This is a genomic window from Phreatobacter sp., from assembly GCF_016793595.1.
Lineage (GTDB): Bacteria > Pseudomonadota > Alphaproteobacteria > Rhizobiales > Phreatobacteraceae > Phreatobacter.
Genome location: NZ_JAEULY010000015.1, coordinates 335853 through 392152, shown reverse-complemented (window position 1 = coordinate 392152; position 56300 = coordinate 335853). Strand labels below are relative to the sequence as shown.

Genomic DNA, 56300 nt, shown 5'->3' with positions numbered 1-56300 from the left:
AGGCCGGCTCCATCGTCAATATCGTCACGGTGGTCTGGCGGGGCATGCCGGGGGTTGCGCACACCTGCGCCGCGCGCGCGGGCGTGATCTACCTGTCCAAGACCCTCGCCATCGAGTGGGCGCCGCTGAACATCCGGGTGAATTGCGTCGCGCCGGGAGCCATCGCCACGGAAGGCATGGACGTCTATTCCGAGGAAGCCCAGCGCGACCTGCCGAGCTCGAACCTGATGCAGCGGTTCGGCGCGGCGCGCGACGTCGCCGACGCCGTCACCTATCTGGTCGGTCCGAGCGGCGCCTTCGTCACCGGCGAGGTGATGGTCGTCGATGGCGGCAACCAGGTCTGGGGCGACCAGTGGACCATTCCGCGCCCGGACTATTTCCGGCAGGGTCGCTGACGCCGGGCTCCGCGAAGGGACGCGCGACCTATCGCCACGCGCATCACAGCAGTCGATGCCGGGTGCAGTTCGCCACGCGCGATGCGGGAGGAAATGCACGTTTTCCCGCAAGGTCATGCACGAACCGAAAGTTCCCCACCTTAGCGCCTCGTCGCGACAAATCTACCCCGGCCCGAACGAAGGAGCCCGGCGCGTCCACAGCTTGCACGGCGGCGAAACAGCGTGCCAGTTTCCGAAACGATCGTATTGGAGACTGCATGCCAATCCTTCCCAAGGCCGATGTCGTTCTGCGCGGCGGCCGCGTTTTCGTCGCCTATGGTGAGCCCGTCGCGGAGGCCGTGGCCCTGTGGAGCGGCAAGGTGCTGGCGGTCGGCTCGTCCGCCGACATCGAGCCTTTGATCGGACCGGCCACGAAGGTCGTCGAACTGCGCGGCCGGCTGGCCACGCCGGGCCTGTTCGAGGCCCATGCCCATCTCCTGCCCATGGGCGTGTCCATGGCCGAGGTCGATGCGCGGCCCCAGGCCGCCAACACGCTCGACGGGCTTCTGAACCTCATTCGCGAGGCCGCGAAGACCAGGAAACCCGGCGAATGGATTCTCGCGCGCGGGTATGATCACTTCCAGCTCGACGTGCGCCGGCACCCCCACCGCACCGAACTTGATGCGGCGGCGCCCGACAACCCGGTCTATCTCGTCCGCACCTGCGGTCATCTCGCGGTGGTCAACTCGCTGGCGCTGAAGCTCGCAGGCGTCACCAAGTCTTCTCCGGTTCCGGCCGGCGGCGCCATCGAGCAGGTCAACGGCGATCTGACCGGTCTTCTCGCCGAGAATGGCCGGCTGCCGGTCAAGGCTGTGCTGCCGGCGGCCTCCGACGAGGAGCTGGTCGCCGCCATCGAGCGCGGCGCGCAGTACATGAACTCCTTCGGCATCACGTCGACCATGGACGCCGCCGTCGGCATTCACTCGAAATACCGCGAGATCGTCGCCTATCGCACGGCGGTCCGCACCGGCCGTCAGCCGATCCGCGTCACCCAGTGCCTGCTCGACATCCCCGACGGCATTCTCGACCAGTGCCACGGCGAGGGCCTGATCACTGGCTCGGGCGACGACATGCTGCGCATCGGCCCGGTGAAAATCTTCACGGACGGCTCCGCCGGCGGCAAGACCGCCGCGATGACCGCGCCTTACGAGGGCGAGGAGCAGACCCACGGCATCTACTGCCTGACCGACAAGGAAATGGAAGAGGCGACCATGGCCGTGCATGCGCGCGGCTATCAGCTCGCCGTCCACGCCATCGGCGACGGCGCCATCGAGCAGACGCTGGTCGCGACGGAGAAGGCGCTGGCGAAATACCCCGACGCGGATCGCCGCCACCGGATCGAGCATTGCGGCTTCAACACGATGGATCAGATGAAGCGCATGCGGCGCGCCGGCATCGAGCCCGTGCCGCAGCCGGTCTTCATCTACGATTTCGGCGATCTCTATCAGTCGGTCATGCCGGACGAGCGTCCGGCGACCAGCTATCCCATGAAGACCTGGATCGACATGGGCTTCAGCCCGGCCGCCTCGACCGACGCGCCGGTCTGCGACGCGAATGTCTGGCCGAATTTCTACACCATGCTGACGCGCAAGACGTCTCGTGGCACGGTGGTCGGCGGCGGCGAGGCGATCTCGATCGAGCGCGCCATCCAGGCCTATACGGAATTCGGAGCCTACGTGAACAAGTGCGAGGACCATCGCGGAACGCTCAGGCCCGGCCAGGCGGCCGATGTGGCGGTGTTCTCGCGCGACCTGCTGACGGCGACGCCGGAGCAGCTGCTGTCCGGGACGCGCTGCGACCTGACCATTCTCGGCGGCGCCTGCGTCCACGACGCGACCGGCGAATGGAAGGGCTGACCGGATGGGCACCCATCTGATCCATCGGGCGGTTTTGTCTGTACCGGTTCTGTTTGGCGTTCTGCTGCTCGGCTTCATGCTGCTGCAGCTTGTGCCGGGGGACGTTGCGCAGGTGATCGGTGGCCCGCAGGCGACGCCCGAGGTGGTCGAGCAAATCCGGCGTGATCTTGGCCTCGACCGGCCGCTGGTGGTGCAGTTCCTGCTGTACATGGGCCGGGTGCTGCGTGGCGACCTCGGCTATTCGATGATCAACAACACACCGGTCATCTCGGAACTGGCGGATGCGATCGGGCCGACGGCCGAACTGATGATCGCCTGCCTCGTCTGGTCGGTGCCGATCGGCATCGCGCTCGGCACCGTCGCGGCGGTCAACCGCGGCAACCTGCTGGACCGGCTGATCATCGCGGTGTCGGTGCTCGGCGTCTCGACGCCGGTCTTCTTCGTCGGCCTGATGCTGATCATGTATGCCGGCTACCAGTGGGAGCTGCTGCCCTTCCTCGGCCGCGCCGGGCCGCTGTGGACGCGCGAGGGCCTTGCCCATATCGCGCTGCCGGCGCTGACGCTGGGGCTGATCTTCATCGGCCCGGTGGCGCGCATGACGCGCACGGCGGCGCTGGAGGTGATGAACGCCGACTATGTCCGCACGGCGCGCGCCAAGGGCCTCGCCGAACGGACGGTGATCATCCGCCACGTGCTGCGCAACGCGCTGATCCCGGTGATCACCCTGATCGGCCTGCAGGCCGGCTTCCTGCTCGGCGGCGCGGTGGTCACCGAGACGATCTTCTCCTGGCCCGGCGTCGGGCGGCTGGCGGTGGGCGCGATCCTCGCCCGCGACCTGCCGCTGGCGCAGGGTTCGATCCTGGTCCTCGCGGTGTCGTTCATCGTCATCAATCTCGTCGTCGACGTGCTCTACGGCGTCCTCGATCCGCGGGTCGCCAAGTGATGGCCCAGTCCGCTTCCTCCGCCGCTGCGCCCGCCGCGGCATCGCGCCCGCCCTCGGCGCTGAGACGGCTGTTCCGCGACCGCCTGGCGCTGGCCGCGGCCGTCGTGCTCGTCCTCCTCATCGCCGCCGCCATCCTCGCGCCGTGGATCGCGCCGAACGATCCCTACCTGACCAACACGCGCCTGCGCATGCTGCCCCCGGTCTGGGAGGGGCGTGGCCGCTGGCAATTCCTGCTCGGCACCGACGGGCTCGGCCGGTGCCTGTTCTCGCGCGTGCTGTTCGGCCTGCGCGCGACGCTGCTGATGGGCCTGATCGCCACCGCCATCGGCGGCGCGATCGGCCTCGCCCTCGGTCTCCTCGCGGCCTTCTACAAGCGCCTCGACGGCTGGTTGATGCACCTCGCCGACATCCTGCTGTCGTTCCCGGCCATCCTGCTCGGCCTTGCCTTCGCCGCCGTGGTCGGGCCGGGCATGACCGCCGTCGTCATCTCGCTCGCCATCGCCACCATCCCCACCGTCGCCCGCGTCACCCGCGCCTCGGCGCTGGTGGTCATGGGCCAGGACTTCATCGAGGCCGGCCGCGCCATCGGCCTCAACGACCGCACGCTGCTGACCCGCTACCTCGCGCTCAACTGCATCTCCTCGGTCTTCGTCTATCTGACCCTGCGCTTCGGCCAGGTGATCCTGCTCGGCTCCGCCCTGTCCTTCCTCGGCCTCGGCGCCCAGCCGCCCGCCGCCGAGCTCGGCACCATGGCCTCCGCCGGCCGCAACGAACTGTTCCTCGCCCCCCACATCGCCGTCATTCCTTCCTTCGTCATCGTCCTGCTCGTCCTCTGCGCAAACGTCCTCGGCGACGCGCTCCGCGACCTGCTCGACCCGAGGCTCCGCAACACCTGACGGCCCGCGCAGAACGGGCCGCGCAAAACCCCAGGACTTCAGAGGAGTTGAACTGATGAACTTCAGAAAACTGGCACTGGTCGCCACGGCGCTTGCCGGCGGCGGACTGCTTGTCGCGACCGAGGCCGCAAGGGCTCAGGCGCAAAACACGCTGACCATCGTCCGCGAGGTCGATTCCGACCGCTACGATCCGCACCGCTCGACGGCGCGCGCCGCCACCGAGGCGCTGTTCATGCTGGCCGATACGCTGGTGTCGCTCGACCATGACATGACGTCGATCAAGCCCGGCATCGCGGAGAGCTGGTCGGTGTCGGCGGACGGCAAGGTCTATACGTTCAAGCTGCGGCAGGACGTGCAGTTCTGCGACGGCAAGAAGATGACCGCCGACGATGTCGTCTATTCGCTGAAGCGCTGGATCAATCCGGAGACGCGCTCGCCGGTGCGCTGGCGCGCCGGCCCGGTCGAGGACATCGTCGCCAAGGACCCCTACACGGTCGAATACCGTCTCACCGCGCCGTTCTCGGAACTGCTCTACCAGCTCACCCAGAGCTTCGCGGTCGTCATCGACAAGGCGAATGTCGAGGCCCTCGGCGCCGATTTCGGCGTGCGCGGCTTCAACGGAACCGGCCCCTATTGCTGGGTCGACTGGCGCCCGCGCAACGACATGCGCATGCGCCGTCACGACGCCTATCGCTGGGGTCCGCCGATCTACGAGAATCGCGGCCCGGCCCACATCCAGGAGATCGTCTGGCGCATCGTGCCGGAAGAGAACACCCGTCTCGCCGCCGTGCTGACCGGCCAGAGCCAGGCCACCCAGTACGTGCCCTATTCGGGCCTCGCCCAGATCCGCGCCAACCGCAACCTGCGGGTGGTCGAGAATCCGGCGGCGTTCTGGACCTACTTCATCGGATTCAAGGTCGACAAGGCCGGCGTTGATGATCCGGCCGTGCGTCGCGCCATCGTCATGGCCGTGGATCAGGAGGCGATCTCCCGCGACCTGAACTTCGGTGAGACCGAACCCGCCTATTCCTACATCCACCAGTCGGCCACCGACTGGGACAAGCGGCTCGATTCGCAGCTCATCCGCACCAATGTCGCGGAAGCCAACCGCATTCTCGACGCGGCCGGCTGGGTTCGCGGTCCCGACGGCTTCCGCGCCAAGAACGGCGTCCGGCTGTCGCCGATCGTCTACACGTTCACCGGTTCGACCTGGTCGAAGCTCACCGAGGCCGTGCAGGGCGACCTGCGCAAGATCGGCGTCGACCTGCGCATCCAGCTCTTCGATGCGACGGTTGCCTGGGGCAAGCTCGCCACGCAGGAATTTGACCTGTTCGGCATGTCCTTCCCCTACATCACGGCCGGTGACGCGCTGAACCTCTACTTCCGCTCGACCAACGTGCCGACGCCGAACCGGATGAACTGGCGCAATGCCGACACCGACCGCCTGCTTCAGGCCGGCATGACCGCGGTCAACGAGGCCGATCGCGCCGCGGCCTATGGCCAGGTGCTCCAGCAGGTCCATGAGGCGGCGGTCTGGATTCCGCTCTACCACGAGCCGATGAAGATCGCGGTCTCCAACCGTCTTGCCCCGTTCCGGGCGCACAACAACTACGGCTCGGGCTTCTACAAGGGCCTCGACCTGCGCTTCGTGCGCTGATCTCCAAACACGGCCGGGCGCGCCTGCCGCGTGCCCGGCCGCTTCATTCCAAGTCCGGACGAGATGTCATGCCCGTCACTCTGATCAAGAACGCCGCCTGGGTCGTCGCCTATGACGGCGAGAAGCACACCTATCTCAACGACGCGGACGTGGCCTTCGACGGCAACAGCATCGTGCATGTCGGCCCCGGCTTTGCCGGCGCCGCCGAGACGACCATCGATGGGCGCGGCCTTCTCGTCATGCCCGGCCTCGTCAATGTCCACTCGCATCCCGCCTCCGAGCCGATGACCAAGGGCTGGAACGACGAGCTCGGCTCGCAGAAGCTCTACCAGTCGTCGCTCTACGAATTCATGCCGCTGTTCCGGGCCGATGCCGGCGGCGCGCCCGACCCCGACGACATCCCCGCCTCGGCCACGGTCGCCTATTCGGAACTGCTGCTGTCCGGCGTCACCACGCTGGTCGACATGTCCGTCGCCTGGAAGGGCTGGGTCGACACTTTCGCCGCCTCGGGCCTGCGCGGCGTGCTGTCGCCGATGTTCCGTTCGGCGCGCTGGTTCACCAAGAACGGCTATGTCGTCGAATATGAATGGGCTCAGGACGAGGGCTTCGCCGCGATGGATGCGGCGATGTCCGTGCTCGACGAGGCGGCGAAGCACCCGTCGGGCCGCATGTCGGGCATGGTCTCGCCGAGCCAGATCGACACCTGTTCGCCCGGCCTGATCAAGGCCGCCTTCGATGAGGCGAAGCGCCGCAACCTGCCGTTCCAGATTCACGCGGCCCAGTCGGTCGTCGAGTTCCACGAGATGACCCGCCGCCACGGCATGACGCCGGTGGAATGGCTCGGCTCCCTCGGCGTGCTCTCGGAGCGCTCGCTGATCGGCCACGGCATCTTCCTCGACCATCACAGCTCGGCGCACTGGACGCGGCGAGACGACATTCAGGACCTTGTCGACACCGGCACGACGGTCGCCCATTGCCCGACCGTGTTCCAGCGCCGCGGCATCACGCTCCGGACCTTCGGCGAATATGTCCGCCGCGGCGTCAACATGGCGATCGGCACGGACACCTATCCGCACAACATGATCGAGGAGATGCGCCACGTCGCCATCATGTCGCGAGTGATCGCGCAGGATTGCTACGATGTGCGGTCATCCGACGTGTTCAATGCCGCGACCCTCGGCGGCGCCAAGGCGCTCGGCCGCAGCGATATCGGCCGCATCGCCAAGGGCGCCAAGGCCGACATCGTGCTGGTCGATGTCACCCACCCGTCCATGCGCCCGGTCCGCGACCCCGTGCGCTCGATGATCTATGCGGCGGCCGAGCGGGCCATCCGCACGGTTTTCGTCGACGGCAAGAAGGTGGTCGATGGCGGCAAGGTGCTGACCATGGATCTGGCCAGCGCCTGCGAGAAGCTGGAAGCGGCCCAGCGCCGCGCCGAGGCTGGCGTCCGCCAGCTCGACTGGGCGAGCCGTGATCATCTGACGATCTCGCCGCTGATGTTCCAGGCCGGGCAGGGCAAGTAGCGCCGTCTGTCGAGAGCGGGCCTGCATGACGAACAGGCGGGCCGGTGCATCCCGATCAGGCTGCGCCGGCCTTGTCATGTCGCGGGGCCAATCGGGTCCGTTCAACCCATGTTCACGCTTTTGCGTCCAGGGTCTGGCCCTTCGCGCTTGCGAGACGGGCGTGCCGGTCCTACACGGCATTGCCAGAATGGGCGCGTTGAACTAGTTTTTGCGACTCATTGGCAACTCAGAACGGGCCACCTTGATCCGTCGCTTGGTCAGAACCGGACCTTTTGAATCGGCGGCACGCCTTGTGCTGGCGGTGATGGTGCTGTTCGCCATGTCGGCGCCGCTGGCGCATGTCCATGCGACCCACGCCTCTCCCGCGGGCGGCCAGTTGGAAAGCGGCGCCCATGCCGCGCATGCCGGGCATCAGCATTCCCACCAGAACGAGCCGGCTGCGCCCGACCATCCTGCCGGCGGGCTCGACTGCTGCCTCCACCATTCGTCACCGATCTCGCCGCAGGTCGGCGCGCCCATGCTCGCCCGCTACGATGCGGTATCGGGCCGTATTGCAATTCCGGACGACCTCGTCCTGGACGCCGCGGCCGCGAGCCGCCTCGAACGACCACCACGCCAGCTGCATTCGACCTGACGTCGCACGTCGTACCGGCGTGCGAAGACCCCTGTCGTTTGGAGCCTTCTCATGTCGCTGTCCGGCACCGCGTCGCGCCTTTTGCGCATCCTTGGCGCTATCGCGTCCCTTAGTCTCTTTGCCCCGGGCGGAGCCATTGCGGGTCCCGGCCACGATCATGGCCCCGAAGCGGCTCCGGCCGCGGCGGTGGCCAGCCCGCGGATCACGGCGGGTTCGGATCAGTTCGAACTCGTCGGCATCGTCGAAGGCGAGGTTCTGGTCATCTATCTCGACCGTTTCGCCAGCAATGAGCCGCTGACCGACGCGACCATCGAGGTCACGATCAACGGCACCACGCACAAGGCCGAGGCCCAGTCGAACGGCACCTACGAGGTGACGACGCCCGCGCTGAAGCAGCCGGGCAGCCTCGAAGTCGTCGCCGACATCCGGCATGGCGAGACCACCGACCTGCTCGTCGGCTCGCTGACCATCCCGTCGCCGGCGGCGGCCACGGCGGCGCGGGCGAGCGGCTGGCGTGGCATCGTGACCCGCGTCCAACAGGAGGTTTCGACCGTCAGGCCGACCATGCTGGTCGCTGGGGCCCCGCTGCTGCTCGGGCTCCTGATCGGCCTTGGCTTCAGGTCGCGGCCGAAGCTGGTGATCGGTATCTCCGCCATCGCTTTCCTCGTCATGGCGACCACGCTGAGCTTCGCTCACGAGGGGCATGATCACGGTGGCGCGCCGGCCTCGACGCAGGGCAATGCGCCGCATCGCCGCCCCGACGGTTCGATCTTCCTGCCGAAACCCACCCAGCGCCTGCTGGAGGTCCGCACCGAAATCGTGGCCCCGCAGGAGGCGAGCCCGACGGTGCGTTTCGCCGGACGGATCATCGCCAATCCGAACCGGTCGGGCCAGGTTCAGGGCACGATCGGCGGACGAATCTCGACGGCGGGCAATGGCCTGCCGCGCCTTGGCCAGAGCGTGCGCGCCGGGGAAGTGCTCGCCTTCGTCCAGCCCTCGTTCCTGCCTGTGGATGCGGCGACGCTGCAGCAGACGGAAGGCGATCTCGAACAGCAGATCGCCCTCTATCGATCGAGGCTCGAGCGCCAGCGCGTGCTGGTCGAGCGCAACGCCATTCCGAGGCAGTCGCTGGAGGAGACGGAGATCCAGCTGCGCGGCCTCGAGCGGCGGCGGACGGAGCTGCGCCAGAGCAAGGTCGTTCCCGAGCCGCTGACGGCGCCGGTGGACGGCGTCGTCGCGGAAGTCCGCGTATCCATCGGTCAGGTCGTGTCGCCCGCCGACATCCTGTTCCAGGTCATCGATCCGCGCTCCCTGTGGGTGGAGGCGCTGGTCTTCGATCAGATCAACCCCGGCGACATCCGCACCGCGACGGCGCGGCTTCCCGACGGTCAGGTTCTGACTCTCAAGCTAGTCGGGCGATCCCGTTCGCTGCAGCAGCAGTCGACGCTGCTCCAGTTCGAGATCGAGAATGCGCCGTCATCGCTCGACATAGGCACGCCGATTTCAGTGATCGCGGAGACGGGCCGGAAGCTCACCAGCATCGTGCTGCCGCGGGCGAGCGTGACGCAGGCCCCGAACGGTCAGAGCGTCGTGTTCCAGCACCGCGACGCCGAGGTGTTCGTACCGCGTCCGGTGCGGATGGAGCCGCTCGATGCCGAGCGCGTCCTCATCACCGGCGGCATCGAAACCGGTGAGCGCATCGTCATCCGCAGCGCGCCGCTGATCAATCAGGTGCGCTGAGCCATGTTCAACATCCTGGTCAATGCCAGCCTGAAGCACCGGCTCTTCGTGCTCGCCGCGGCGCTCATCCTCATCGCCTACGGCTCCTTCGTGGTGCCGAGGCTGCCCGTCGACGTCTTCCCCGACCTCAACCGGCCGACCGTTGTGCTGATGACCGAGGCGGAGGGATTCGCGCCTCAGGAGGTCGAGCAGCTCATCACCTATCCGATCGAGACGGCGATGAACGGCATGCCCGGCGCCAATCGCGTCAGGTCGGTCTCGGGTGTCGGCCTGTCGATCGTCTATGTCGAGTTCGGCTGGAGCACCGACATCTATCGCGCGCGCCAGCAGGTGGCCGAGCGCCTGTCCCTCGTTCAGGCCCGCCTGCCCCGCAACGTCCAGCCCCAGATGGGCCCGATCTCCTCGATCATGGGCGAGATCATGCTGATCGCGCTGACATCGTCCAGCACGAGCCCGATGGACCTGCGCGAGATCGCCGATTTCGTGATCCGGCCGCAGCTGCTGACCCTGCCGGGCGTTTCCCAGATCATCCCGATCGGCGGTGAAGTGCGCCAGTACCGCATCACGCCGGACCCGGTGCAGATGACTCGGCTCTCGATCACGCCGCAGCAGATCGAACAGGCGGTTCAGCGTTTTGGCGCCAATACCGGTGGCGGCTTCGTCGACCAGCATTCCCGCGAGTACCTGATCCGCAATATCGGGCTGACCAACCGCCTCGACGACCTGCGCAACCTCGTCGTGACGGTGCAGGGCGGCGCGTCGATCCTGCTGCGTCAGGTGGCGAGGGTCGAGTTCGCCCCCCGTCCGAAGCGCGGCGACGCCGGCTATCAGGGCGCGCCGGCGGTCATTGTCGGCGTCCAGAAACAGCCGACGGCGGACACCGTGACGCTGACCCGGGAGGTCGAGGCCCGCCTTGCCGCGATTCAGCGCACATTGCCGGCAGGCGTGCGCGCCGACCAGATCCAGTTCCGGCAGGCGACGTTCATCGAGACCGCCATCCGCAACGTCCAGACCGTCCTTCTGGAGGCTGCGGCCGTCGTCGCGGTCATCCTGATCCTGTTCCTGCTCAATGTCCGGGCGACCTTCATCTCGCTCACCGCCATCCCCATCTCGATTCTCGCGACCGCCGTCGTCTTTCAGGCGTTCGGACTGTCGATCAACACGATGACGCTGGGCGGCCTCGCCATCGCCATCGGTGAACTGGTCGATGACGCGGTGGTCGATGTCGAGAACATCCTCCGGCGCCTCAAGGAGAACTCCGAGCGCGAGCATCCGCTGCCGGTCCTCGGCGTCATCGCCGCGGCCAGCCAGGAGGTGCGCTCTGGCATCGTCTACGCGACGATGATCGTGATCCTTGTGTTCATCCCGCTCTTCGCGCTGTCAGGCATCGAAGGCCGGCTCTTCGCGCCGCTGGGCGTCGCCTACATCGTCTCCATCCTGGCGAGCCTGATCATCTCGATCACCATCACCCCGGTCCTCTCCTACTATCTGCTGTCGCGCACCCGCATCCGCGAGCACAAGGACGCCTGGCTGGTGCGCAAGCTCAAGTCCGGCAACCGGCTGCTGCTGAACTGGGCCTTCGACCGGCCGAAGACCCTTTTCGCGGCGGTCATCGCGGGCGTCACGCTGGCCGGGCTCGGCGCCTTCCAGCTGCCGAGGCTGTTCCTGCCGCCCTTCAACGAGGGCACGCTGCTGATCAACCTCCAGTACAATCCCGGCATCTCGCTCGCCGAGTCGGACCGGCTCGGCGCCATTGCCGAGCGGCTGATCATGCAGGTCCCGGAGGCGCGCAGCGTCGGCCGCCGCACCGGCCGCGCCGAACTGGATGAGCATGCCGAGGGCGTGCACAATTCGGAGATCGACGTCGCCCTGGCCCGCTCGGCCCGGACCAAGGACGAGGTCTTCGCCGATATCCGGGCACGTCTGTCGGTCCTGCCGGTCGGCGTCGCCATCGGTCAGCCCATCGCCCATCGCCTCGATCACATGCTGTCCGGCGTGCGCGCGCAGCTGGCGGTGAAGATCTTCGGCGAGGACCTCGACGTCCTGCGGACGCTTGCCGCCAACCTGCAGTCCCGCCTCCAGTCGGTTCCGGGCCTCGTCGATCTCAACACCGAAAAGCAGGTGCTGATTCCGCAACTCAGGATCACCCCGGACTTCGAGCGCGCCGCGCTCTATGGCATCACGCCGGCGGCGATCACGGATGCGCTGGAGGGCCTGTCGAACGGCCGGGTCGTTTCCCAGATCGTCGAGGGCAATCGCCGCTTCGACGTGGTGGTGCGGCTGGCCGAGGACGAGCGCTCGACCACGAGCCTCGCCAACCTGCTCGTGCCGACGCCCAAGGGCTTCGTGCCGCTGCGCCTGATCGCCAGTGTCGAGGAGGGCGAAGGCCCGAACCAGATCCTGCGCGAGAACAGCCAGCGCCGCATTGTCGTCTCCGCCAACGGCGACGGCCAGCGTGACATGGCGGCCATCGTCGCCGACGTCCGTCGCGTGCTGGCCGAGACCGAATGGCCGCGCGGTTACGGCACCAGCCTGGAAGGCACCTTCCAGGCGCAGGAAGAGGCGACGCTCGTCATCGGCGGGCTGTCGCTGGTGTCGCTGGCGCTGGTGTTCATGGTGCTCTACTCGCGCTACCAGTCGGCCATCCTCACCGCGATCATCCTGACCAATATCCCGCTGGCCCTGATCGGCAGCGTCGCGGCCCTCTGGCTAGCCGGCCAGTCCTTCTCGGTCGCGTCGATGATCGGCTTCATCACGCTCGCCGGCATCAGCGCGCGCAACGGCATCCTCAAGATCAGCCACTACATCAACCTCGCGCTCTATGAGGGCGAGAGGTTCGGGCGTGATCTGGTGATCCGCGGCTCGCTCGAGCGGCTGTCGCCGGTTTTGATGACCGCGTTGTCGGCGGGTCTGGCGCTCATCCCGCTCCTCTACGGCGCGGGCGAGCCGGGGCGCGAGATTCTGCACCCCGTGGCCGTGACCATCTTCGGCGGGCTTGTCTCGGCGACGCTGCTCGACACGTTCCTGACGCCCGTTCTCTTCCTCAGGTTCGGCCGCAAGCCGCTTGAGGCCCTGCTCGCCCGGCGCGACGAGAAGTCGTTGTCCGGCGTGTCCGTAGCCGATGCCTACTGATCCCCAGCAAAGGAGACCAAGCCCATGAAGAAGATCATTCTCGCCATGGCCCTCGCCGTGACGGTCGCTGCCGGTTCTGCCGTCGCCCAGCGGGCCGGGCCCAATGGCGGCATGGTCGCCGGCAGCGCGGATCATCAGGTCGAGCTCGTCGTCGCGCCGACGGAAATCAGCGTCTATCTGCTGGATGACGGCAAGGTCACGCCGGTTCAGGGCGCCAGCGTCCGCGCGGTCGTCCAGGATGCCGGCCGCACCATCAATGTCGCGCTCGCCGCGAGCGGCCCGAACCGCCTGACCGGCCGGCTGGAGGCGCCGCTCGCCAAGGGCGCGCGGGTCGTCATTTCCGGCCGCGACGGCCACAATCATTCGGTCTCGGCCCGGTTCGTCGTGCCCTGAGGGACCGCGAGCCTTTCCCCGGCCTTTCCGTCGGGGTTCCGCTCGCTGCCTGCTGAATGACGCCGCGAAGGCAGGGCCGATCCGCAAAGCCGCGGAACGGCTCAGCGCCGCGTGACGTCGCCAAAGGCCGCGAACACTCCCCTTCCGCAAGACCCGACGGCTAGGCGGCCCTCAAGCCGAGAATGCGACGCGCCTCGACGGCGGTCGCAGGCCGACGCCCATACGAACCGCAGAGGTCCGCGAGCCGCTTGACCAGTTCCGCATTGCTCTTCGCCAGCCGCGTCTGGTCGAACCGGATATTGTCCTCAAGGCCGGTCCTGCAATGGCCACCCATCTCCAGCGCCCAGTGGTTGACCTCGAGCTGGTGGCGACCAAGCCCGGCCGCCGTCCAGGTCGCGGCGGGAAGGATGGTCTTCAGCTGGGCCACCTCGAATTCGAGGATCTCCCGGCGGGCGGGCAGCGCGTTCTTGATCCCCAGCACGAACTGCACATGGGGTGGTGACTTCAGCAGCCCTTCCCGCACGAGGTCCGCCGCGTTGTAGAGCATCGCCAGATCGAAAATCTCGCATTCCGGCTTGACGTCGTGGTCGAGCATGGTCTGCGCGAGACCCTTGATGAAATCGGGCGGGTTCTCGTTGACGAAGGTCGGAAAATTGACCGAGCCGGTCGCCAGCGACGCCATGTCGGGGCGAAGGTGAAGCATGCCGCCGCGCTCGCTGAGCTGGCGCCCGCGGGCGCCGGTGGAGAACTGGACGATCATGCCGGGGCAGTGCTTCTGGATGCCGGCCTGAACGGCAGCGAACCGCTCGGGATCGGAAGATGAGTTCTCCTGATCGTCCCGAACGTGGATATGGGCGAGCGAGGCCCCCGCCTCGAAGGCTTCATGGGTCGATTCGATCTGTTCGGCTACGGTGACCGGGACGGCCGGCGTATCCTTCTTTCGCGGCACGGAACCAGTCATCGCGACCGTGATGATGCAAGGTGTCATGGTTGTTTCCCCGAAGGCGTTTTTGATGAGCGGGCTTTCAGCCCCTGGGCGTGCCGAACCCGCCGCCGCCGCCTGTTTCGATCAGCACGACATCGCCCTTTCGCAGCACATGCTGGCCGGAGGGTTCGGTCGGCTTGCCGTTGAGCTCGAACCGGGCGGCAGCGCCAGGCTCGCCGCCTGCGAGACCCGCCGCCGGACGCCGGACGCGGTTGACCATGAACGAGGCGATGGCCGGGCTGTCGCCGCGCATCGCGAATTCGAAGCTGATGCCGTCGCCGCCCCTGCGGTGCCCGCGCCCGCCGGAGCCGCGGCGGATCGCGCGGCTGCGCACCTCGATGGGCGCCTGCGATTCGAGCACCTCGATCGGCGTGTTCGACAGGTTGCTCGGAAAGCTGATGGCCGACATGCCGTCCTGGTGCTGCCCGGCGCCCTGACCGGCGCCGATGAACGCATTCACCGCATAGCGCACATGGCCGCTGAGGCTTGCGAGCTGGACGTTGTTGGAGGGCGAGCCAGGCGACGCCTGGATGCGGTCCGGCAGCGCCTCGGCGAGAGCCCCGAAGATGGCCGGCGGCAGCAGGTGGCCGATCATGCCGCGTGCGCCGCAGGGCGCGGGCTTGGTCGGGTTGAGGATAGAACCCTCCGGCGCGGTGACCGAGATGGCCGCGAAACTGCCTTCGTTGTTCGGAATCCAGGGCGCCAGCAGCGCCTTCAGCGCATAGGCGCTGTAGGCGAAGGTGTAGTTCGCCACCGTGTTGATGGCGAGGCTGACCTGCGGGCTCGATCCCGTGTAGTCGACGGCGATCCGGTCGCCCGCGACAGTCACGGAACAAGCGATGCGGATGACGCCGCCGGGCATTTCGGAGGGGCCGTCATTCTCGATCACGTAGTCATAGACGCCGTCGGGGACCGCGACGATGGCGTCGCGCATCGCATTGCCGGTGCGCGAGATGATCTCGTCGGAAAAGGCATCGAAATCGATGGCGGTCTCGTCGATCAGGACATTGATCCGATCGGCCAGCGTGCCGCAGCAGGAAATCTGCGCCCAGATGTCGCCCATCGTCTCGTCCGGCACACGAACATTGGCGCGGATGAGCTGGATCAGCGCGGCCTCCGGCTTGCCGGCGGCGAGGATGCGCATGGGCGGGATCTGCAGGCCTTCCTCGAACAGTTCCCGGTTGGCGGCGTTGCGCAGGCGGCCGCCAATGTCGGGCAGGTGGCTGACGACGCCGGCAAAGCCGATGACCTCGCCATTCCGGAAAATCGGCGCGGCAAGGCTGGCATCATTGAGATGGCCAGTGCCGATCCACGGGTCGTTGGTGATGAAGGCGTCGCCCTCGCGCATGCTCTCGATGCCGAAGGTCTCGATGAAATGCCGGATCGTCACCGGCATGGTCGAGATGAACGACGGGATGCTCTGCGACGACTGGGCGATGTTGCGGCCCCGCCTGTCGGTCAGCACGACGGCATAGTCGTTCGCTTCGCGCACCAGCGTGGAAAAGGACGTGCGCACGAAGGTCGCCGCCGCCTCATCGACGGCGCTGACCAGCCGCGTCCAGAGGATTTCCAGCGTGATCGGATCGATCGCTTGCCTCGTGCCGCTCATCGCGCGTCCTCCAGATCGACTTGGATCGTGCCCGTCGGGAGCACGCGGATGCTGGCCGAATGCCCGATGACCAGCGTCGATTCCGGCTCGACGATCACCGCCGGCGCGGCCAGCGTCGCTCCCGGCGGCAGCCGGTAGCGGTCGTAGACGGGAACGGTCGCGTAGCGCTTCTCGCCGGGCAGGTAGATGCGTCGCATGCCCTTGGGCTCGCTGCTGAACTCCGCCTTCTCCGAGGCGGGGAAGGCGTAGCGCCGCTGCGCGCGGGGCGACTGGCCGGAGATGCGCCAGGTGACGATCTCGGGAACCCCGTCGGGCACGATGCGCGTGTAAAGCCGCTTGTACTCCGCCTCGAAGCCGGACAGGAGCCGTTCGGGGGCAAGAGCGGCAGCGACTGCCGTGCCGAAGTCGATCTCGATGCTGGCACCCTGGCCGCGATAGCGGATCTCGGCCGCCGTCCGCCAGACGATATCGTCCCTCGCGACATTGGCCTTGGCGAGGTCGCCCGCGATCTCGTCACGCGCCGCCTCTATCCGCCGCGACAGCGCCTCCCGGTCGAAGTTGCCGATCGGTTCGAGTCGCGACCAGGAGCGGTCAGCGCGCGCCGGCGCGGCGAGGAAGCCGAGGCAGGAGCCGACGCCGGAGGCGATCGGGCAGAGGACGCGCGGAATGCGCAGCCGGCGCGCCACGTCGATCGCATGGACCGGGCCAGCCCCGCCCGTCGAGACGAAAGTGAAGCTGCGGGCGTCGTGGCCGTGCTCGGCTATATGGGTCCGGGCCGCCGCCGCCATGTTCTCGTTGACGATGTCGTGGATGCCCCAGGCTGTTTCCTCGGCGGAGAGCCCGAGCCGTCCGCCGAGCGCGGCAAGCGCCTCCGTCGCCTTGACCGTGCTGAGCTTCATCGTGCCGCCGAGAAAATCGTCGGCGTCGAGGTAGCCGAGGACGAGATCGGCGTCGGTCACGGTCGGCTGGGTGCCGCCGAGCGCGTAGCAGGCGGGCCCCGGTTCCGAGCCGGCGCTGTCGGGGCCGACTTGCAGAAGGCCGAGGGCGCTGAGCCGCGCGATACTGCCGCCGCCCGCGCCGATCTCGATCAGGTCGATACTGGGGGAGACCGCCGGCAGGCCGCTGCCACGCTTGAAGCGCCTGACGCGAGCGAATTCAAAGACATTGGTTATGGCGGGAACACCACCGATGGAGACGCAGGACTTGGCGGTCGTGCCGCCCATGTCGAAGGCGAGGATGCGGTCGATGCCCTCGGCGCTGCCGCAGTTGATGGCGCTGAGGACGCCGCCCGCCGGGCCGGATTCGAGCAGACGGATCGGGAACCGGGCAGCGATCTCGGCTTCGGTGAAGCCGCCGTGGGACACCATGATGTCCAGCCGCCCGGCAACGCCGAGCTCCGCAAGGCGTTGGCCGAGCACGCGCATGTAGTGATCGACGATGGGCTGGACATAAGCGTTGGCGACGACCGTCGACATCCGCTCGTACTCGCCGACCTCGCTCGCCACTTCCGATGAGAGGGAGTAGCTGCGCTCCGGTGATATCCGCCGCAGGATGTCCACGGTCTGCCGCTCGTGCTCGCCGTTCACGCAGGCATGAAGGAAACAGACGGCGACCGCCGCGACATCCTCGTTCGCGAGCCGGCGGCCAAGCTCCTCGACATCGGCGCCGGCGACGGGCCGCCACACTTCGCCGGACGGGCCGGTCCGCTCGCCGATGGCGAAACGAAGGGCCGGCGGCACCAGCGGCTCGGGAAATGTCGCGGCGAGATCGTAGGTATCGTAACGCATCTCCCGGCGGATATCCAAGGTGTCTTCGATCCCTGCCGTGACGACAAGCGCGGTCCGCACGCCCTTGCGTTCGAGCAGCGTATTGGTGATCAGCGTGGTGCCGTGAACCACGCGTTCGACGCCATGCGCGCGCCCGCCGGCGGGGGGCGGCCTCTTGGCGAGCAGCATCTCGACGACACGGGCAATTCCCTCGCCGGGATCGCTGGGCGTGGTGAGGGATTTCGCCACCCAGATCGTATTGGCGGCCTCGTCAAGGAGAACGCCATCCGTGAACGTGCCGCCGACATCGACTGCAATCTGGTAGGCCAAGGATCACTCCTGAAACGAAGGGCGCGCCGACATCTCGGCGACGAGCCGAACCGCCTTGCGCAGATGAGCCAAGAGATCGCTCGTGAGCGGAATGCCGTCGCGCGCGCGGGCGGCGGCGGTCGTCTCCGACCGTGTTCCCGGAAGGCGCGGAGCAATACCGTCGGCGCCCGGCGGGCTTGCCTCGATGCGTGCGCCAAGGCGGGTCGCCGCCGACCGGGCCTCATCGAGCCCGGCGAACCGGCGAGGATCAAGAGCTATGAAAAGATGGCTGACCCCAGCCGCGGCGGGAGCCGGATCGTGAGGGTTGAGCACCTCGTAGCCGGGGCGCCCGCCCGACAAGGCGGTGCAGAGCAGCTCGACCATCAATGTCAATGCATAGCCTTTCGGCCCGCCGAGCGGCTGCACGGTTCCGGCGAGCGCGGCCTCGGCATCGGTGGTCGGCCTGCCGGCTGCATCGAGCGCCCAGTCGGCGGGAATGACCTGCTTCCTGAGCGCGGCCTGACGCAAGCGGCCGCGCGCCACCGCGCTGGTCGCCATATCGATGATCAGCGGCTGACGTCCCGCGCGAGGAAAGGCGGCAGCGAGCGGATTGGTGCCGAGAATAGGCTCCCGGCCGCCAGCCGGCGCCATGGTCGGGGCGGCATTGGAGAAGGCCAGCGCGATGAAGCCGCTCCCCGCCGCGCGGCCGACCAGCGGCGCCGCCGCGCCGAAATGATTGCTGTCGCGAACGGCACAGGCGCCCATGCCGATAGCATCGGCCCGCCGGCAGGCCTCGTCGATGGCGGCCAGCCCGACCAGAACGCCGAGGCCGTTGCGTCCGTCCACGACCGCAGTCGCGGCGCCCGTGTCGAGAATGGCAGGAACGGCTTTCGGGTCCATTGCGCCGTTGCCGATCCGCTGGAGGTAGATCGGCAGGTGCGCCAGCCCGTGGCTGTTGATGCCGCGCGCCTGGCATTCGACCAGCAGCGCGGCCGCCTGCGCGGCGCCGGGCATGGGAACGCCCGCGGCGGCGAGAATGTCCGCCGTCCGGTTGGTGAGTTCGGAGCGGCCGATCCGGCCGCCCTCCTCGAGCGTCTCAGCCCAGTCGGGCAGGGGGTGCATCATCAGCCCTTGTAGACGGAGGTGAGCCAGCCCGCGGGCGACGGCCTCGTGCCAGTGACCGTTTCGAAATAGGCCTGCTGCAACTGGGCCGTCAGCGGGCCGCGCGCGCCGGCACCGATGGCAATGCCGTCGATGTCCACCACGGGAACGAGCTCGGCGGCCGAGCCGACCATGAACACCTCGTCGGCGGCGTAGAGTTCGGTGCGGTCGACCGCCCGCTCGGAGACGGCAATGCCGCCCTCGCGAGCGAGCCTGATGACAGTATCGCGGGTCAGGCTTTCCAGGATGCCGCTCGCCATGTCGGGCGTGACCAGCTCACCCCTGCGCACGAAGAAGATGCAGGTTCCCGGTCCTTCCGCGACCTTGCCCTGCGTGTTGAGCAGGATCGCCTCGTCGTAGCCGTCCACGATCGCCTGATAGCGCGCGAGGCGGCCGTTGACATAGTTGCCGCCGCACTTGATGCGGGGCGGCATGACATTGTCGGCCATGCGCATCCACGAGCTGATCTGGCAGCGGATGCCCGCGTCGATCTTGCTCGTGCGCGGCTTTTCGAGCGCCGATATCGCGTAACTCACCGGTCCCTTGGCCTGCTGCTCGCCCTTGCCGTCGAGATAGGCGGTCGTGCGGATATGGGCGGCCGCCCTGACGTCATTGCGGCGCAGGAGATCGAGCGTCATCCGGTTGATCTCCGCGCCGTCGAAGCCGTGCTGGAAGCGCAGCAGCTTCATCGATTGCAGCAGCCTGTCGGTATGGTCCTGAAGGCGGAAGACATAGAGGTCCTGATCCGCGGCGCTCCAGTAGGCCCTGAGGCCCTCGAACACGGACAGGCCATACTTGAGCGCGGGCGACATCACATGGACCACCGCCTCCTCATAGGGGATGAGGTTGCCGTTCAAGACGATGAACTGGGGCGCTGACTTGGACACGGTATTTCGATGCTCCCGGAGGGATGTCGTGGATGGTGAGGTCAGCCGGCGCCGGCCAGCCTGAAGCGCGCGAGGGCAAGCTCGCCCTCGTGCTCGATGCAGAGGCTGACGCGGGCGCCGATGCGCAGCTTCGCGCCGGCATCGCTGTCGATGACATTGGTGAGAATGCGCGGTCCCTCGTCGAGCGCGACGCAGGTGACGTCGTAGGGCAGGCGATCCTTGAAGGCCGCGTCATAGGCCGTGTGGTAGACGACCCAGCTCACCACGGCGCCCCGGCCGGCGGATTCCTGCCATTCCGGCTCCACCGCCAGGCATTGCGGACAGGCTTCGCGCGCCGGCAGCCACGCATGCCCGCAGGCGCGGCAGCGCTGGAACATCAGGCGGCCCTGCTTCAGGCCGTTCCAGTGCGGCGCGTTCAGCGGGGTCACGTCGGGCAGCGGAAAGCTCATGCCGCTCTCCCGAGGATCAGCGTCGCATGCGTATGCATGGTACCGCCCTGATTGCTGACGATGCAGGCGCCGCCGCCCCTGATCTGTAGGTTGGCGTCGCCGCGCATCTGCCGAACGCCCTCGATGACGAGCTGGAGCCCGGGCGTGCCGCTTTCGGACAGAAGGCCGCCGCTCGTATTCAGTGGCAGCCGACCGTCGAGCGCGATGCCGCCGTCGGCGGCGAAGCGGGCGGCTTCGCCGGGCCTGCAGAAGCCGTAATCCTCCAGCGTGATCAGCGGCGTCACCGTGAAGCAGTCGTAGAGCTGGGCGACTGCGATATCGCGGCGGTCGAGGCCCGCCATCCTCAGCGCGGTCTCGCCGGAAAGGCTGGAGATCGTGCGGGTCATGTTCTCGCGCAGATGGACGTCCCAGGATTCCTGCGCCTGGCCGAATCCGAGAATGGGAACCGCCCCGGCGATCCGCAGTTCCGCCGCTCGCTTCGCGGACATCACGATGACCGCCGCCGCGCCGTCGGACAGCAGGCAGCAATCGTCGCGCCGCAGCGGCTCGACCACGAAGGGCGAGGCCATGTACTCGTCGAGGCTGATCGCCTTCTGAAGATGGGCGTTGGGGTTGCGCGCGCCGTGGTCGCGGCAGGTGACCGCGACGGCGCCGAAATGCTCGTCGGGAATGGCATGTTGCTGCCGGTAGCGCTGATGAAGCAGCGCATATCCGGCGGCGGTCGAATACCAGCCATAGACCGCATCGTCGCCGCGCGCGCGGCCATAGACCTTGCGGCTGCCGGTGCGCGGCGTGTCGCCGTAGCAGATGATGGCGACCTCCATGAGGCCCGCTTCGATCGCCATCGCCGCATAGCTGATCAGGGCGATATTGGCGGCACCGCCCTGGTCGAGCGAACAGCCGACCTTCGGCCGCATGCCCAGCGCTTCCGCGACCTTCTGCCCGTAGAGGATGGAGGGTTCGGCATTGGCCATCTTGACCAGCACGCCGTCGACCATGTCCTTGGCGATGCCGGCGTCGGCGATAGCGTTGCGGCTTGCCTCGACGATGAGGGAGATACGATCCCTACCCTCGTGCTTGCCATAGGCGGTGTGGCCGACGCCCGCGATGACCGCCCGGCCGCGCATCAGACCACTCCCTCGGCGCGGAGCGCCGCGAGTTCGGCGGCGGGGATGCCGAGCATCTCGCCGTAGACGGCCGCGTTGTCTGCCGCATAGGCCGGGCTGACCCGGTAGTCGGGCCGCGCCGCGTCGCCGTAATTGATGGGGCTGCGGCAGACGGTAATCCGGCCGTACTGGGGATGATCGACCTCCAGCAGCATGCCGCGCTCATGCATGTGCGGATCGGCGATCACCTCCGGCAGATCGCGGACCGGCGCAGACGGCACGCGGAAGGCGGCGAGCCGTGTGAACAGTTCGTCGCGCGATTGCGACGATGTCCATTTCGCGATCAGGCCGTCGATCTCGTCCATGTGGGCGACGCGGTCGCGCATGGTCGCCATCCGCGCATCGCCCTTCAGATCGGGGCGCGCCATGGCATCGACCAGACACAGCCAGTGCTTGTCGCTGTTGCAGATGATCGCGACGAAGCCGTCGCTGGCCGGATAGACGTTGTAGGGGCAGAGCGACAGGCCGCCATGCCGGTTGCCCGTGCGTATGGGAATGTCGTCACGCTCGCCGTAGGTCATGCCGATGCTGGAGGCGAGCGACGGATAGACGGCCTCCAGCATGGCGACCTCGATCCGGCAGCCCCTGCCGCTCCGCTCGCGCGCGAAGAGCGCGGTCGTGATGGCGCCGTAGAGATGGACACCGCCGAAGAAATCGCAGAGGGCGGCTCCTGATTTGACTGGCGCGTTCTCGGAGAAGCCGGTGATGCTCATCACGCCCGACATGGCCTGCACGGTGAGATCCATGGCCGGGTAGTCGCGATAGGGGCCCTCGCTGCCATAGCCGCTGCCGGACGCGTAGATGATGCGTGGATTGATCGCTCGGAGCGCCTCGTAGCCGAGCCCCAGCCGGTCCATGACGCCTGGGGCGAAGTTCTCGGCCACCACGTCGGCCTGGCGGACGAGATCCAGCAGCATGTCGCGGCCGCGCGGCGTCTTCAGGTTGAGGGAGATGGAGCGCTTGTTGGCGTTGAGCATGGCGAAGGGCACGCCGGCGCCGCTGCGCGCATCGCGTCGACGCAGGAACTCGCCGCCGGGCGGCTCGACTTTGATCACCTCGGCGCCGGCCATGGCCATCAGGAAGGTGGCGTATGGGCCGTTATAGATCTGCGTGAGGTCGAGCACGCGCAGGCCCGCGAGCGGGAGGGGCTGGCCTGCATTCTCGGAAGCTCCATCCGCCATGTCCTCACCGCCCCTTGAATATGGGTTGGCGCTTCTCGGCGAAGGCGGCCTTGGCGGCCTTGGTATCCTCGGAGTGATGCAGGATGCGGTTGACGAGCTGCTCCATGCGCAGCCCGGTCGGCAGGTCCATGTCGCGCGAGCGAATGGCCAGCTCCTTCGCCGCCTGCAAGGCAAGGGGGGCGTTGGCGGCGATCCGGCGCGCATAGTCGAGCGCGGCCTCCATCAGTGCGTCCGGCTTGACGATCCGGTTGATCAGGCCCCAGCGAAGGGCGGTTTCGGCGTCGATCGACTCGCCCGTCAGGAGCATTTCCATCGCGACGGCGTAGGGAAGCTGCTGCATGATCCGCTGCGTGCCGCCATTGGCAGCGATGATCCCGCGCTTCACCTCGGAGACGCTGAAGACGGCGCCTTCGACCGCCACGCGAATGTCGGTGGCAAGCAGCAATGTCATGCCGCCGCCGACGCAGGCGCCGTTCACCGCAGCGATGATCGGCTTCCAGATTTCGAGGCCCCGGTTCAGCAACTGGCCCTTCTGGGTCAGCCAGAGTTCCGAAAGTTCGACATCCCGTCCCACGAAGGACTTGATGTCGGCGCCGGCGCAGAACGATTTGTCGCCCGCGCCGGTGATCACCGCGACGCGGATGGCGTCATCGTCGCGCACCCGCTGCCACGCCCTGGAAAGAGCATCGTAGTGCTCGGCATCGAGGGCGTTTCGCCGCTCCGGGCGGTTGATGGTGATGACGGCGACGCCGTCTTCTGTCGAGAAGTCGATGGCCATGGCCGCCTCACCTGCCCTCGTTGATGAGGTGGCGCGCCACCACCATGCGCTGGACCTCCGAGGGGCCCTCGCCAATGCGCTTGATGCGCAGTTCGCGATACCAGCGCTCGATCGGCAGTTCCCTGGCGACGCCGAGGGCGCCGAAAATCTGCACGCAGCGGTCTATGACGCGGCCCGCCGCTTCCGTCGCCATCACCTTGGCGATCGAGGCTTCGATCTTGATGTCGTGGCCGAGGTCCGCCCGCCATGCCGCCTGGTAGGTCAGCAGGCGCGATGCGCGCAGTTCCATCTCCGAGTCGGCAATCATCCACTGGATCGCCTGCTTGTCGGCCAGCGCTGACTTGAAGGACTTTCGCTGCCGCGCCCAGGCGGTCGCCATGCCGAGCGCTTCCTGCGCGATGCCGATCACGGCCGCCGCGTAGGGAACGCGGGCATGGACCAGCCATTTCTGGCAAACCGCGAAGCCTTCGCCCTCCGCGCCAAGACGATTTTCGGCCGGCACCCGCACGTTCTCGAAATGCACCTCGAAGGGCGAGTAGGACCGGATCACCGGTATCTCGCGGACACTGATGCCGGGCATGTGACGGTCGACAATGAAGCAGCTAATGCCGCCCCGGTCGCCGGCATCGCCCGTTCGGGCAAAAACGAGGCCCCAGTCGGCCTTGTCCGCCGCCGTGATCCACATCTTGGTGCCATTGATGACGTAGTGGTCGCCGACGCGCTCCGCGCGCGTCTTGATCGAGCGCGCGGGATCGGCGCCGCCATCCGCCTCGGAAATGGCGACAAAGGATTTCTTGCCCTTCTGGATGCCGGCGACGCCGTACCGCTTGATCTGGTCGTCGTTGCCGAGCCAGATGACGCTCGGCGGGTCGATGCCGAAGGCGCCGCAGGCGGGCACATAGGCGCCCATCCTGCACTTGGCGGCCTCCTCGGCGACCAGGACCTGAGCCAGCAGCCCGAGGCCGCCGCCGCCATGGGCCACCGGAGAGGACAGGCACCACAGGCCGAGGTCCCTGGCCTTGGCTTGAAGACCGGCGAGATCGGCTTCCGGTAGCTCGAAGCAGTCGTGAGGCTGGCGATCCTCGATCGGCCTCACCTCGTTGCGCATGAACTGCGCCACCGTTTCCCGCAGCAGCTCAAGCTCATCCGGCAGTTCCCAGGCGCCGGAGGGCAGTGAAAACGTCTCGGGCGTCATCCAGGTCCCTCGCCGGCGCGATGCATGTCCAGATGGGCCGCATCGGCGCAATCTGGTACTTTGGATCAAAATACAATACAACGTATTTGAGTATGTCGGTCGTGATGTTGTCAAGGGTCATTCGGGGCAGGCGAAGAGAGGCGGGGCATTGCGCTGCCATGCGATCCGAAGCGTCGTTTGCATGGGATGCGGGCAGAAACAGCGAAACAGATGGGCTTGCGAGCCGCGACAAGTCAATGTATCGTATAATGATACGAGAAATATCAAAGAATGGACGCAGCATGATCATGCGGGGCCGTGCAAGCCAGACGATCGTGCTCGCCTTGAAGCGACGATCTACGAATGCCCTTGCCAGTCGAGCCCGGGGCGCGGAGGGCACGCGGCCCGGACGACCATATCGTATTGCAATGCAATGCGTCGATTGACGCCAAGGATGTTCTCACCTACCGCTCGACGGAGTTCGGGCGTCCTCCCCGCAGCCACTTCTGGAACGAGACAATCCACGACCGATGAGCACGACCCTTCGCAAGAGCCTCCGGATCCTGGAATCCCTCGCGCTGTCCGACACGCCGCGCGGGATTTCGGAGCTGGCGCGCACGATCAAGCTCAACAAGAGCGCGGTTCAGCGCATTTTCCAGACCCTGCTCGAAGAGGGCTATATCGAGAAGACCGCCGACTCCAGCCGCTACAAGCCGACGCTTCGGATCTGGGAGCTGGGGTCGCGCGTCATCGCCCAGAACGAGGCCCGCCGACTGGTCCATCCGATCCTGCGCTACGCTGCCAAGAACTCCGAGCTGACGGCCTATTTCGCCTGGGCGGATTTTCCCGACATCATCTATCTCGACAAGATCGACGGCGAGAAGGGGCGTGCCAATTCCTCCGATCCCGGCCAGCGCATTCCCATGCATATCGCCGCCTCCGGGCGGGCGATCCTGGCCTTTCTCGACGAAGCCTCGATCGATGAGATCGCGGGAAAGCTGACCGCCGATGCCTCCGGCACCGGCGACGTGGCCGGCGACCTGCGCAAGGAGGTCAAGCTCATCCGCCAGCGCCTCTACGCCTGCTCGGAGCGAGGCTCCAAGGCTCGGATCAGCAGCGTGGCCGCCCCTGTCTGGGGAAGCGGGCCGACGCCGGTCGGCTCGATTGTTCTGACCAGCGATTCGGTCACTCTGCCCCACGCGGATTTCGACCGCGTCGGCGCGTTGGCCATCTCGGTCGCCGAGCAGGCGACGCGCGTTCTGGGCGGCAGCTACCCGGCAACCGCCGGCGACGCGCCGTAGCCGCGACCCTACCTGACGCCGCGCGCGGAGCCGCCGTCGACCAGGATGCTCTGCCCCGTCACGCCGCCGGCCACATCCGAGATCAGGAAGGAGACGGTTTCGGCAAGCTCGGTCAGCTTCACGGCGCGGCCGAGCGGCAATTGCTGCAAGGCCTGCTCGGGCACCGGCCAGTTCTCGATCAAGCCCGGCAGCACGCAGTTGAAGCGGATGCCGGCGCGACCGTAGCGATCCGCATAGAGCTTGGCGAAGGCATGGAGCGCCAGCCGCAGGGCACTGGTGGGATAGGTAGGCTTCGGTTCGACGGCGATCTTGGAGGAGATGGCGACGATGGCGCCGCTGCCCTGCTTCATCATGATCGGCGTGATCAGCCGCGCCAGCCGGATGACGTTCATCACGTACATGTCCAGGGCGGCATGCCAGTCGACATCGTCGATATCGAGAAGGTGGCCGGCGGAATCGGGGCCATAGGCCGGGCCGGCCTTTACCTCGGACAATCCCGGCCCGTGCCCGGTATTGGCGACGAGGGCGTCGATGCGGCCTGTTCTGTCCATCGCGAGTTGCACCAGCGCGGCAAGATCGGCTGGTTCCGTCACTGAGCCGCGCATCGCATAGCCGCCAAGCTCGGCGGCCAGTGTCTCGCAGTCGGCCGATGTCGACATCAGCACCACCCGCCAGCCCTTGGCGGCGAGCGTACGCGCGCAGGCAGCCCCAATGCCGCGGCTGGCGGCAGTCACGATGACGGTCTTCTGGTCAGACATGGAAACCTCTCGAGGTTTGGCCGGAATGTCACCGGGCATTGGAACCGACCCGCATTTTCCGCTCGAGATAGGCGCCGTAGCGCGACAGCGAGAAGGACAGCGTGAAGTAGATCAACGAAACGAAGATGTAGACCTCGATGTAATATTGCTGCCACTGGCTGCTCTGGAGCGCCGCATTGCCGGAAGCGGTCAGCTCGAACATGCCGATGATGATCAGCACCGAGGTTTCCTTGAGCGTAATGACCATGTGGTTGATCGTGGCCGGCAACGCGGCGCGCAGCGCCTGGGGCATGACGATCAGCAGGCGACAGCGCCAGTATCCAAGGCCAAGGGCGGCAGCGGCGTCATACTGCCCGGGCGTTACCGTCTGGATGCCACCCGTGACGATCATCGCGTAGTAGCAGGAGAAGAAGAAGGCGAAGGCGAGGATGACCCGATAGAGCGTGTCGGGCGTCAGCCAGCCCGGAAGAATGAAGGGTGCGAACAGCGCGGCGCAGAACACCACCGCGAGAATCGGAATCGACCGGACAAAATCGACCACCATGGTGATGACGAAACGGATGGCCGGCAGGTCCGACTGGCGTCCGAGCGCCAGAACGATGCCCAGCGGCACGCCGATGATCACCGTGGACAGATAGACATAGAGGGTGAGCGCCAGCCCGCCCCACTTGTCCGTCGTTACCAGAGGCAGGCCGAGAACGCCGCCGCGCATCAGCAGCACGAAAATGCCTGCCCCGCAAAGCCAGATGGCGACCAGCCGCCGCAGGCTCCAGAACCGGGGCATGCAACTCAGCAGCACCATCGACAGGGCGACGAGGCAGGCAAGGGCCGAGCGCCAGTGCTCGTCATAGGGGTAAAGCCCGAAGAGGATCAGCCGGTAGCGTGCCTGGATGACCGCCCAGCAGGCTCCGCTGACGGTCGCGCACTGGCCCTCGCGCGTTTCCTTCCAGAGGCTGTCGATGAAGGCCCAGCGAATGACCGAGCCGAGAAGGAACGCCGCGACGGCGAACAGAACCAGGGTGATCAGCGTATTGGTCCTGGTGCCGAAGAGCTGGGAACGCAGCGTCGGTCGGGCCACGTTCGGCGCGGTCATGGGGGCCGGCACCGGGGCGGTCATGGATTGACCGATCCCGGCTTGGCCCTGTTCCACCGGAGCCAAGCCGTCAGGGGCTGCCGCGGGCCCGAGCGCGGCGAGGGTTCATTGCGCTTCAGGGCGATGCGCTGGTTCAGGCGCTGCATCACGGTGGCCAGGACATAGTTGATCAGGAGATAGGAGCCCATCATCACGACGAGCATCTCGATGGTCTGGCCGGCATGATTGATGCTGCTGGATGTGACGGAGAACAGGTCGGCGAAGCCGATCGCAGCCCCCAGCGACGTGACCTTCATGGTGATGAGATACTGGTTGCTCAGGGGCGGCAGAGCGCTGCGCATGGCGAGCGGAAAGCGGATGCGCCAGTTGATGGTCCGCTCCCTCAGGCCCAGCGCGCGGCCGGCCTCGATCTGCCCGGCTTCCACGGAGAGCAGGCCGCCGCGCACGATCTCGGCGATGTAGCTCGCCGAGTAGAGCGTGATCGCGACGAGCAGGACAAGGAATTCGACCGGCATCCGGTGGCCGCCGCGGAAGCTGAACCCCTGCAGCACCGGCAGCTGCCACTGGACCGCCCCTCCCGGCCAGCCCAGGACGACTGCGCTTGCCGCCAGGCTCGCGAGGAGAGGGTAGATGGACCTGCCCTTGATCGCCATATAGGCGGTGGCGCCGACCAAAACAGCGAGGCCCGCCAGCAGCAGTCCCGCGCCGGGGTCGATCCGGAGGGCGGGGAAATACAAGCCCCGGCTGCTCAGGAAGAAGCCGCCGCCGAAGGCCAGCGCCTGACGCTCCGTCGGCGCGTGCTTGAAGATCTCGTACCAGAAATAGATCTGCATGATGACCGGCACATTCCGCAGAACGTCGACATAGACGGTGCTGAAGGCTCGCACCGCCGCGTTCGACGACAGGCGGAACAGCCCGATGCAGCAGCCGAGTATGGTCGCCAGGACGATGCACAGCAGGCCAAGCACCAGCGTGTTGAGCACGCCCATGGCGATCGTCCACCAGTAGGGGTCGCCCAGGTCCTGGCTCAGGATGGAGGTCGAGAGCCTCCATCCGGTGTTGCGCCAGAGAAAATCCCAGCCATAGGCCATGCCTTGGCGGACCAGATTGCTGTGCACGTTGCTGATCGTGGTCGCCAGCGCCAGCAGGACCGCGCCGAGGAACAGGCCTTGAACGACGTATCGGCGCAGCTGCCGATGGAACCAGAGACCGCGCGCCACAAGCCAGAGGGAACGTTCCGGGCCGATGGCGCGCATGCTCGAAGGCCTCAGTCGAAGACCGGCGCGTAAAGGACGCCGCCATCTTTCCAGAGCCGCGTTAGTCCGCGGGGGAGGTTGTAGGCCGATCCAGCGCCGAGATTGCGGGCGAAGATTTCGCTGTAATTGCCGACATGTTTGATCACGTCGTAGGCCCAGCTGTCGCGAAGGCCGAGACCCCGGCCGAGTCCCGGTTGCGAGCCGAGAAGCCGGGCGATGCGCGGATCGGCATGCCCCCTCATGGAATCGACATTGGCGCTGGTGATGCCGAGTTCCTCCGCCTCGATGAGCGCCGCGATCACCCAGTTGACCAGGATCAGGAACTTCTCGTCGCCCTGGCGAACCACCGCCGAAACCGGCTCGTTGGTCAGCACCTCCGGCAGGACGATGTTCTCCGCGGTGTCACGCGCGCGGCGAACCCCGAAGACCGCGAGCGTTGGGCCCCAGCCGGCAATTGTGTCGCAGCGATCGGCCAGATAGGCCGCGCGGGCATCCTCGGTCTTTTCGAAGGGAAGCATTCTGAAGTTGAGCTTCTTCGACGCCAGATAATCCGCCGCGAGCCGTTCCGTGGTCGTGCCGGCGGGCACGCAGACGGTGACGCCATCGAGCTGCGTCGCGCTGGTAACGCCGGCCCTCTTCTTGACCATGAACTGCGTGCCGCCGAAGAAATAGGGCAGCGTGAACTGGAACCCGAGGACCGAATTACGCTGAAGCGTCCAGCTCGTGTGGTTGACGACGATGTCAACGCTGCCGGACTGAAGCGCGGGAAAGCGCTGCGGCCAGCTCAGCGGCACGAAAATCGCCTTGTCCGGCGAGCCCAGGATGGCGGTGGCGACGGCGCGGCAGATCTCTGAATCGAAACCGTTCCAACGGCCCCTGTCATCAAGCTCGAAGAAGCCGGGCGAGCCGCCCGCGATGGTGCTGCACTGCAGGCTGCCGCGCTGCTTGATGGCATCGAGCGTCTGACCCTGGGCGGCGGCTCCGCTGACGGACCCCGCAAGCCACAAGCCGCAGATCAAAGCGATATTGAGCTTCATGTCGACTGCCCCCTTCGTTGCCTTTGACTAGGTTCAGGTCACCTCGGGAAGGAACGATACACAATAAATATAGTAGGTCTATATAAAATATTCTGTATCAATATACGATACGACACCCGAAAGAAGACTGCGAAAGCCCGGGAAATGCGGCGCAATGACGCTAAACCCCTTCCGCGCAAGACGGAGACCGGCTCGGCCCGTCAGGCGGCACGCCGCCGGACGAAAATGATGCTGGAGACGAAGGCTGAAGCATTTTGTCGCACTGGCCGAGGCGCACTCGCCCGGCAGCTACGTTCACGGGCGCGACCGGGTGAAGCGCAGCACGTTCCAGGGGCTCGGCAGCGGTCCGACCGGCACGTCGATGATCGTCGGCATCCCCGACTGGAAGCCCTGCCGGAGCGCCTGTTTCAGCTCCGCCGGCGTCTTGGCCCGCAGGCCCTGCGCGCCGAAGCTTTCCGCGAGCTTCACGAAGTCTGGATTATTCAGGTTGCTGGCGATCCGGCGGTTGCCGAAATCCTCGGTCTGCGTGCGCATGACATTGCCGAAGGCGCCATCGTTCATCAACACCACCACGATCGGGATGCGGTGCTGCACGGCGGTCGCCAGTTCCTGCACATTGAACATGAAGCCGCCGTCGCCGCTGACCGCCACGACCGCCTTGTCCGGCATCGCCGCCTTGACGCCGAGGGCCGTCGCCAGCCCCCAGCCCAGCGTGCCCTGATAGCCGGGCGTGATAAAAGTGCGCGGCTTGTAGATCGGAAATGACAGACGGCTGACATAGCCGAGCTGGGTGAGCTCGTCGACGAAGATGCCGTCCTCGGGAAGCTCCGACCGGATGGCGTCGAGAAAGTCGATCTGCGGGCGGCATTGCGCCCAGTCGGCATCGGACAGCGCCCTGATTTGCCTCATCTCGTCGGCCCGCGAGGGCCGCGAGCCCGCCTGAACAGCCAATTCGTCCGCCAGGGCCGCCATGACCGGCCCGGCATCGCCGACGATGCCGACGCTGGCCGGCCGCACCCGGTCCATCTCGTCCGCGTCCGCATCGACGCGCACGATCTTGATCTGGTCGTCGAGCCCCCATTGCAGCTGCTGCAACTGCAACCGCGTGCCGACCGCCAGCACTACGTCGGCGTCACGCCACAGCCGATGCCCGACGGCGCTGTTGACGCTCAGGGGGTGGCGGCTGTCCAGCACGCCGCGTCCGGTGCGGTGGCTGGAAACGGGGGCCTGGAGGATTTCCGCGACCTCCCGCACCGCCTCGCTGGCACCGAGCGCGCCGCCGCCGACGATGATGAGAGGCCGGCGCGCACCGCACAGGAGCCTGGCGGCGGCTTTGACCGCGTCGTAGTCGATCGGGATGGCGCGCGGCTCCCCCTGCTCCAGGGCGGCGACGGGCGCGCGGCGGGGCCAGACGTCGATGGCGCATTCCAGCGCCACAGGGCGGGGTCGACCGCTCCGCATCTGCGCGAAGGCCTCGTTGACTTTCGTCGGCGCCTCATGCGGGGCATGGATCCTGTCCGCCCATTTCGTCAGCGAGCGCAGGACCCCGAGCTGGTCGGGAATCTCATGCAGAAGGCCGAGCCCCCTGCCGATCGCCGCGCTGGCGATCTGTCCGGTCAGCGCGAGAACCGGGGCGTTCAGCGCATAGGCAGTGCACAGAGCGCCCGCAGCATTGAGGATGCCGGGGCCGGGCACGACGGTAAAGACGGAGGGCTTGCCGGTGGCGAGCGCTGCGCCAAGCGCCATGTAGGCGGCGCCCTGTTCATGGCGTGTATGGATCAGGCCGATCCTGTCGGCGGCCCCGGCAAAGGCATCGAACAGGTGGTCGTTCTGCACGCCGGGGAGGGCGAAGACCGTGGAGACCTGATTGCGCGCGAGCTGGTCGACCACGGCCTCGGCTGTGGTCATCGCCTGCGGCTGGTGCGCGGAATCGGGTTCGGCTGCCATGTCATGGTTCCTTGGGAGCACCCGGCATCGTTTCGCGACACCGCCTGATGGTCGGTCACTTGAAGCACTGACGAGTGGTTGGGGCGACAAGGCTTTGGTGGGCGCGGGGGATGAGGCACGTCAGGCAGGCGGGGTCACCTGCGCCGTGCCTTGCGCCCAGCGCGCTAGCGCAGGGCGATGACCGCGATCTCGACCTTCGCTGTGGCCGATACCAGCTTCGCCTCGACCGTTGCCCGCGCCGGGGTATGGCCCTGCGGAACCCAGGCATCCCAGGCCCGGTTCATCTCGGCGAAGTCCTTGATGTCGGCGAGCCAAACGGTGGCGCTGAGAATGCGCTCCTTGTGGGTGCCCGCCTGACGCAGGCTTGCGTCCAGGGCGTCCAGAATCTCCTGCGTCTGGCCGAACGCGTCCTTGGTCTTGTCGGTCGCGACTTCGCCGCAGGTGAACACCAGACTATCGGTGCAGGCGGCCTTGCTCATCCGCGGCCCGACGCCGATACGCTCGATCTGCATGGGTTTTCCTCGGCTCGGGATTTCTGGGATCAGGATTTGGATCCGGGCAGCGCGTCCACCGGAACGGTGTAGTTCAGCGGCATGCGCCCGCCATCGATGTAGAGCACCTGGCCAGTGACGTAGGAGGCATCGTCGCTGGCGAGGAACGAGACGACGCTCGCCACCTCCTCGGGCTCGCCGCAGCGGCCCATGGGCGTGCGCGACAGGATGCGGCGGTACGATTCCTCGTTCGAGAGAACGCCGTTGCGCGTCAGGTCGGTGAGGATGGTGCCGGGGCCGACGGCGTTGACGCGAACGTTCTCCTTGGCCAGCGCCACGGCGAAGATGCGGCTCATCTGGTTGATGCCGGCCTTGGAGATGCCATAGGGCACGTTGGTCGGGATGGTCAGAATGGCCTGCATCGAGGACATGTTGACGATGGCGCCGCCACCCTGCTTGACCATGACCCGCGCGGCTTCCTGCGTGCCGTAGAAGGTGCCGTTGAGATTGACGCCGATGACGCGCGAATAATCCTCGTCGGTGAGTTCCAGCACCGACTTCGAAACGGTGATCCCGGCATTGTTGACCATGATGTCGAGCCTGCCGCTCTGCTCGACGGCCTTGGCCACCAGCGCCGCCACCTCGGAGCGTTTGGACACGTCGCAGGTGAAGGCGAAAGCGGTCTTGCCGCTGGGATCGAGCTTGGCCGCCGCAGCGCTCACCTTTTCCGCGTTCTGGTCGGACAACCAGACGGTCGCGCCTTCCTCGTGCAATCGCTGCGCGCAGGCAAGGCCGATGCCCTGCGCCGCGCCGGTCACGATCGCTGTCTTGTTCGCGTGCTTCATCGCGGCCTCTTTCCCTCGGTCGACGAAAACACTATGCGACCTCCATATCGATACGCAAGATCATTTTTTCTAATCGACGTGCCGTTGTGGCTGAAGATTCCCGCAGAAAACACCAGGAGTGTGATTATCGTACTGATATTGCCGGATTATTGTCATATCTATATTCAATACGTTGTATCTATTTGTAGCGCCAGAAGCTGACGCGATAGCTTGGTCGCGGATCGGTGCCCAGGCCAGAGGCGGCGCGCGCAGAACTCATCCATGTCGTCGCCAATGGCCCGTCACGGAGCGAGCCCGGATCGATATCGCAGCCTCCGCTGCGCATGCGCCGCGACCCGCAGAATGGTGTCAGGCCTGATCTTCGCGTTGCCGAGAAGCCTTGTGCCCGCCCGTCCTGACAAGGCGACAGGCTACGGCCTTTCGGCGCGGCAACAGCGACCCATCGCGACCGGTTGCGATCGCAGAATCCGTGGCGAACGTCGCCACGCTCGATCAACGGACATTGACGGTGGTTTATTTTTCGATCTATCGTGTCGATATATGATCCATCAATCATGAGACGGATCGAGTTGCGATGCCGGAGCGACATGGTTGCGCGAGCCATCATCCGCCTCGCCACGGGTCCCGCCGCCTGCCGCGAGGACACGGTCCGGCCCGACGGGCCGCACGCTGATCCCGCAGTGCCTTCGCCCTGACCCCAATACCCGGAGATCTTGCCATGCTGCGACGAAGGACACTGGTCTTGAGCGGCCTGCTCGCTCCTCTGGCCGCCCGGGCAATGGCCTATCCCACCAGGCCGGTCAGCCTCGTCGTGCCGTTCGCGGCGGGAGGATCGACGGATGTCGTCGCGAGAATACTGGCCGATTTCCTGGCCCCCCGGCTGCGGCAACCCATCGTGATCGAAAACCGGCCGGGAGCCGGCGGTTCGGTAGCGCTTCAGGCCGTCTCGAAAGCGGCCCCCGACGGCCATACGCTCGTCGTCGCCACCACCGGCGCGATCGTCATTAACCCGCACACCGACAACGCGACGTCGAATTTCGACCCGCTTGCCGGACTGTCGCCGGTGGCAAAACTCGTCGATGTCCCGATGATCCTGATCGCGAACCCGCGATCCGGTCTGAAGAGCGTCAGGGACATCGTCGACAGGTCGCGCACGGCGGCCACCGCCATCGCCTACGGCACAGCCGGTGTGAACTCGACGCCGCATTTCGCCATGGAATTGCTGGCGTCGCGGACGCGGTCCCATCTTCTCCACGTTCCCTATCGGGCGGCGCCGCCTGCCGTCACCGACGTCCTGTCCGGGCAGCTTCCCATCGCCTGCGTCGATCTCACCTCATGCCTCGACCACATCCAGGCGGGGGCGGTCCTGGCACTCGGCGTCACGGCGGCGCAGCGCTCGAACCTCTTGCCCGAGGTTCCGACATTCCGCGAGCAGGCGGGTGATGGTGTCGAGATTACCGCGTGGACTGGCTTGTTCGGCCCTCCCGCGCTGCCGCGCGAAGTCATCAATCTCGTGACCGGCCATGTCGCGCAGGCTCTCGCCGACCCGTCCGTTCGCGCGACGATCGAGCGCCTGGGCTGCACGGCAGATCTCCTGCCATCGACCCAGTTCGCAACCATGCTCGCGCACGAATCCGGCCGAATGCGCGGCATTGTCCAGGCGATGAAGAAGTGAGCGACCGGCCCTTCCGTGAAGCTTGCTAGCCTCATCGGTCCGTCCTCGTCAGGGCCGCGCCATTGCTGCGCGTGGTGGCCTTGCCGCGCGCCGGCCCGCTACGAGGCGCGCCGCATCCTCGATCCCGCGATCGTCAGAGACAGGCGGCCGGCATACTCCCGACGGCGGTCCTGCTCGCTGGAAGCGCGACTTCGCTGGATCAAAGGCTTGGCACGGCTTCCCAATCTGCCGTTCAATCGAGGCGCGTCCGAGAGCGGGCGGGGGATGCGCGTGTCAAGTTTGTGCCGGAAGAGACGCCTTCAGCCGCGCTGCGTTGCACGACGGCGGACAAGGAATCCCGGCGGAGCCATCCACAATAGGCCAACGAAAACAGTTGGGTAAATGGTGCTGCGAGAGAGGATTGAACTCTCGACCTCTCCCTTACCAAGGGAGTGCTCTACCACTGAGCTACCGCAGCAAGCCGCGACCGCGCACGAAGCGCCGTGTCGAACGGAGCGCTTCCCTGCCACAGGGGGCTTGAGGATGCAAGAGCCGAGGCGGGTCTTCTCTGTGTGGCCTTGCGCGCGGGGCCGGGTGGCCGCTAGTCCTTGAGCCATGGGCGCTGATCCAAAACCCGACGATACCGGACGCGAAGAGCGGCTGCAGGGCACGAAAACGGAGGCGCGGGACGCGCGCGCGGAGCGGCTCGCGGCCCAGTTGAAAGCCAATCTGCGCCGCAGGAAGGATCAGGCGCGTGCCCGCGCGGAGCCGGAACGGGACGGTTCCGGCTAGGTCGCCTTGCCGCCGCCGCGGCGCGTTCCTTGTTTCGCCCCGTTTGGTCGGCTAGACGGTTCGCACGGCGCGCGCCGTGCCGAATCTCCGTCCGGCGGAGGTTTCGCCCGCGCCGGAACATGCCATTTCGCCGCCCTTATCGAGGAGTTCCGCATGGATCGCATCCGCATCAAGGGTGGCAACCCGCTTCATGGCACGATCCCGATCTCGGGCGCCAAGAATGCCGCCCTGCCGCTGATGATCGCCTCGCTGCTGACCGAGGACGAACTGACGCTGACCAATGTTCCGCGTCTGTCCGACGTGAACAATCTCGCCCGTATTCTCGGCAATCACGGCGTCGACGTCACGGTCGCGGGCAAGCGCTCGGGCGATGAGGTGCTGACCGGCCAGACCGTCCGGCTCAATGCGCGATCCATCGTCGATACCACCGCCCCCTACGAGCTCGTCTCGACCATGCGGGCGAGCTTCTGGGTCATCGCGCCCCTGCTCGCGCGCATGGGCCAGGCGCGCGTGTCGCTGCCGGGCGGCTGCGCCATCGGCACGCGGCCGGTCGATCTCCTGCTGATGGCGATGGAGCGCCTCGGAGCGACGATCGAGATCGACGCGGGTTATGCGGTTGTCTCTGCACCGAAGGGACTGAAGGGCGCCGAGATCGACTTTCCGAAGGTGACGGTCGGCGGCACCCATGTCGCGCTGATGGCCGCCGCCCTCGCGGATGGCACCACGGTCATCCGCAATGCCGCACAGGAACCGGAGATCGTCGATCTTGCCGACTGCCTCGCGAAGATGGGCGCTCGCATCAAGGGGCAGGGCTCGCCGGTGATCGAGGTGACCGGCGTCACCCGCCTCAAGGGCGCGCATCACGCGGTCGTGGCGGACCGGATCGAGACCGGCACCTACGCGATGTGCGTGGCCATGACCGGCGGCGACGTGCTGCTTGAGGGCGCGCGTCCCGAACTGCTGCAATCGGCGCTCGACGTGCTCGGTCAGGCCGGTGCGGAGATCAGCGCCACCAACGAGGGCATCCGTGTTGCCCGCAACGGTCACGGCATCGAGCCGGTTTCGGTGACGACCGACCCCTTCCCCGGCTTCCCCACCGATCTTCAGGCCCAGCTCATGGGGTTGATGACGCGTGCGAAGGGCACGTCGCGGATCACCGAGACGATCTTCGAGAACCGCTTCATGCATGTGCAGGAACTGGCGCGGCTCGGCGCGAACATCCATCTCGACGGCCAGACCGCGACCATTGAGGGCGTCGATACGCTGAAAGGCGCGCCGGTCATGGCGACGGACCTCAGGGCCTCCGTCTCGCTGGTGATCGCGGCGTTGGCGGCGCAGGGCGAGACCACCGTCAATCGGGTCTATCACCTCGATCGCGGCTTCGAGCGTCTGGAGACCAAGCTGGCCGCCTGTGGCGCCGAGATCGAGCGCATCTCCGGCGGCTGAGGCAAGCCTTCCGTAACGTCTGTCTGATATCCCGAGAGGCCGTCATTCCACTCGGATGCTATGGCCATGCCGTTCCGCTCATCCCGAACCGGCCCCGCGCTGGGGCAGAAGGACCAGCGCCGCGCTCACCGGCGCGACATCGTCTATCCCGTCGCCATCGAGAATCCGGCCGACGGGACCAGCGTTCCCTGCGTGATACAGGACATTTCCGAGACGGGCGCCAAGCTCGGAATGAGGGATCTGGTTGCGATTCCCGACGAATTTCTGCTGCGGCTGTCGGGCAACCGGCAGGCAACCCGCCACTGCCGCGTGGTCTGGCGGGCCGAGCAGTCCGTCGGCGTCAGGTTCGTCGAACAGGAAGGCTGACGCGAACAGGCGCCGGCCTCAGGCGCCTGATCCAGGAGCCGCGCGGCGGGTTGGCGCTGCTGCGACGAACCTGCCGTCCTGCAGATAGGTCTGTAGTTGAACGATGCCGCGCTGCATGTGGTGCTCGATCTCGGACTGCATGAGATCCAGCCTGTCTCCCAACGCCAGCTCCACATAGCGGCTATGCGCATCGTCCAGCGGACCCGCGCGCCCGTGAGCCTTCTGGTGGATGGCGAGATAGAGGTGCAGCCGCGCCGATATCCGACGCCAGGTCTCCAGGAGCAGCCGGTGGCCGCAGAACTCGTAGACCGTCGAGTGGAATTTCACCTCGGCCAGCGAGGAAGCGAAGCCGTCGCCGGCCGGCAGGGCGAGCAGCAATTCCTTGTGCCGCGCTTTCAGCGTGCGCGCGAACTGCGGCGTCCGCCGGTCCCAGATCTGCGCGAAGGCCAGCGTCTCGAGCGCGGTTCGCAGCGAATAGATCTCGCTGACATCGTCGCGCGACAGGCTGACGACCCGTGTCGCCGTATAGGGCACGGAGACGAGCAGCCCCTCTTCCACCAGCTGGCCCATGGCCTCGCGCAGCGGCCCGCGGCTGACGCCGAATTCCGCCGCCAGCTGCTGCTCCGTCACCGCGCTGCCCGGCGCGATCTGTCCGTCCACGATCGCGTGGCGCAGGCGCTCGGCGATCTGGTCGCGAAAGGTCGCGCGCCGAATCTGGGCCAGCGGCTCGTCGACGGAGGCGGACGCGGCGCGCATCAGCGGGCGACCCATGCCTGATAGAGCTCCGAGGCGCGCTGCGTCATCGGTCCGGGCGCGCCCGCGCCGATCGTCCGGCCGTCGATCCGGGTCACGGGCGTAACGCCGCCGAGCGTGCCGGTCACGAAGGCTTCGTCCGCGCCATAGACCTCGGCCAGCGTGAAGTCCTTCTCCAGCGCCTGCGTGCCCGATGCGCGCCAGGCATCGATCACCGCCTGCCGGGTGAGGCCCTTGAAGCAGTAGCTGCCGGTCGAGCTCCACAGCTCGCCGCGCCGGACGATGAAGAAGTTGGTCGAGTTGCAGCTGGCGACGAAGCCGTTGGGGTCCAGCATCAGCGCTTCGTCCGCGCCGGCGTTGATCGCCTGGATAAGCGCCTGGATCAGGTTGAGACGGCTGTGCGAATTGAGTCTGAGGTCGAAGACGTCCGGCGTGCTGGTGCGGAAGGTCGAGGTGAACAGCGACAGGCCGCGCGCCTTCGATTCCGGCCGCGGCGTCTTGTACTCGGCGACGATCACCATGGTCGCCTTGCCAATGACGAAGCGCGGGTCCTGGTTCGGCGTCTTCTTGACGCCACGGGTGATCATCAGCCGGATATGCGCGCCATCGGTCATGCCGTTGCGCGCCAGCGTCGCGTCGATGGCGGCCGCCACCTCCTCGCGCGAGCGGCCGATGTCGAGCGCGATGGAATTGGCGCCCTCGAACAGCCGGTCGAGATGGGCCTCGCGCTGGATCAGCCGGCCGTTCTTGAGGCGAAGGCCCTCCCAGACGCCATCGCCGAGCACGAAGCCTGAATCGAAGATCGACACCCGCGCCTCGTTGCGCGGCACGAAGGCGCTGTCGACATAGACCAGAACGGCCTCGTTGCGCGGATCGTCGAGATAGCCCTGGGCGCTGCCCGCGGTGCTGCTCATGGCACTGTTCCCGTCAGAAATTGAACCGGCGATGGCCGGCGATGAAGGCCTGGGTGAGCGGCCGGCGCGGCGCTTTCAGCACCTCGTCCGGCGTGCCCTGCTCGTAGATGCCGCCGTCGGCGACGAAGATGACGCGCGTCGCCATGTGGTAGGCGAAACCGATCTCGTGGGTGACCAGCAGCATGGTGCGGCCGTCCTCGGCGAGCGACTGGATGGTGTTGAGGACCTCGCCGACAAGAGCCGGATCGAGCGCCGAGGTCGGCTCGTCGAACAGCAGGATCTCCGGCTCCATCGCGAGCGCGCGCGCGATGGCGACGCGTTGCTTCTGCCCGCCCGAGAGATGAGCGGGATAGGCTTCCGCCTTGTCGGCGAGGCCAACGCGGGCGAGTTCGGCCAGCGCTTTCGGCCGGGCCTCGTCGCGCGACTGGTGCTTCACGGTGACGAGCCCCTCCATGACATTGCCGATCACCGTCATGTGCGGGAACAGGTTGAACTGCTGGAACACCATGCCGACGCGCTGGCGCAGGCGGTTCAGCGCACGCTCGTCATAGCGCATCTCCGTCCCGTCGCTGCGCTCCCGCGCCTCGCCGACCGGCTCGCCGCCGAGGATCACGCGGCCCTCGTCAGGCCGCTCCAGGAAGTTGATGCAGCGCAGCAGTGTCGATTTCCCGGAGCCCGACGCGCCGATGATGGCGATGCGATCGCCGCTGGCGACGTCGAGGTCGACGCCGGAAAAGACCGGGCTTCCGCCGAAGCGCTTGCCGAGTCCCTTGAGGCTGAGTACGGGACCGGCCATCAGTCGCTCCGCGCGAGGCGCCGCTCGAGCGCGTAGGTCGCGCGCACCAGCGGGTAGAGGATGAGGAAGAACAGTGCGCCGACGACCGTATAGACCTCGAGCGGGTTGAAGTTCAGCGACGCGACCAGCTTGCCCTGATGCAGCAGCTCGACATAGGCGACCACCGAGGCGAGCGTCGTCATCTTGAAGATCTCGATGCCGCGATTGGTCAGCGCCGGCAGCACGCGGCGCAGTGCCTGCGGCAGGACGATGCGGCGCAGCGTCTGCAGGCCGCTCATGCCGATGGAGCGCGCCGCCTCCCACTGCCCCGGCTCGATGGACTGGATGCCGCCGCGATAGATCTCCGCGGAATAGGCCGCCGAGTTCAGCGATATGCCGAGGATCGCCGCCATGAACGGACTGATCTCCACGCTGACCAGCATGGGTAGCGCGAAATAGAACCAGAGAATCTGGACCAGAACCGGCGTGTTGCGGAAGAACTCGATGAAGCCGATGGCGAGCCAGCGCAGCGGCGCGTGGCGAGACCGCCGCGCCAGCGCCACGAGGAGCCCGAAGCCGAGGCCGAGGACGAGGCAGACGAGAAACAGGCGAATGGTGCCGACGGCGCCGAACGCCAGCGCCTGCCAGTTGTCGAGGATCGGCGTGAAGTCCCAGCGATAGGCCATCAGCGCGCCGCCATTTCGCCGCTCGCGGCCATCCGTCGCTCGACCAGCGCGCCGAGCGCGCTGAACAGCGAGATCGTGACGAAATAGATCAGGGCCGCGACCGTGAAGACCTCCAGCGGCCGGAAGGTCTTCTGGGCGAGCTCGTTCGCCTGATAGAGCAGATCGGCATAGGAGACGGTGGCGACCAGCGTCGTGGTCTTCATCAGCTCGATGGAACGCTCCATCATGGCCGGGAACATGCGCTTCACCGCCTGCGGCAGGATGATCCGCCCCATGGTCTGAGCGCCGCTCATGCCGATGGCGCGGGCGGCCTCGCGCTGGCCCTTGTCCACGGAGACGATGCCGGCCCGGAAGATCTCCGCGAAGAAGGCTCCGGACTGGATCGTGAAGGTCAGCGCCGCCGCGAGATGGGGCGTCATCTCGACGTTCAGCACGATGGGCAGGCCGAAATAGAACCAGAACAGCTGGACGAGCGGCGGCGTCGTGCGGAACACCTCGATGACGATGCCGGCGGGCGCCGACAGCAGCCGTTTCCCCGACAGGCGCGCCAGGGCCAGCGCGAGACCGACCGGCAAGCCGCCGGCCAGCGCCACGGCGGTCAGCGCCAGCGTGTTCCGCAAGCCCGCCAGCAGCAGGTCGCTGTTGGCGAGGACCGGCGTGAAGTCCCAGGCGTACATGCCCGCCGCCGCGTCAGCCGAGCATTTCCTTGATGATCGGCGGCGCCGCCTTCGGATCGAGGCCGAACCCGGCGAGGAACTCCTCGTACCAGGCCTGAATCTGCCGCGAATTGTAGTACTCGGTGATCCGCGCATCGACCCATTCGACGAAGGCGGTGTCGCCCTTGCGGACCGCGGCGCTGGACGGGTTCGACTGGGTCGGCTGCGGCACGACGATCTTGCCGGCGCCGAGGCGCTGGCGCGCTGCGATCAGCGGCGGATGGAACAGGCAGACCGCCTCGACGCGGCCGGACTGGAACGCGGCGATCGCCTCGGTATTGCCGGGGAAGCGCTGGATGGCGGCCTTGGCGACATTGGCGGAAAGGAACCGGTCCATGCTGGTCGCCTGCGGCACGGCGATCCGAACGTCCGGCTTGTTGAGGTCTTCCCAGTTGCGGACGGCGAGGTCGTCCTTCGCCAGCACCGCCAGCGAATAGTAGAGCAGCGGCGATTTCGGGAAATCGACCGCCTGCGCGCGCTCGGGGGTCGCGTCCAGCACGTACATGATGTCGATGCGGTTCGCCTGCAGCGCGGCGATGGCGGTGCCCCAGGTCACCTCCACCGGTTCGAAACGCACGTTCAGCGCCGCGGCCATGGCCTTGCCGACGGAGACGCCGACGCCGGAGGACCATTCGCCGGTGCGGGCGTCCTTGGAGTACCAGGGCGGGGCCTGCGTGACGCCAACGCGCAGCGAGCCGCGCCGCTTCACCTCGTCGAGCGTGCCGCCAGTCTGCGAAAGGGCCGGTCGGCTGATGAAGGCGGTGCCCGCCGCAACGCCGAATGCCGTGGCGAATGTCCGCCGGTCGATCGTCATGATGCCCTCCCTGATCCCGGTCCCGCGTGTCGCGCGGGAATTGCAGCGGATTGAACGACCCACATTGTTGATTGTCAACAATGTGGGTCGTTCCAGCTTCGCGACGATGCGCCGTCGCCAATGGCGGGATGGTCTGCCGAAGACGCGGAATGCGTCGCCGGGACGGGCATCACGCCTGTCCCGCGGCGCGCGGCGACGAAGGGATTGCCGGCGAGCCATTCGCCATTCCACGACGCTGCGAGGGCGATTGCGGCGCACCGGCTGATCCGCTACACAGACTGCGCGTCGCCAGATTGTCGCGGCGTCGGCATGCACCCGTAGCTCAGCTGGATAGAGCGTTGCCCTCCGAAGGCAAAGGTCGCACGTTCGAATCGTGCCGGGTGCGCCAACTCCTCAGACGCCAAAGATAGTTTCGCTTTTTTTGGTCCGAGAGCCACAGGGCCGAACGATCATCGCCTGTCAGCCTGTCAGACTGGCCGTGCCTGCGGGGCCAGTCCATCCTGCCCTTGCCACGCCGGTTTGACGCGGCTATCTCACGCGCTCCTCAAACAGCCGAGCCTCCAATGTCGAGCGCCCCGCGTGCCGCCTCGATCGGCATCGATGTCGGTACGAGCAACACGGTCGTCGCCGTCGCGAGCGCTGACGGGCGCGTCAGCACCATCCGCTTCGCCCATGGCGGGGACAGCCTGAGCGTCTTCGCCTCGACCCTGTGCTTCTGGCAGGAACGCATGGCGCAGCCGCCGCGCGTCGAGGGCGGTCCCTGGGCGATCGAGCATTTCCTCGAGGAGCGCATCGGACTGCGCTTCATTCAGTCGTTCAAGACATTCGCCGCGAGCCGCGCCTTTCAGTCGACGATGATCTTCGGACAGCGGTTCCAGTTCGAGGATCTGCTGGTGACGTTTCTGCAGACGTTGGCGCGTCATATCCCGGGGGGCCTCGACCTTTCGGCCGCCCGCCTCGTTGTCGGGCGACCGGTGCAATTCGCCGGCTCCAGCCCGGATGATGCATTGGCGATGCAGCGCTATCGCGATGCGTTCGCCAGCCTCGGCGGCGGCCACGCCCGCTACGTCTATGAACCCGTCGGCGCGGCCTTTTCTTTCGCGCGCGATCTGGAGGGCGACGCTGTCGTGCTGGTTGCCGATTTCGGCGGCGGCACCAGCGACTTCTCCGTCATGCGGTTCTCGCGCGCCGGCGGTAGCCTGACGGCCGAACCGCTCGGTCATGCCGGTGTCGGCGTCGCCGGCGACACGTTCGATTCCCGGATCGTCGATCGCGTGATCTCGCCACGTCTTGGAAAGGGAGGTAGCTACCGGTCCTTCGGCAAGGTTCTGCCGATGCCGCTCCATTACCACGCCTCGCTCTCCCGCTGGAACGAACTCGCGCTGATGAAGGGCAGCGCGGATTTTCGCGAGTTGCGGAAGCTTGCGCGCGTCGCCCTCGATCCCGCGCCTCTGGATGACTTCATCGGGCTCATCGAGGATGATCTTGGCTTCCCGCTCTACCGGGCCGTCTCTGCGGCCAAGGTCGCGCTGTCGGTGCAGGACGCCGTCGCGTTCCGGTTCGCCGAGCGTGCGCTGGACATCCGCTCGACCATCACGCGCGCGGATTTCGAGACGTGGATCGACGACGATCTCGCACGCATCATGGCGAGCGTCGATCAGGCGCTGGTGAGCGCCGGCATCGCGCCGGGCGATGTCGACAAGGTGGTCCTGACCGGCGGAACCTCCTTCGTGCCTGCCGTTCGCCGCCTCTTCGCCGAGCGCTTCGGTGAGGGGAAGCTCACCTCCGCCGACCATTTCGAATCCATCGCCCAGGGCCTCGCCCTGATCGGGCTGACCGAGGACGCCGACCACTGGGCGGTTGCCGCGTAGGATTCGCCGCGAGCTTGTCCGGCGAGCCGCTCATGGCCTCGTTCTAGCCGACCCACCGGCCGGTCATCGTGATGCGCAGCCGCTTCGTGGGCCTGGTCGCGGGTGCGATCACATCGCGCCGGTGATGATGCCCTTGCGGATCAGGAAGCAGCCATAGGGCCGCGGGTCGCCCACCTGGACGACCGCGAAGCCTTGCGCCGCCGCCGCATAGAAGGCGTAGCGGTCGATTCCCGTCGGCACGACGTCGCGCCCGAGAACCCGGATGATCTCGGCCTGCACCTCCTGCTGGACGGCCGGCACGGCATCGGCATCGCCGACCACCGACATGCGCCGGATCGGCTCCGGTTCAAAATCGTCGATCGGGAGGACCGACAGAATCGCGCGCACCGCACGCGGCATGGTGAGGCCCGGCAGGCGCACGATGCGTCGCGACACGGTGGCCGCCGCGATCCTCTCGGCGGGATGATTGGCATCCACGATGGCGAGATCGTCGCCATGGCCCATGGCCGCAAGGACCCAGAGGAGATCGGGACCGAGGATGGGGTCGAGGCCCTTCAGCACGTCACGCTCCCGATTGTCCCTGTGTCGCGGCTCGCCTGAGGTAGGTCCGCGCAGCGTTGCCGCCGAATATGGCGGCCTGTCCGGTGGCGGCGAGCGACGATGTCAGCGCTTCCGCCGCGCGGTGCCAGGCATCGTATCCGCCGGCTCGGTTCACCACCGGCCAGTCGCTACCCCAGATCAGCCGCGAGGCGCCGAAGGCGTCGACGAGATGCCGGACATAGGGTTCGAGGTCGCTTGCCGACCAGTTGTCCCGCGCTTCGGTGACGAGACCCGATAGCTTGCAGGCGACATTGGGCAGCGCGGCGAGCGCCGCCATGTCGGCCCGCCACGGGTCGATTGTTCCGTCGCGGATGAAGGGTTTGGCGCCGTGGTCGATGACGATGGCAAGGTCGGGATGACGCTCCGCCAGAACCAGTAGCCGCGACAGGTGGCGGGGGAGAACCAGCGCGTCGAACACGAGGCCGTGGCGGACCATGGTTCGCAGCGCTGGCCCGAGGGCGATGTCGGCGAGGAAGTCGTCGTCGGGCAAGTCCTGCACCATGGGCCTGAGTCCGACGAGAAGCGGGTCGCGCGCCAACTCCGCGATGACCGAAGACGCGTCCGGCGCGGCAAGGTCGGCCCAGCCCACCACGCCCGCGACGAAACCGGCCTCGCGCGCGGTGGCGAGCATGAAACGGGTCTCGGCGACCGTCGGCGCGGCCTGAACGAGGATCGTCGCGCCGATGCCGTGGCGCGCGAGATGGGGCGCGAGGTCTGCCGCGCCATAGTCGCGCCGCAGCACGTCCGGGGCACTGTCGAGCCAGCCATAGTCGCCGCGCGCGACCTGCCAGAAGTGCTGGTGGGCGTCGATCCTCATGGCTCAGGCCGGCGTTGGAGCATGGGCGGCGATCAGGCCGGCGGCCTTGAGATCGCTCCAGAGTGCCGGTGGCGTGGCCACCGCGGCAGCGGTGACATTGGCGACGATCTCGCTCGGTCGCACGGCGCCGAGCACGAGCGTCCTGACCGCGGGATGAGCGGCGGCGAAGGCCATGGCTGCTTGCCGGAGCGGCACGCCGTGAGACCGGCAGATGGCGTCGATCGCCTGGACACGCGCGAGAATTTCGGGCGATGCCGGTCGGTAATTGTAATGCGCGCCGGGGCCCGCGTCGCCGGCGAGGATGCCGGAATTGAACACGCCGGCCAGCATGATGCCGATGCCCTTTTCCAGCGCGAGGGGAAGGAAGCTGTCGAGCGCGCCCTGTTCCAGCAGCGTGTAGCGGCCGGCGAGCATCATCACGTCGAAGTCGCCCGCGCGGGCGAAGCGCGCGCACATCTCGGCTTCGTTGACCCCGACGCCGATAGCCTTCACCGCACCGGTGGACCGCAGCCGGTCGAGGGCGCGATAGGCGCCGTTCATCGCCTCGGAGAACCGCCGCTCCATGTCGGTCCCGTGGGTCCAGACATCGACGTCATGGATGAGCAGGATGTCGACATGGTCGGTTCCGAGCCGCAGCAGCGACTGCTCGAAGGAGCGCATGGCGCCGTCATGGGAATAGTCGACCACCGCGCCGTGCGGCAGGCCGCCGGCATAGCCGGAGCGGTCGCCTGGGGCTGCTGCCGGGTCCATCCAGCGGCCGATCTTGGTGGAGAGAACGATGTCCGTTCGTCCGGCCGCGCGCAGGGCCGCGCCGATGCGGTGTTCCGACAGCCCGTGGCCGTAGAGCGGCGAGGTGTCGATGAGGTTCACGCCGGCATCGAGCGCCGCTGACACCGTCTCCTGCGCCGCGCGCTCGTCCAGCCTGCCGAAGAGATCGCCGAGCGGCGCGCCGCCGAAGCCGATGAGGCTGACATCGATCCCCTCGGCCAGCCGGCGGCGCGGCAGCCTCGGAACCGGCGGCAGGCTGGAGGCTGCGGTCGTCATCGCGGGTCGATGGGCGTGGCGGGCAGGGAGAGTTCCCGTTCGATCCACGCAGCAAGGCGCAGGAGGTCTCGCTCGCGGCCGCCATGCGACAGGATCTGGACGCCGATGGGGAGCCCCGCATCGGAGAACCCGATCGGCACGGAGATGGCGGGCAGGCCGCTCAGCGACCAGATCGCCGTGATCGCGATCCAGCCGAGATAATCCTGCATCGGCTGCCCATCGATCGTCTCCGGCGCGAGAATGTCGACGGAGAACGGCATGGCTTGCGCCGCCGGGCAGACGAGGAAGTCGTGGTCGTCGAGGAAATCTACGGCGCGGCGGTAGAAATCGGTGCGCGCGCGGTTGGCCGCCGCGATGGCCCGGCCCGGCTGGTCGCGCCCGCGCATGATGTCGCCCATGACGGCTGCCGGAAACAGATCGCGGTGCCGGTCGAGCAGCGGCTCCCAGGTCGCGAAGAAACTCTCGCCGCGCAGCACCCTGAAAGCGTCCATCGCGCCTGTCGTTGCCGGGTGGCCCCGGTGGACGGCGATGCCCGCCCCGGCGAGCATCTCGGCGAAGGCCTCGACTACGGCACGGATCGGCGCTTCGACCGGCAGGCCGAGATCCGTGGAGACGGCGATGCGCGCCGGCTTTCGCGGCTCGCGCGCGGCGGCGAAGAACGATGGTCCGGAGGCGGGCGTTGATAGGAAGTCGCCGGAATCGTAGCCGACCATCGCGTCGAACATCAGCGCGAGATCGTCGACGCAGCGCGCCATGGGGCCTTCGACGAAGATGGTGTCGAAGGGATCGGTCAGGCGCTTGCGCGGCACGCGTCCCGGCGTCGGCCTGAGGCCCAGCACGTTGCAGAAGGCGGCGGGGATGCGCAGGCTGCCGCCATAGTCGTTGCCATGCGCCAGCCAGGCCTCGCCGGTGGCCAGCGCCACCGCCGAGCCGCCCGAGGAGCCGCCGCAGGTCAGCCTGACATCATAGGGGTTCAGCGTCGTGCCATGGACGGCATTGGTCGTCTGCGCGTCGCCGAGCTCGGACAGGTTCGACTTGCCGAGCACGACAGCGCCGTTGGCCTCCATCAGCGCCACGGTGCGGTCGGAGGTCGTCGATATCCGGTCCTTGAAGATCGGCGTGCCGCCGGTATTGCGCACGCCGGCGACGTCGTTGTTGTCCTTCACGACGATGGGGATGCCCGACAGCACCGTATCGCGCCCGGCGGCGCGGGCGGTGTCGGCCGCGCGCGCCTGCGCGCGGGCGCGCTCGAGGCAGAGCGTCGGGATCGCGTTGATCTTCGGCTCCATCGCGGCGATGCGGGCGGCGGCGGCCTCGACCAGTTCTGCCGATGTGACCTCTCCGGCTCGCAGGCGGGCGCGGATTTCGGTCGCGCTGAGGTCGATCAGATCATGCGACATGGGCAGGCTCGGATGCGGAAGGCGACGGCGTGCCGCAGGAGCGGCGGACGATCAGGCGGGGGGCCATGACGGTAACGGTGCCTGGCCCGAGTCGGCTGCCCGTGACGCGGTCGAGCAGGATGTTCAGTGCCGTCTCGCCGATGGCGCGCACCGGCTGGGCTACGGCGGTGAGGCGCGGCGAGACCGAGTCGGCCCATGGCAGGTCGTCGATGCCGACGATCGACACGTCCTCGGGGCAGTTCAGCCCGAGATCGGCCAGCGCCCGGATCGCGCCGAGGGTCATCAGGTTGTTGGTGGCGAAGATGGCTGTCGGCGCCGCGTCGGCGCGCAGGAGGTCGATCGCCGCGCGGCAGGCCGGCGCTTCCTGAAAGCCCGCGTCGCGCACCAGGCCGGGATCGAAGGCAATGCCGGCGGCCAGCAACGCCTCCCGGTATCCCGCGAGGCGGTCGGCCGCGGTGCGCACGACGTCCGGTCCGTTGATCAGCGCGATGCGCCGATGTCCCGCCGCGACGAGGTGGCTTGTCGCCTCGAAAGCGGCGCGATGATTGTCGAGCACGACGGCATCGTAGCCGAGCCCGTCCATGGCGCGATCGACCAGCACCACCGGCACCTCAAGCTGTGCCAGCAGCGCCGCGCGGTTCATCGAGACCGCGCCGGTGGGCGCAAGGATCAGCCCGTCGATACGCTGGCTGCGCAGCATCTTCAGATGCGCTTCCTCGCGCTCGACCTTCTCGGACGAATTGCACAGGAGGACGAGATGTCCGCGCGCGGCGGCGGCATCCTCGACCGCTGCGAACAGGTCGGAGAAGAACGGGTTGGTGATGTCGCCGACCACGAGCCCGAGCAGCCCGCTCGTCCGCTTGCGCAGGGATCGCGCGGCCGGATGGGGGGCGTAGCCGAGCTTGTCGACGGCCGCCTGAACCCGCGCGCGCAACTCCTCGCTGACCCGGTCGGCGCTGTTCAGCGCATTCGACACCGTGGCCATCGATACATTCGCCAGCCGCGCGACATCGCGGATCGTGGCCATGGCGTCTCCGCTTTTGAAACGGTTCAATTCGTCATCGCCATTCTTTCAATCTGTCCTGCAGATTGCAATGGAGCAGCAGAGAAATTTCGCTTGATGGGCGGGAATGTCTGTGCAAGCTTGATTTGAAACGTTTTACAAAAAAATCGATCTTCGGGGAAGCGGGGCATGGTGCGGCGCACACTTTCGGACGGGGCGATGCGGTCATGATGCTGTATGTGCTCCGGCGTCTGGCTGCGACCGTGCCCGTGCTCCTGTTCGTGGCGCTGTTCGTGTTCTTCCTGCTGCGCCTGACACCCGGCGATCCGGCCGTTCTCATCGCGGGGGATCAGGCGACCGAGGCGCAGATCGAGGCCATCCGCCAGCAGCTCGGTCTCGACAAGCCTCTCATCGACCAGCTCGTCGCGTGGTCCGGCCGCATCCTCTCCGGCGATCTCGGCCGTTCCGTTTTCTCCGACATGGAGGTGACGCGGCTCATCGCCATGCGCGTCGAGCCGACCGTCCTTCTGGCGCTGGTGGCCATCGTCATGGCGCTGGTCATCGCCCTGCCGCTCGGCACGCTGGCGGCGGCCAGGGTCGGGACCCGCACCGACCGGGCGGTCATGGCCTTCGCCATGATCGGCTTCTCCTCGCCGGTCTTCGTCATCGCCTTCCTGCTGGTCTATGTCTTCGCGCTGGGGCTCGGCTGGTTCCCGACCCAGGGCTACGTGCCGCTGGCGAACGGCTTCTGGGCCTGCCTCAATAGCCTCATCCTGCCCGGCATGGCGCTCGCCATGCTCTACGCCTCGCTGCTCGCCCGCGTCACCCGCGCGACCCTGCTGGAGGTGCTGTCCGAGGACTATGTCCGCACCGCGCGCGCCAAAGGTCTGATGCCGCTGCGCGTGCTCGTCCGGCACGCATTGCGGAATGCCGCCATTCCCATTGTCACGGTCGTCGGCGTCGGCATTGCGGCGCTGCTCGGCGGCGTCGTCGTCACCGAGACCGTGTTCAACATTCCCGGCCTCGGGCGACTGACGACCGATGCCATCCTGCGCCGCGACTATCCGGTGGTGCAGGGCCTCATCCTGATCTTCTCGGGCGTCTATGTGCTCATCAACCTGCTGGTCGATCTCAGCTACGTGCTGTTCGACCCGCGCGTGCGGTATTGAGGGCGCGATGGCGATGACCGATGCGCCGCCTCAGCCGACAGCGACCACGATACAGGCGGCCGGCGAATGGTTCGGAAAGCTGGCCAGGTTCCTGCGCGGCAATCCGGTGATCTTCACCGGTCTGCTGGTCCTCCTGTTCTTCGCCGTCATGGCGCTGCTGGCGCCGTTGCTCTTCGTCGATCCCGCGCGGGTCAATCCGTTGCAGCGCCTGCGCCCGCCGAGCCTCGCCCACCCCTTCGGCACCGACCAGATCGGCCGCTCGACCCTGTCGCGCACTTTCAATGGCACGGCGATCTCACTCACGGTCGGCGCGCTGGTCACGCTCGTCACCGGGGCGTTCGGGCTCGTGATCGGGCTCGTCGCCGGCTTTGTCCGCCGTCTCGACGGCATCGTCATGCGGGTAATGGACGGCATGATGGCGATTCCCGGCATCCTGCTCGCCATCGCGCTGATGTCGCTGTTCGGCGCCGGCGTTCGCAACGTCATCATTGCCATCGCCATCGCGGAGATCCCGCGCATGGCCCGCATCGTCCGCTCGTCCGTGCTGGTGATCCGCGAGCAGCCCTATGTCGAGGCCGCGCGCGCCGGCGGCACGCGCACGCCGCGCCTTCTCGCCCAGCACATCCTGCCGAATGTCGCGGCCCCGGTGATCGTGCAGGCGACCTATGTCTTCGCCTCCGCGATGATCGTCGAGTCCGTGCTGTCCTTCCTTGGCGCAGGCACACCACCGACCATTCCGAGCTGGGGCAACATGCTGGCCGAGGCCCGCGCCTTCATGCAGCGCGCGCCGTGGATGATCGCCTTTCCGGGCGCCGCGCTCGCGCTCCTCGTGCTCACCGTCAACGTGCTTGGCGACGCCCTGCGCGACGCCATCGATCCGAAGCTTGCGCGGCAGATCCGCGCCTGACCGAACACCCGCGTGACGGGCAAGAGCGCCGAGAAGGCGACGCATGACGAGACAGGGAGGATGGAAGATGACCCGCTGGACGAGACGATTGGCGGTTGCGGCCGCCGCGATGGCGCTGACCATGACGGCGCTGCCGGCCCTGGCGCAGACCGTGCTCAAGGTTCGTCCCTTCGGCGACCTGCGAACGATCGACCCGATCACGACGTCGGACTACATGGTCCGCAACCACGGCTACATGGTCTACGACACGCTGTTCGCGCAGGACTCGTCTGGCGCGATCAAGCCGCAGATGGTCGAGCGCCACAGCGTCTCCGCCGACGGCCTGACCTGGACCTTCGTGCTGCGCGACGGCCTGAAGTTCCACGACAACCAGCCGGTGACGGCGGAGGATGTCGTCGCCTCGCTGAAGCGCTGGGGCGAGCGCGACGGCCTCGGCCAGCAGCTCATGGGCCAGACAGCCTCGCTGACCGCCACCGATGCCAAGACCGTGACGCTGGTGTTGAAGGAGCGCTGGGGCCTCGTGCTGGAAGCGCTCGGCAAGCCGAGCTCCATGGTGCCCTTCATCATGCCCGCGCGCATCGCCGCGACGCCCGCGACGCAGAACATCACCGATCCCGTCGGCTCCGGTCCGTTCATGATGGTGCGCGCGGAATGGTCGCCGGGCGCCAGGATCGTCTACCAGAAGGCGTCGATGTACGTGCCGCGCGCCGAGCCGGCGGACGGCCTCGCGGGCGGCAAGCGCGCCAATGTCGACCGCGTCGAGTGGATCATCATGCCCGACGCGCAGACGGCGCTGAACGCGCTGCAGGCCGGCGAGATCGACATTTTCGAGGAGCTGCCCCCGGACATGATCGAGCTGGTCAAGTCCAACTCGCGCATCGCGGTTGGGCGGCTCTCGGCGCTGCAGGGCGTCATGCGCATGAACCAGCTGCAGCCGCCCTTCAACAATCCGAAGCTGAGGCAGGCGATCCTGCGCCTCGTCGATCAGGAGCAGACGCTGCGCGCCTATGTCGACGACAAGAGCCTCTACACCAACTGCCCATCGTTCTTCATGTGCGACTCGCCCTATTTCTCGAACGCTGCCTGGAAGCCCGCCGACGTCGCGGCGGCCCGCCAGCTCGTGCGCGAGAGCGGCTATGCCGGCGAGAAGATCGTGCTCCTCGACGCCACCGAGACGGCGCTGAGCCCGGCGACCCTCGTCGTCGCACAGGCCATGCGCGACATCGGCCTCAACGTCGACTATCAGGCGATGGACTGGGGCACGCTGTCGAGCCGCCGCACCTCGAAGAATCCGGTGGCGCAGGGCGGCTGGTCGGCCTTCCTCTCCGGACCTGCCGCTCCCGACATGTGGGAGCCGGTCGGCCATCTTGCGCTGCGCTCCAACTGCGACCGCGCGTGGTTCGGCTGGCCCTGCGACGAGACCATCGAGAAGCTGCGCGCGGCCTTCACCATGGCGCCTGACCTTGCCGGGCGGCAGGCCATCGCGCGGCAGATCCAGGAGCGGGCGGTGGAGACGGTGCCCTATATCCCGGTCGGCCAGTTCTGGCTGGTGCGCGGCTATCAGGCGAGCCTCAAGGGTCTGCTGGTCGCCGGCCTGCCCGTCTATTGGAACGTCAGCAAGTAAGGCGCCGTCCATCGCCGATTTCGTCATGCCCGGCCTTGTGCCGGGCATCCACGTCCTCGACCCGGTGGTCGTACCCCGAGCCCACGCCCTCGAAGCAGTCGCGCTCGCTATGGTTCGCGGTTGGCAGAGTACGACATGACGAGCGAACAACGGTCGCTCGCGCCGGAGGCCAGCAGCCGCATCGACGGCTTGTCCTTGAGTTCGCCCTCGAAGCCCTCCGGGTCGCCGTGTCCGGTCCAGGCCTCGATGGAGACGAAGGGCGCGCCCGGCTTCGACCAGATCGCCCAATGCGGGAAACCGGTCGCGGCGAGGGTGACCGCCGGATCACGCGGGCCGGCCTCGTAGCGAACGGAACGGCTGCGGGCGTTCAGGAAGCACAGCGCCTCGGCCGCGAAGGTCTTGTCGTTCAGCGGCAATCTGCGATCGACGAGCGGGACGGGTCGTCTGGCGGAGCTGAACAGGCCGCCGGGCGCAATCACGGGCACGTCGGAGGCTTCGGCCGCTTCGAACACAGTCGCATGGCTCTCGCGCTGCCCGCCGGCGAGGGGCCAGTTGAAGCCGGGATGCAGGCCGACGGCAAAGGGCATCGTTCGCGCGCCCGTGTTCTCCACCTCCACCGTGGCGGCAAGGCTCTCGTGTGCCAGCCGGTATTCCAGCGTCAGTCTGAAAGGGAACGGGTAGGCGGCAAGGCTGGCCCCGGTCTCGCGCAATGTCAGGCGGACGTGGTCCCGCGCCACGGTGTCGATCGCGAAGGCGCCTTGCGCGGCAAATCCGTGAACGCCCATCGGTCGGGCGATACCGTCGATCCGCACAAGTCCGTCGCGTGCCCAGCCGACGATCGGGAACAGCACCGGCGCCGACTGAGCCCACCAGCCGGGGTCGCCCTGCCAGAGCAGTTCGTGCCCGCCCGCGCGCCAGCTGCGGAGCTCGGCGCCGAACGGCGAGACGGCGGCGCTGTAATCGCCTGATTCGAGTTCAATCATGACCGGAGGATAGCCCGGCCGCCCATCAGGGCGCAGCGTTGCGCCGACGCGTCGGGAGGGGTGTGCCCGAAATGAAAACGCCCGCATCGGAAGAACCGATGCGGGCGCTTGAAATTGGTGCCCAGAAGAGGACTCGAACCTCCACGCCTCGCGGCGCTGCTACCTGAAAGCAGTGCGTCTACCAATTCCGCCATCTGGGCGAAGGCGCGTGTCATAGCGAGTGAAAACCGGTGCGTCAACGCACCCGCGCGCAGTTCACCCGCTCTTCGTCATGCCGCGAACACGAAGACCCGTTTCGGCACCAGTTCGCCGCGCTCCACCTCGCAGAGCGCGATGGGATCGCCGCCCGCCGAAGCCCAGGCGGGTCCGTCGATCGGCGCGTCGCGGCCGCGCAGGATGGCGCTCTGGCCGCGCACGAGGCGCGCCGCGATGTCGCGGGTCACCTTGACCTCGGGCACCTCGGCGAGCGCCGCCTCGACGGGCAGCAGCGCATCCTCCAGCGATTGTCCGGTGATCTTGCCATCGGCGAGCTCGCGCAGCTCGGCGAGCGTCACCGTGTCGTCCTCGCCGAACGGGCCGACGCGGGTGCGCCGGAGTGCCGTGACATGGCCGAGGCATTTCAGGTCGCGGCCGATATCGCGGGCAATCGCCCGCACATACGTGCCCTTGCCGCACTCGGCCTCGAACTCGGCCTCCGTCTCCGAGAAGGCGATCAGAGACAGCGTCTCGACGGTGATCGGGCGAGCCTCCAGCGTCACCTCCTCGCCGTCGCGGGCAAGATCGTAGGCGCGCTCGCCGTCCACCTTGATGGCAGAGAATTTCGGCGGCACCTGCATGATCTCGCCGGTATAGCGCGGCAGCAGGGCCTCCACGTCGGCGCGGGCGGGGCGAATCTCGGAGCGCGCCGTCACCTCGCCCTCGGTGTCGTCCGTCGCGGTTTCAGCGCCCCAGGCGACCGTGAACCGGTAGGTCTTGCGGCCGTCCATGACGAAGGGAACCGTCTTGGTCGCCTCGCCGAGCGCGATGGGGAGGATTCCGGTCGCGCGCGGGTCGAGCGTGCCGGCATGGCCACCCTTCTTGGCGTTGAACAGGCGACGAACCTGCGATACCGCCTGGGTCGAGGTCTGATCGAAATCCTTGTCGAGAACGATCCAGCCGTGGACGTCGATCTTCTTGGAGCGGGGCTGGTTCATTCCAGATCGCCTTTGTCCTGATCGGCCTTCTTCACGTCGCGCTGGACCTCGTCGCTGTCGATGAGACGGTCGATGCGCGAGCCCTCGTCGAACGAGCCGTCGATACGGAACCGCAGGTCGGGCGCGTATTTCAGGTTGTTGCGATGAGCAAGCTCGCCGCGCAGGTAGCGCTTGTTGCGGGCCAGCGCCTGGATCACCGCCTGCTGGTCGCCGCCGCCGAGCGGCATGACGAAACAGGTGGCGATCTTCAGGTCCGGCGACATCCGCACCTCCGGCACGGTGACGATATGCGTCTCCAGCACCGGATCATGGATTTCGCCGCGCTGGAGCACTTCGGCCAGCGCATGGCGCATCAGTTCGCCGACGCGCAACTGCCTTTGGGACGGGCCGGAGCCCGTGTCGAAACGTTTGACCATGGTCTTGTGTCCTTCGCCCGGGATCGGACCGGGTGGAAGCGAAAAGGAGGCGGGGAAATACACCCGGAAGGTGCGAAAGGGAAGGGTCAGCCGGCGCGAATCGCCGCCTCCGCCTCTTTGATGGCCTCGGGCGTGCCGACGTGCAGCCACAGCCCGTTGAGCACGAGGCCGTGGAGCCTGCCCTCGGCCAGCGACGCGTTCCAGAGCGTGTTGAGCGAGAAGGTCTCGCCTGCCGCGCGTCCGGCGAAATCCACCGCGCGCATGACCGCCGCGCCGGCATAGGCATAGGGAGCGGCGACACGGGCGCCGCGCCGCTCGAGCCGCCCCTCGCGATCCATGAAGAAGTCGCCGGGGCCGTCGAAGCCGACGCTGTCATTGCCATCGAGCGCGCCGGCGTCGGGCAGCGCCGCCAGCAGCAGCAGCGTGTCCATGCGCGCAGGATCGAAGGCGGCGATCAGCCGGGCGATGTTCGAGGGGCCGCGATCGAGCCAGAAGCTGTCAGCATTGCGGATAACGAAGGTCTCGCCGAGATGGTCGAGCGCCTTGGCGACGCCGCCGCCGGAATCGAGCAGCTCGCCCCGCTCGTCGGAGACAATGATCCGCGGGGTCTCGCGGGTCCGCACCGCGGCCACGATCTGGTCGGCGAGGTGGTGGACATTGACCACCGCCGTCGTCACGCCGGCTTCCGCCAGCGGGTCCAGCACATGGTCGAGCAGCGTCCTGCCCGCGACCTCCACCAGCGGCTTCGGGATGCGGTCGGTGATCGGCCGCATCCGCGTGCCGAGGCCGGCCGCCAGCACCATGGCGGTGTCGATCGGACGGGCGGGCATCTGCGTCAAGGCGACGGCACCCGGTCATCGACCCAGCGCTTCACCTGATGAAGGGCCGGGTGGGCGAGGCAGCGTTGGAGATAGGCCCAGATGCGCGGCAGGTGAGCCAGATATTGCGGCTTGCCG

General features: G+C 67.3%; 51 protein-coding genes and 3 tRNA genes (2 of these 54 cut by a window edge). 19 read left to right on the top strand and 35 right to left on the bottom strand.

What is annotated here, in order from left to right:
* The 10 genes from JNK84_RS16850 to JNK84_RS16805 form a co-directional block, all read left to right on the top strand.
* Positions 1-395: the 3' end of an SDR family oxidoreductase gene (locus JNK84_RS16850; RefSeq protein WP_293425835.1), read on the top strand. Its footprint begins 451 nt before the window's first position; 395 of the gene's 846 nt are visible here — the last part of the coding sequence; its start codon lies beyond the left edge, outside the window; it ends in the stop codon at positions 393-395.
* A gap of 257 nt (positions 396-652) precedes the next feature.
* Positions 653-2290, top strand: a complete 1638-nt coding sequence (locus JNK84_RS16845) for an amidohydrolase (RefSeq protein ID WP_293425834.1) — start codon at positions 653-655, stop codon at positions 2288-2290.
* A 4-nt stretch (positions 2291-2294) separates the two neighbouring features.
* Positions 2295-3233 (top strand): ABC transporter permease, encoded by a 939-nt coding sequence (locus tag JNK84_RS16840; protein WP_293425833.1) that lies wholly within the window; start codon positions 2295-2297, stop codon positions 3231-3233.
* Positions 3233-4129, top strand: coding sequence for an ABC transporter permease (locus JNK84_RS16835; protein ID WP_293425832.1), 897 nt, complete (start codon positions 3233-3235; stop codon positions 4127-4129). The genes JNK84_RS16840 and JNK84_RS16835 overlap by 1 nt, the downstream gene beginning before the upstream one ends.
* A 55-nt stretch (positions 4130-4184) precedes the next feature.
* The gene (locus JNK84_RS16830) at positions 4185-5786 is read left to right on the top strand and encodes an ABC transporter substrate-binding protein (protein ID WP_293425831.1); all 1602 of its coding nucleotides are present in this window, start codon (positions 4185-4187) and stop codon (positions 5784-5786) included.
* A gap of 68 nt (positions 5787-5854) precedes the next feature.
* Entirely contained in the window at positions 5855-7309 is a 1455-nt protein-coding gene (locus JNK84_RS16825; RefSeq protein WP_293425830.1) for an amidohydrolase family protein, read from the top strand.
* 241 nt (positions 7310-7550) lie between these two features.
* Positions 7551-7943 (top strand): hypothetical protein, encoded by a 393-nt coding sequence (locus JNK84_RS16820; protein WP_293425829.1) that lies wholly within the window; start codon positions 7551-7553, stop codon positions 7941-7943.
* A 186-nt stretch (positions 7944-8129) separates the two neighbouring features.
* A complete protein-coding gene (locus JNK84_RS16815; RefSeq protein ID WP_293425828.1) occupies positions 8130-9683 on the top strand; it encodes an efflux RND transporter periplasmic adaptor subunit in 1554 nt (517 codons plus the stop codon).
* 3 nt (positions 9684-9686) lie between these two features.
* A complete protein-coding gene (locus tag JNK84_RS16810; protein ID WP_293425827.1) occupies positions 9687-12815 on the top strand; it encodes an efflux RND transporter permease subunit in 3129 nt (1042 codons plus the stop codon).
* Positions 12816-12839: 24 nt separating this feature from the next.
* On the top strand, positions 12840-13208 hold the full coding sequence (locus JNK84_RS16805; protein ID WP_293425826.1) for a hypothetical protein: 369 nt from the start codon (positions 12840-12842) through the stop codon (positions 13206-13208).
* 160 nt (positions 13209-13368) lie between these two features.
* On the opposite strand, the gene JNK84_RS16800 is transcribed toward JNK84_RS16805, so the two are convergent.
* From JNK84_RS16800 to JNK84_RS16755, 10 genes are read right to left on the bottom strand one after another with little or no spacing between them, the layout of a single operon-like run.
* On the bottom strand, positions 13369-14196 hold the full coding sequence (locus tag JNK84_RS16800) for a 3-keto-5-aminohexanoate cleavage protein (protein WP_293425825.1): 828 nt from the start codon (positions 14194-14196) through the stop codon (positions 13369-13371).
* A gap of 37 nt (positions 14197-14233) precedes the next feature.
* Positions 14234-15802 (bottom strand): hydantoinase B/oxoprolinase family protein, encoded by a 1569-nt coding sequence (locus JNK84_RS16795; protein ID WP_293425824.1) that lies wholly within the window; start codon positions 15800-15802, stop codon positions 14234-14236.
* On the bottom strand, positions 15799-17898 hold the full coding sequence (locus tag JNK84_RS16790) for a hydantoinase/oxoprolinase family protein (protein ID WP_293425823.1): 2100 nt from the start codon (positions 17896-17898) through the stop codon (positions 15799-15801). Before JNK84_RS16790 ends, JNK84_RS16795 begins: the two co-directional genes overlap by 4 nt.
* 3 nt (positions 17899-17901) lie before the next feature.
* A complete protein-coding gene (locus JNK84_RS16785) occupies positions 17902-19002 on the bottom strand; it encodes an Ldh family oxidoreductase (RefSeq protein WP_293425822.1) in 1101 nt (366 codons plus the stop codon).
* A complete protein-coding gene (locus JNK84_RS16780) occupies positions 19002-19925 on the bottom strand; it encodes a branched-chain amino acid transaminase (protein WP_293425821.1) in 924 nt (307 codons plus the stop codon). The genes JNK84_RS16785 and JNK84_RS16780 overlap by 1 nt, the downstream gene beginning before the upstream one ends.
* Before the next feature lie 41 nt (positions 19926-19966).
* Positions 19967-20374, bottom strand: coding sequence for a Zn-ribbon domain-containing OB-fold protein (locus JNK84_RS16775; RefSeq protein ID WP_293425820.1), 408 nt, complete (start codon positions 20372-20374; stop codon positions 19967-19969).
* On the bottom strand, positions 20371-21501 hold the full coding sequence (locus tag JNK84_RS16770) for a thiolase family protein (RefSeq protein WP_293425819.1): 1131 nt from the start codon (positions 21499-21501) through the stop codon (positions 20371-20373). Before JNK84_RS16770 ends, JNK84_RS16775 begins: the two co-directional genes overlap by 4 nt.
* On the bottom strand, positions 21501-22721 hold the full coding sequence (locus JNK84_RS16765; RefSeq protein WP_293425818.1) for a CaiB/BaiF CoA transferase family protein: 1221 nt from the start codon (positions 22719-22721) through the stop codon (positions 21501-21503). The genes JNK84_RS16770 and JNK84_RS16765 overlap by 1 nt, the downstream gene beginning before the upstream one ends.
* Positions 22722-22725: 4 nt before the next feature.
* Positions 22726-23499 (bottom strand): enoyl-CoA hydratase/isomerase family protein, encoded by a 774-nt coding sequence (locus tag JNK84_RS16760; RefSeq protein WP_293425817.1) that lies wholly within the window; start codon positions 23497-23499, stop codon positions 22726-22728.
* Positions 23500-23506: 7 nt separating this feature from the next.
* On the bottom strand, positions 23507-24694 hold the full coding sequence (locus JNK84_RS16755) for an acyl-CoA dehydrogenase family protein (protein WP_293425816.1): 1188 nt from the start codon (positions 24692-24694) through the stop codon (positions 23507-23509).
* Positions 24695-25203: 509 nt separating this feature from the next.
* Between JNK84_RS16755 and JNK84_RS16750 the strand changes: the two genes are divergently transcribed.
* Positions 25204-25974: an IclR family transcriptional regulator gene (locus tag JNK84_RS16750; RefSeq protein WP_293425815.1), complete on the top strand. Its 771-nt coding sequence runs from the start codon at positions 25204-25206 to the stop codon at positions 25972-25974.
* 8 nt (positions 25975-25982) lie between these two features.
* Here JNK84_RS16750 and JNK84_RS16745 read toward each other — a convergent pair whose 3' ends face one another.
* The 7 genes from JNK84_RS16745 to JNK84_RS16715 all read right to left on the bottom strand — a co-directional run bounded on the left by JNK84_RS16745 (position 25983) and on the right by JNK84_RS16715 (position 33401).
* The gene (locus JNK84_RS16745) at positions 25983-26732 is read right to left on the bottom strand and encodes an SDR family oxidoreductase (protein WP_293425814.1); all 750 of its coding nucleotides are present in this window, start codon (positions 26730-26732) and stop codon (positions 25983-25985) included.
* Positions 26733-26760: 28 nt separating this feature from the next.
* Positions 26761-27849, bottom strand: coding sequence for an amino acid ABC transporter permease (locus tag JNK84_RS16740; protein WP_293425813.1), 1089 nt, complete (start codon positions 27847-27849; stop codon positions 26761-26763).
* Positions 27846-29081 (bottom strand): ABC transporter permease subunit, encoded by a 1236-nt coding sequence (locus tag JNK84_RS16735; protein WP_293425812.1) that lies wholly within the window; start codon positions 29079-29081, stop codon positions 27846-27848. The genes JNK84_RS16740 and JNK84_RS16735 overlap by 4 nt, the downstream gene beginning before the upstream one ends.
* Positions 29082-29092: 11 nt before the next feature.
* Positions 29093-30118 (bottom strand): transporter substrate-binding domain-containing protein, encoded by a 1026-nt coding sequence (locus tag JNK84_RS16730; protein ID WP_293425811.1) that lies wholly within the window; start codon positions 30116-30118, stop codon positions 29093-29095.
* A gap of 294 nt (positions 30119-30412) precedes the next feature.
* The gene (locus tag JNK84_RS16725) at positions 30413-32065 is read right to left on the bottom strand and encodes a thiamine pyrophosphate-dependent enzyme (protein WP_293425810.1); all 1653 of its coding nucleotides are present in this window, start codon (positions 32063-32065) and stop codon (positions 30413-30415) included.
* Positions 32066-32229: 164 nt separating this feature from the next.
* Positions 32230-32577, bottom strand: a complete 348-nt coding sequence (locus tag JNK84_RS16720; RefSeq protein ID WP_293425809.1) for a RidA family protein — start codon at positions 32575-32577, stop codon at positions 32230-32232.
* Between the two features lie 29 nt (positions 32578-32606).
* The gene (locus JNK84_RS16715) at positions 32607-33401 is read right to left on the bottom strand and encodes an SDR family NAD(P)-dependent oxidoreductase (protein ID WP_293425808.1); all 795 of its coding nucleotides are present in this window, start codon (positions 33399-33401) and stop codon (positions 32607-32609) included.
* Between the two features lie 718 nt (positions 33402-34119).
* Here JNK84_RS16715 and JNK84_RS16710 point away from each other — a divergent pair.
* Positions 34120-35076: a Bug family tripartite tricarboxylate transporter substrate binding protein gene (locus JNK84_RS16710; protein ID WP_293425807.1), complete on the top strand. Its 957-nt coding sequence runs from the start codon at positions 34120-34122 to the stop codon at positions 35074-35076.
* A gap of 382 nt (positions 35077-35458) precedes the next feature.
* Here JNK84_RS16710 and JNK84_RS16705 read toward each other — a convergent pair.
* Positions 35459-35533: transfer RNA gene (locus JNK84_RS16705), tRNA-Thr, on the bottom strand.
* Between the two features lie 467 nt (positions 35534-36000).
* Here JNK84_RS16705 and murA point away from each other — a divergent pair.
* Complete coding sequence (gene murA / locus JNK84_RS16700) at positions 36001-37293, top strand: UDP-N-acetylglucosamine 1-carboxyvinyltransferase (RefSeq protein WP_293425806.1); 1293 nt, start codon at positions 36001-36003, stop codon at positions 37291-37293.
* 66 nt (positions 37294-37359) lie between these two features.
* Positions 37360-37659 carry a PilZ domain-containing protein gene (locus JNK84_RS16695; RefSeq protein ID WP_293425805.1) on the top strand — a complete coding sequence of 100 codons (300 nt, stop codon included), beginning with the start codon at positions 37360-37362 and terminating at the stop codon, positions 37657-37659.
* An 18-nt stretch (positions 37660-37677) separates the two neighbouring features.
* On the opposite strand, the gene JNK84_RS16690 is transcribed toward JNK84_RS16695, so the two are convergent.
* Genes JNK84_RS16690 through JNK84_RS16665 form a run of 6 tightly spaced genes read right to left on the bottom strand, consistent with a single transcriptional unit; the run spans position 37678 to position 42317 of the window.
* On the bottom strand, positions 37678-38430 hold the full coding sequence (locus JNK84_RS16690) for a GntR family transcriptional regulator (protein ID WP_293425804.1): 753 nt from the start codon (positions 38428-38430) through the stop codon (positions 37678-37680).
* Positions 38415-39326 carry an aminotransferase class IV gene (locus JNK84_RS16685; protein ID WP_293425803.1) on the bottom strand — a complete coding sequence of 304 codons (912 nt, stop codon included), beginning with the start codon at positions 39324-39326 and terminating at the stop codon, positions 38415-38417. The genes JNK84_RS16690 and JNK84_RS16685 overlap by 16 nt, the downstream gene beginning before the upstream one ends.
* Before the next feature lie 13 nt (positions 39327-39339).
* On the bottom strand, positions 39340-40122 hold the full coding sequence (locus JNK84_RS16680) for an amino acid ABC transporter ATP-binding protein (RefSeq protein ID WP_293425802.1): 783 nt from the start codon (positions 40120-40122) through the stop codon (positions 39340-39342).
* Complete coding sequence (locus JNK84_RS16675) at positions 40122-40787, bottom strand: amino acid ABC transporter permease (protein ID WP_293425801.1); 666 nt, start codon at positions 40785-40787, stop codon at positions 40122-40124. Before JNK84_RS16675 ends, JNK84_RS16680 begins: the two co-directional genes overlap by 1 nt.
* Complete coding sequence (locus JNK84_RS16670) at positions 40787-41464, bottom strand: amino acid ABC transporter permease (protein ID WP_293425800.1); 678 nt, start codon at positions 41462-41464, stop codon at positions 40787-40789. Before JNK84_RS16670 ends, JNK84_RS16675 begins: the two co-directional genes overlap by 1 nt.
* A 13-nt stretch (positions 41465-41477) precedes the next feature.
* On the bottom strand, positions 41478-42317 hold the full coding sequence (locus JNK84_RS16665) for a transporter substrate-binding domain-containing protein (protein ID WP_293425799.1): 840 nt from the start codon (positions 42315-42317) through the stop codon (positions 41478-41480).
* A 311-nt stretch (positions 42318-42628) separates the two neighbouring features.
* Here JNK84_RS16665 and JNK84_RS16660 point away from each other — a divergent pair.
* Both JNK84_RS16660 and JNK84_RS16655 read left to right on the top strand, forming a co-directional pair.
* Positions 42629-42705 (top strand) — tRNA-Arg (locus JNK84_RS16660).
* Positions 42706-42880: 175 nt separating this feature from the next.
* The gene (locus tag JNK84_RS16655; RefSeq protein WP_293425798.1) at positions 42881-44188 is read left to right on the top strand and encodes an Hsp70 family protein; all 1308 of its coding nucleotides are present in this window, start codon (positions 42881-42883) and stop codon (positions 44186-44188) included.
* A 108-nt stretch (positions 44189-44296) separates the two neighbouring features.
* On the opposite strand, the gene JNK84_RS16650 is transcribed toward JNK84_RS16655, so the two are convergent.
* The 5 genes from JNK84_RS16650 to JNK84_RS16630 are packed head-to-tail and all read right to left on the bottom strand — an operon-like array spanning position 44297 to position 49076.
* The gene (locus JNK84_RS16650) at positions 44297-44749 is read right to left on the bottom strand and encodes an RbsD/FucU family protein (RefSeq protein WP_293425797.1); all 453 of its coding nucleotides are present in this window, start codon (positions 44747-44749) and stop codon (positions 44297-44299) included.
* Between the two features lies 1 nt (position 44750).
* On the bottom strand, positions 44751-45605 hold the full coding sequence (locus JNK84_RS16645) for an amidohydrolase family protein (protein WP_293425796.1): 855 nt from the start codon (positions 45603-45605) through the stop codon (positions 44751-44753).
* Positions 45606-45608: 3 nt separating this feature from the next.
* The gene (locus JNK84_RS16640; RefSeq protein WP_293425795.1) at positions 45609-46649 is read right to left on the bottom strand and encodes an aldo/keto reductase; all 1041 of its coding nucleotides are present in this window, start codon (positions 46647-46649) and stop codon (positions 45609-45611) included.
* The gene (locus JNK84_RS16635; protein ID WP_293425794.1) at positions 46646-48049 is read right to left on the bottom strand and encodes an amidase; all 1404 of its coding nucleotides are present in this window, start codon (positions 48047-48049) and stop codon (positions 46646-46648) included. Before JNK84_RS16635 ends, JNK84_RS16640 begins: the two co-directional genes overlap by 4 nt.
* Entirely contained in the window at positions 48039-49076 is a 1038-nt protein-coding gene (locus tag JNK84_RS16630) for a LacI family DNA-binding transcriptional regulator (protein ID WP_293425793.1), read from the bottom strand. Before JNK84_RS16630 ends, JNK84_RS16635 begins: the two co-directional genes overlap by 11 nt.
* A 203-nt stretch (positions 49077-49279) precedes the next feature.
* On the opposite strand from JNK84_RS16630, the gene JNK84_RS16625 reads away from it, so the two are divergent.
* The 3 genes from JNK84_RS16625 to JNK84_RS16615 all read left to right on the top strand — a co-directional run bounded on the left by JNK84_RS16625 (position 49280) and on the right by JNK84_RS16615 (position 52752).
* Positions 49280-50221: an ABC transporter permease gene (locus JNK84_RS16625; protein ID WP_293425792.1), complete on the top strand. Its 942-nt coding sequence runs from the start codon at positions 49280-49282 to the stop codon at positions 50219-50221.
* 7 nt (positions 50222-50228) lie between these two features.
* Positions 50229-51128 (top strand): ABC transporter permease, encoded by a 900-nt coding sequence (locus JNK84_RS16620; RefSeq protein WP_293425791.1) that lies wholly within the window; start codon positions 50229-50231, stop codon positions 51126-51128.
* A 67-nt stretch (positions 51129-51195) separates the two neighbouring features.
* Positions 51196-52752, top strand: a complete 1557-nt coding sequence (locus JNK84_RS16615; protein WP_293425790.1) for an ABC transporter substrate-binding protein — start codon at positions 51196-51198, stop codon at positions 52750-52752.
* 107 nt (positions 52753-52859) lie between these two features.
* On the opposite strand, the gene JNK84_RS16610 is transcribed toward JNK84_RS16615, so the two are convergent.
* The 6 genes from JNK84_RS16610 to tsaE all read right to left on the bottom strand — a co-directional run.
* Complete coding sequence (locus tag JNK84_RS16610; RefSeq protein WP_293425789.1) at positions 52860-53822, bottom strand: aldose 1-epimerase family protein; 963 nt, start codon at positions 53820-53822, stop codon at positions 52860-52862.
* A gap of 28 nt (positions 53823-53850) precedes the next feature.
* A tRNA-Leu gene (locus tag JNK84_RS16605) sits at positions 53851-53935 on the bottom strand.
* Between the two features lie 69 nt (positions 53936-54004).
* Positions 54005-54928 carry a tRNA pseudouridine(55) synthase TruB gene (truB, locus tag JNK84_RS16600; protein ID WP_367272358.1) on the bottom strand — a complete coding sequence of 308 codons (924 nt, stop codon included), beginning with the start codon at positions 54926-54928 and terminating at the stop codon, positions 54005-54007.
* Positions 54925-55344 (bottom strand): 30S ribosome-binding factor RbfA, encoded by a 420-nt coding sequence (rbfA, locus tag JNK84_RS16595; RefSeq protein WP_293425788.1) that lies wholly within the window; start codon positions 55342-55344, stop codon positions 54925-54927. The genes truB and rbfA overlap by 4 nt, the downstream gene beginning before the upstream one ends.
* An 86-nt stretch (positions 55345-55430) precedes the next feature.
* Entirely contained in the window at positions 55431-56174 is a 744-nt protein-coding gene (locus JNK84_RS16590) for a nucleotidyltransferase family protein (RefSeq protein ID WP_293425937.1), read from the bottom strand.
* 5 nt (positions 56175-56179) lie between these two features.
* Positions 56180-56300, bottom strand: the final stretch of a protein-coding gene (gene tsaE, locus JNK84_RS16585) for a tRNA (adenosine(37)-N6)-threonylcarbamoyltransferase complex ATPase subunit type 1 TsaE (protein WP_293425787.1). The gene runs 1388 nt beyond the window's last position; only the last 121 of its 1509 coding nucleotides appear in the window; its start codon lies beyond the right edge, outside the window — the gene reads right to left on this strand; its stop codon occupies positions 56180-56182.

Bases quoted from the DNA above. Each gene is read 5' to 3' on its own strand.
- JNK84_RS16845 (WP_293425834.1), top strand. From the start codon at position 653: ATGCCAATCCTTCCCAAGGCCGATGTCGTTCTGCGCGGCGGCCGCGTT.
- JNK84_RS16800 (WP_293425825.1), bottom strand. From the start codon at position 14,196: ATGACACCTTGCATCATCACGGTCGCGATGACTGGTTCCGTGCCGCGA.
- JNK84_RS16635 (WP_293425794.1), bottom strand. From the start codon at position 48,049: ATGTCGCATGATCTGATCGACCTCAGCGCGACCGAAATCCGCGCCCGC.
- JNK84_RS16675 (WP_293425801.1), bottom strand. From the start codon at position 40,787: ATGGCCTATCGCTGGGACTTCACGCCGATCCTCGACAACTGGCAGGCG.
- JNK84_RS16710 (WP_293425807.1), top strand. From the start codon at position 34,120: ATGCTGCGACGAAGGACACTGGTCTTGAGCGGCCTGCTCGCTCCTCTG.
- JNK84_RS16765 (WP_293425818.1), bottom strand. From the start codon at position 22,721: ATGGCGGATGGAGCTTCCGAGAATGCAGGCCAGCCCCTCCCGCTCGCG.
- JNK84_RS16655 (WP_293425798.1), top strand. From the start codon at position 42,881: ATGTCGAGCGCCCCGCGTGCCGCCTCGATCGGCATCGATGTCGGTACG.
- JNK84_RS16680 (WP_293425802.1), bottom strand. From the start codon at position 40,122: ATGGCCGGTCCCGTACTCAGCCTCAAGGGACTCGGCAAGCGCTTCGGC.
- JNK84_RS16795 (WP_293425824.1), bottom strand. From the start codon at position 15,802: ATGAGCGGCACGAGGCAAGCGATCGATCCGATCACGCTGGAAATCCTC.
- JNK84_RS16720 (WP_293425809.1), bottom strand. From the start codon at position 32,577: ATGCAGATCGAGCGTATCGGCGTCGGGCCGCGGATGAGCAAGGCCGCC.
- JNK84_RS16750 (WP_293425815.1), top strand. From the start codon at position 25,204: ATGAGCACGACCCTTCGCAAGAGCCTCCGGATCCTGGAATCCCTCGCG.
- JNK84_RS16745 (WP_293425814.1), bottom strand. From the start codon at position 26,732: ATGTCTGACCAGAAGACCGTCATCGTGACTGCCGCCAGCCGCGGCATT.
- JNK84_RS16640 (WP_293425795.1), bottom strand. From the start codon at position 46,649: ATGACGACCGCAGCCTCCAGCCTGCCGCCGGTTCCGAGGCTGCCGCGC.
- JNK84_RS16610 (WP_293425789.1), bottom strand. From the start codon at position 53,822: ATGCGGGCGTTTTCATTTCGGGCACACCCCTCCCGACGCGTCGGCGCA.
- JNK84_RS16625 (WP_293425792.1), top strand. From the start codon at position 49,280: ATGATGCTGTATGTGCTCCGGCGTCTGGCTGCGACCGTGCCCGTGCTC.
- JNK84_RS16590 (WP_293425937.1), bottom strand. From the start codon at position 56,174: ATGCCCGCCCGTCCGATCGACACCGCCATGGTGCTGGCGGCCGGCCTC.
- JNK84_RS16665 (WP_293425799.1), bottom strand. From the start codon at position 42,317: ATGACGATCGACCGGCGGACATTCGCCACGGCATTCGGCGTTGCGGCG.
- JNK84_RS16620 (WP_293425791.1), top strand. From the start codon at position 50,229: ATGGCGATGACCGATGCGCCGCCTCAGCCGACAGCGACCACGATACAG.
- JNK84_RS16835 (WP_293425832.1), top strand. From the start codon at position 3,233: ATGGCCCAGTCCGCTTCCTCCGCCGCTGCGCCCGCCGCGGCATCGCGC.
- JNK84_RS16740 (WP_293425813.1), bottom strand. From the start codon at position 27,849: ATGACCGCCCCGGTGCCGGCCCCCATGACCGCGCCGAACGTGGCCCGA.
- JNK84_RS16805 (WP_293425826.1), top strand. From the start codon at position 12,840: ATGAAGAAGATCATTCTCGCCATGGCCCTCGCCGTGACGGTCGCTGCC.
- JNK84_RS16730 (WP_293425811.1), bottom strand. From the start codon at position 30,118: ATGAAGCTCAATATCGCTTTGATCTGCGGCTTGTGGCTTGCGGGGTCC.
- JNK84_RS16685 (WP_293425803.1), bottom strand. From the start codon at position 39,326: ATGAGCAGCACCGCGGGCAGCGCCCAGGGCTATCTCGACGATCCGCGC.
- JNK84_RS16735 (WP_293425812.1), bottom strand. From the start codon at position 29,081: ATGCGCGCCATCGGCCCGGAACGTTCCCTCTGGCTTGTGGCGCGCGGT.
- JNK84_RS16770 (WP_293425819.1), bottom strand. From the start codon at position 21,501: ATGCGCGGCCGGGCGGTCATCGCGGGCGTCGGCCACACCGCCTATGGC.
- JNK84_RS16670 (WP_293425800.1), bottom strand. From the start codon at position 41,464: ATGTACGCCTGGGACTTCACGCCGGTCCTCGCCAACAGCGACCTGCTG.
- JNK84_RS16725 (WP_293425810.1), bottom strand. From the start codon at position 32,065: ATGGCAGCCGAACCCGATTCCGCGCACCAGCCGCAGGCGATGACCACA.
- JNK84_RS16785 (WP_293425822.1), bottom strand. From the start codon at position 19,002: ATGATGCACCCCCTGCCCGACTGGGCTGAGACGCTCGAGGAGGGCGGC.
- JNK84_RS16615 (WP_293425790.1), top strand. From the start codon at position 51,196: ATGACCCGCTGGACGAGACGATTGGCGGTTGCGGCCGCCGCGATGGCG.
- JNK84_RS16825 (WP_293425830.1), top strand. From the start codon at position 5,855: ATGCCCGTCACTCTGATCAAGAACGCCGCCTGGGTCGTCGCCTATGAC.
- JNK84_RS16775 (WP_293425820.1), bottom strand. From the start codon at position 20,374: ATGAGCTTTCCGCTGCCCGACGTGACCCCGCTGAACGCGCCGCACTGG.
- JNK84_RS16760 (WP_293425817.1), bottom strand. From the start codon at position 23,499: ATGGCCATCGACTTCTCGACAGAAGACGGCGTCGCCGTCATCACCATC.
- JNK84_RS16715 (WP_293425808.1), bottom strand. From the start codon at position 33,401: ATGAAGCACGCGAACAAGACAGCGATCGTGACCGGCGCGGCGCAGGGC.
- JNK84_RS16630 (WP_293425793.1), bottom strand. From the start codon at position 49,076: ATGGCCACGATCCGCGATGTCGCGCGGCTGGCGAATGTATCGATGGCC.
- JNK84_RS16690 (WP_293425804.1), bottom strand. From the start codon at position 38,430: ATGGGTCGCCCGCTGATGCGCGCCGCGTCCGCCTCCGTCGACGAGCCG.
- JNK84_RS16810 (WP_293425827.1), top strand. From the start codon at position 9,687: ATGTTCAACATCCTGGTCAATGCCAGCCTGAAGCACCGGCTCTTCGTG.
- JNK84_RS16840 (WP_293425833.1), top strand. From the start codon at position 2,295: ATGGGCACCCATCTGATCCATCGGGCGGTTTTGTCTGTACCGGTTCTG.
- JNK84_RS16695 (WP_293425805.1), top strand. From the start codon at position 37,360: ATGCCGTTCCGCTCATCCCGAACCGGCCCCGCGCTGGGGCAGAAGGAC.
- JNK84_RS16830 (WP_293425831.1), top strand. From the start codon at position 4,185: ATGAACTTCAGAAAACTGGCACTGGTCGCCACGGCGCTTGCCGGCGGC.
- truB (WP_367272358.1), bottom strand. From the start codon at position 54,928: ATGAACCAGCCCCGCTCCAAGAAGATCGACGTCCACGGCTGGATCGTT.
- murA (WP_293425806.1), top strand. From the start codon at position 36,001: ATGGATCGCATCCGCATCAAGGGTGGCAACCCGCTTCATGGCACGATC.
- JNK84_RS16755 (WP_293425816.1), bottom strand. From the start codon at position 24,694: ATGACGCCCGAGACGTTTTCACTGCCCTCCGGCGCCTGGGAACTGCCG.
- rbfA (WP_293425788.1), bottom strand. From the start codon at position 55,344: ATGGTCAAACGTTTCGACACGGGCTCCGGCCCGTCCCAAAGGCAGTTG.
- JNK84_RS16645 (WP_293425796.1), bottom strand. From the start codon at position 45,605: ATGAGGATCGACGCCCACCAGCACTTCTGGCAGGTCGCGCGCGGCGAC.